Annotated in this window: 34 protein-coding genes and 1 pseudogene (1 of these 35 running past the window's edge); 14 read left to right on the top strand and 21 right to left on the bottom strand. The window is 41.2% G+C overall.

The window, feature by feature from the left end:
• From QJ048_RS11275 to QJ048_RS11265, 3 genes are all read left to right on the top strand, one after another.
• The coding region annotated (locus QJ048_RS11275; RefSeq protein ID WP_282334454.1) for a hypothetical protein crosses the window boundary (this coding region is incomplete at its 5' end): on the top strand, positions 1 to 279 show 279 of its 345 nt. The annotated region extends 66 nt beyond the left edge of the window.
• 74 nt (positions 280 to 353) lie between these two features.
• Complete coding sequence (locus QJ048_RS11270) at positions 354 to 2,126, top strand: tetratricopeptide repeat protein (protein ID WP_282334453.1); 1,773 nt, start codon at positions 354 to 356, stop codon at positions 2,124 to 2,126.
• Positions 2,127 to 2,308: 182 nt separating this feature from the next.
• A complete protein-coding gene (locus tag QJ048_RS11265) occupies positions 2,309 to 2,890 on the top strand; it encodes a hypothetical protein (RefSeq protein WP_282334452.1) in 582 nt (193 codons plus the stop codon).
• Between the two features lie 123 nt (positions 2,891 to 3,013).
• Here the strand turns inward: QJ048_RS11265 and QJ048_RS11260 are convergent, their stop codons facing one another.
• The 6 genes from QJ048_RS11260 to QJ048_RS11235 all read right to left on the bottom strand — a co-directional run bounded on the left by QJ048_RS11260 (position 3,014) and on the right by QJ048_RS11235 (position 10,537).
• On the bottom strand, positions 3,014 to 3,973 hold the full coding sequence (locus tag QJ048_RS11260) for a transketolase family protein (protein WP_282334451.1): 960 nt from the start codon (positions 3,971 to 3,973) through the stop codon (positions 3,014 to 3,016).
• Between the two features lie 85 nt (positions 3,974 to 4,058).
• Entirely contained in the window at positions 4,059 to 4,952 is an 894-nt protein-coding gene (locus tag QJ048_RS11255; RefSeq protein ID WP_282334450.1) for a transketolase, read from the bottom strand.
• Positions 4,953 to 5,142: 190 nt separating this feature from the next.
• A complete protein-coding gene (locus tag QJ048_RS11250; RefSeq protein ID WP_282334449.1) occupies positions 5,143 to 6,333 on the bottom strand; it encodes an acyltransferase family protein in 1,191 nt (396 codons plus the stop codon).
• Between the two features lie 129 nt (positions 6,334 to 6,462).
• The gene (locus QJ048_RS11245; protein ID WP_282334448.1) at positions 6,463 to 7,974 is read right to left on the bottom strand and encodes a hypothetical protein; all 1,512 of its coding nucleotides are present in this window, start codon (positions 7,972 to 7,974) and stop codon (positions 6,463 to 6,465) included.
• A gap of 155 nt (positions 7,975 to 8,129) precedes the next feature.
• Entirely contained in the window at positions 8,130 to 9,728 is a 1,599-nt protein-coding gene (locus tag QJ048_RS11240; protein WP_282334447.1) for a peptide chain release factor 3, read from the bottom strand.
• Positions 9,729 to 9,976: 248 nt separating this feature from the next.
• Complete coding sequence (locus QJ048_RS11235; RefSeq protein WP_282334446.1) at positions 9,977 to 10,537, bottom strand: hypothetical protein; 561 nt, start codon at positions 10,535 to 10,537, stop codon at positions 9,977 to 9,979.
• A gap of 233 nt (positions 10,538 to 10,770) precedes the next feature.
• Here QJ048_RS11235 and QJ048_RS11230 point away from each other — a divergent pair, with 233 nt between their 5' ends.
• Positions 10,771 to 11,595 (top strand): universal stress protein, encoded by an 825-nt coding sequence (locus QJ048_RS11230; RefSeq protein ID WP_282334445.1) that lies wholly within the window; start codon positions 10,771 to 10,773, stop codon positions 11,593 to 11,595.
• A 133-nt stretch (positions 11,596 to 11,728) separates the two neighbouring features.
• On the opposite strand, the gene QJ048_RS11225 is transcribed toward QJ048_RS11230, so the two are convergent.
• The 5 genes and pseudogenes from QJ048_RS11225 to QJ048_RS11210 all read right to left on the bottom strand — a co-directional run bounded on the left by QJ048_RS11225 (position 11,729) and on the right by QJ048_RS11210 (position 19,770).
• Positions 11,729 to 14,017 (bottom strand): GH92 family glycosyl hydrolase, encoded by a 2,289-nt coding sequence (locus QJ048_RS11225; protein ID WP_282334444.1) that lies wholly within the window; start codon positions 14,015 to 14,017, stop codon positions 11,729 to 11,731.
• 220 nt (positions 14,018 to 14,237) lie between these two features.
• Complete coding sequence (locus tag QJ048_RS11220; protein ID WP_282334443.1) at positions 14,238 to 15,683, bottom strand: glycoside hydrolase family 125 protein; 1,446 nt, start codon at positions 15,681 to 15,683, stop codon at positions 14,238 to 14,240.
• A 200-nt stretch (positions 15,684 to 15,883) separates the two neighbouring features.
• Entirely contained in the window at positions 15,884 to 16,804 is a 921-nt protein-coding gene (locus QJ048_RS11215) for an endonuclease/exonuclease/phosphatase family protein (RefSeq protein WP_282334442.1), read from the bottom strand.
• 289 nt (positions 16,805 to 17,093) lie between these two features.
• Positions 17,094 to 17,225 (bottom strand): annotated as a pseudogene (locus QJ048_RS23445) (glycoside hydrolase domain-containing protein); the annotation flags it as partial.
• 82 nt (positions 17,226 to 17,307) lie between these two features.
• On the bottom strand, positions 17,308 to 19,770 hold the full coding sequence (locus QJ048_RS11210; protein WP_282334441.1) for a glutaminase family protein: 2,463 nt from the start codon (positions 19,768 to 19,770) through the stop codon (positions 17,308 to 17,310).
• 417 nt (positions 19,771 to 20,187) lie between these two features.
• Here QJ048_RS11210 and QJ048_RS11205 point away from each other — a divergent pair, with 417 nt between their 5' ends.
• On the top strand, positions 20,188 to 21,630 hold the full coding sequence (locus tag QJ048_RS11205; RefSeq protein ID WP_282334440.1) for an arginine deiminase family protein: 1,443 nt from the start codon (positions 20,188 to 20,190) through the stop codon (positions 21,628 to 21,630).
• 137 nt (positions 21,631 to 21,767) lie between these two features.
• Here QJ048_RS11205 and QJ048_RS11200 read toward each other — a convergent pair whose 3' ends face one another.
• The 4 genes from QJ048_RS11200 to QJ048_RS11185 form a co-directional block, all read right to left on the bottom strand.
• Positions 21,768 to 23,126 carry an MFS transporter gene (locus tag QJ048_RS11200; RefSeq protein WP_282334439.1) on the bottom strand — a complete coding sequence of 453 codons (1,359 nt, stop codon included), beginning with the start codon at positions 23,124 to 23,126 and terminating at the stop codon, positions 21,768 to 21,770.
• A 94-nt stretch (positions 23,127 to 23,220) separates the two neighbouring features.
• The gene (locus QJ048_RS11195; RefSeq protein WP_282334438.1) at positions 23,221 to 23,991 is read right to left on the bottom strand and encodes an SDR family NAD(P)-dependent oxidoreductase; all 771 of its coding nucleotides are present in this window, start codon (positions 23,989 to 23,991) and stop codon (positions 23,221 to 23,223) included.
• Between the two features lie 141 nt (positions 23,992 to 24,132).
• Positions 24,133 to 25,545, bottom strand: coding sequence for a glucuronate isomerase (uxaC, locus tag QJ048_RS11190; protein ID WP_282334437.1), 1,413 nt, complete (start codon positions 25,543 to 25,545; stop codon positions 24,133 to 24,135).
• A 318-nt stretch (positions 25,546 to 25,863) separates the two neighbouring features.
• Positions 25,864 to 27,381 carry a malate:quinone oxidoreductase gene (locus tag QJ048_RS11185; protein ID WP_282334436.1) on the bottom strand — a complete coding sequence of 506 codons (1,518 nt, stop codon included), beginning with the start codon at positions 27,379 to 27,381 and terminating at the stop codon, positions 25,864 to 25,866.
• 1,431 nt (positions 27,382 to 28,812) lie between these two features.
• Here QJ048_RS11185 and QJ048_RS11180 point away from each other — a divergent pair.
• The 3 genes from QJ048_RS11180 (at position 28,813) to QJ048_RS11170 (ending at position 35,257) form a co-directional block, all read left to right on the top strand.
• The gene (locus tag QJ048_RS11180) at positions 28,813 to 32,610 is read left to right on the top strand and encodes a beta strand repeat-containing protein (protein ID WP_282334435.1); all 3,798 of its coding nucleotides are present in this window, start codon (positions 28,813 to 28,815) and stop codon (positions 32,608 to 32,610) included.
• A gap of 105 nt (positions 32,611 to 32,715) precedes the next feature.
• Positions 32,716 to 33,717 (top strand): type IX secretion system membrane protein PorP/SprF, encoded by a 1,002-nt coding sequence (locus QJ048_RS11175; RefSeq protein WP_282334434.1) that lies wholly within the window; start codon positions 32,716 to 32,718, stop codon positions 33,715 to 33,717.
• A gap of 163 nt (positions 33,718 to 33,880) precedes the next feature.
• Complete coding sequence (locus QJ048_RS11170) at positions 33,881 to 35,257, top strand: OmpA family protein (RefSeq protein WP_282334433.1); 1,377 nt, start codon at positions 33,881 to 33,883, stop codon at positions 35,255 to 35,257.
• A gap of 727 nt (positions 35,258 to 35,984) precedes the next feature.
• Here the strand turns inward: QJ048_RS11170 and QJ048_RS11165 are convergent.
• Entirely contained in the window at positions 35,985 to 36,164 is a 180-nt protein-coding gene (locus QJ048_RS11165; RefSeq protein WP_282334432.1) for a hypothetical protein, read from the bottom strand.
• Positions 36,165 to 36,545: 381 nt separating this feature from the next.
• Here QJ048_RS11165 and QJ048_RS11160 point away from each other — a divergent pair, with 381 nt between their 5' ends.
• The gene (locus QJ048_RS11160; protein WP_282334431.1) at positions 36,546 to 37,625 is read left to right on the top strand and encodes an SGNH/GDSL hydrolase family protein; all 1,080 of its coding nucleotides are present in this window, start codon (positions 36,546 to 36,548) and stop codon (positions 37,623 to 37,625) included.
• Positions 37,626 to 37,984: 359 nt separating this feature from the next.
• Positions 37,985 to 38,599 carry a hypothetical protein gene (locus QJ048_RS11155; protein ID WP_282334430.1) on the top strand — a complete coding sequence of 205 codons (615 nt, stop codon included), beginning with the start codon at positions 37,985 to 37,987 and terminating at the stop codon, positions 38,597 to 38,599.
• A 134-nt stretch (positions 38,600 to 38,733) separates the two neighbouring features.
• Here QJ048_RS11155 and QJ048_RS11150 read toward each other — a convergent pair whose 3' ends face one another.
• Positions 38,734 to 41,217 (bottom strand): TonB-dependent receptor, encoded by a 2,484-nt coding sequence (locus QJ048_RS11150; RefSeq protein WP_282334429.1) that lies wholly within the window; start codon positions 41,215 to 41,217, stop codon positions 38,734 to 38,736.
• Positions 41,218 to 41,664: 447 nt separating this feature from the next.
• On the opposite strand from QJ048_RS11150, the gene QJ048_RS11145 reads away from it, so the two are divergent.
• Positions 41,665 to 41,895 (top strand): hypothetical protein, encoded by a 231-nt coding sequence (locus QJ048_RS11145; protein WP_282334428.1) that lies wholly within the window; start codon positions 41,665 to 41,667, stop codon positions 41,893 to 41,895.
• Positions 41,896 to 41,913: 18 nt separating this feature from the next.
• On the opposite strand, the gene QJ048_RS11140 is transcribed toward QJ048_RS11145, so the two are convergent.
• Positions 41,914 to 43,377: a tetratricopeptide repeat protein gene (locus tag QJ048_RS11140; protein ID WP_282334427.1), complete on the bottom strand. Its 1,464-nt coding sequence runs from the start codon at positions 43,375 to 43,377 to the stop codon at positions 41,914 to 41,916.
• Positions 43,378 to 43,598: 221 nt separating this feature from the next.
• Between QJ048_RS11140 and QJ048_RS11135 the strand changes: the two genes are divergently transcribed.
• The 3 genes from QJ048_RS11135 to QJ048_RS11125 all read left to right on the top strand — a co-directional run bounded on the left by QJ048_RS11135 (position 43,599) and on the right by QJ048_RS11125 (position 50,508).
• The gene (locus QJ048_RS11135; protein ID WP_282334426.1) at positions 43,599 to 45,893 is read left to right on the top strand and encodes a caspase family protein; all 2,295 of its coding nucleotides are present in this window, start codon (positions 43,599 to 43,601) and stop codon (positions 45,891 to 45,893) included.
• A gap of 16 nt (positions 45,894 to 45,909) precedes the next feature.
• A complete protein-coding gene (locus QJ048_RS11130) occupies positions 45,910 to 49,680 on the top strand; it encodes a caspase family protein (protein WP_282334425.1) in 3,771 nt (1,256 codons plus the stop codon).
• 261 nt (positions 49,681 to 49,941) lie between these two features.
• Positions 49,942 to 50,508, top strand: coding sequence for a thioredoxin family protein (locus QJ048_RS11125; RefSeq protein ID WP_282334424.1), 567 nt, complete (start codon positions 49,942 to 49,944; stop codon positions 50,506 to 50,508).
• 197 nt (positions 50,509 to 50,705) lie between these two features.
• Here the strand turns inward: QJ048_RS11125 and QJ048_RS11120 are convergent, their stop codons facing one another.
• The 3 genes from QJ048_RS11120 to QJ048_RS11110 form a co-directional block, all read right to left on the bottom strand.
• Entirely contained in the window at positions 50,706 to 52,685 is a 1,980-nt protein-coding gene (locus QJ048_RS11120) for a SusD/RagB family nutrient-binding outer membrane lipoprotein (RefSeq protein WP_282334423.1), read from the bottom strand.
• Positions 52,686 to 52,695: 10 nt separating this feature from the next.
• Complete coding sequence (locus QJ048_RS11115) at positions 52,696 to 56,025, bottom strand: SusC/RagA family TonB-linked outer membrane protein (protein ID WP_282334422.1); 3,330 nt, start codon at positions 56,023 to 56,025, stop codon at positions 52,696 to 52,698.
• Between the two features lie 164 nt (positions 56,026 to 56,189).
• Positions 56,190 to 57,365 (bottom strand): ROK family protein, encoded by a 1,176-nt coding sequence (locus tag QJ048_RS11110; RefSeq protein ID WP_282334421.1) that lies wholly within the window; start codon positions 57,363 to 57,365, stop codon positions 56,190 to 56,192.
• Positions 57,366 to 57,671: the final 306 nt, after the last annotated feature.

Here is a 57,671-nt window from a genome sequence, read left to right as displayed (position 1 = left end):
TACAGTACCAAAACAGGTACATTTCCTTTTGTACACAAGTACACTTCTTTTCAAGATGGCAAAGTGTTACAATTCAGAAAATCCAAGTTGGTAAAAACAGGAGAAAAACAATTCGAAAAATACTACTCCGATGCAGAGCGGGAAAGCGACAAAGACAATTTTAAATTGTTTGGTGTTTTTCAATTAAATGATCAAAACTTATTGAGTTCTTATTACTTTTTTAAAGATGGAGTAAAACGGAAGATTAAAACCGACTATACTTATTTTACGGAAAACTAATGATTGTAAGGAAATACAAATTATATCCGTTAAAAATGCCAGCAATCTCCACAAAAAGTAAGACAAAATATTTTATGAAACTTAAGAACACCATTCGATTTAAAATAACATTCCTCTTTTTAATCTTTATAACGCAATCTGTCTTTGCCCAACCAAAACATAAAAAAACAGATGATCAATTAATAACTGATTACCTGCACAAGGGATATGACTATCAGGTAAACAAACAGCCGGATTTAGCCGTGATAGAATATGACAAAGTATTGAAATTGGACAGTACCAATCCTACCGCTTATTATAATACAGCTTTGATATATGCAAATTCTAAACAAACACTTAAAGCGATTGCTATTTGCGATAAAGCCTTACAACTTTGCACGGAAGATTTGGCCGATTTTTATCGTACAAAAGCAAACTGTTATTCAGATTTGCACCAGTTCGAAGAATCATTGCCGCTATTTCATAAAGCCCTGTTACTAGAAGGTTCAGAGGCTGATGACAATACCTATTATAACCTTGGCTATTCCTATTTTAAATTGCAAAAATGGGAAAGTGCTATTGTTTATTTAAACAAATACCTTGAAAGAGGAGATGAAAAGAGTGGCAGTGTTAGTGATGCTTTATTTTTTTTAGCCACTTGTTACAGTGAATCAGGCGATGATAATAAAGCAATTCAGTATTTTGATCAGGCTATTGCCAAAAGTCCACATTACTCCTACTATTACAACAAAGCAGAAACGTTGATGAATCTTAACAAAAAAGATGAGGCTCTAAAAGTTATCAACCAAGCGTTGGTTAATTACCCGGATAAGGCAGACTTATATTTCAAGAAATCGCAAATTTATACCTCATTAAAGCAAACAGAAAAAGCTAAGACTGAACTGAAACACGGTTATGAAATTGACTCTACAAATACCAATATTTTACTTGATATGGGTGTCATATATAAGCACGATAATCAAATAGACATGGCGATAACGATGTATAAAAAATGCATTGAATTAAAGGACAATCTATCAGGTGCGTATGGTAATTTGGCCCTCATATATGGTGATATTGAACTTAAGAGAGATAGTGCTTTATATTATTTTCAAAAAGCATTATCTGTAGATAATAAAAACCCTATTAATTACTATAATATGGGGAATTATTACAGGGAAGAAAAAAAATATGATCTTGCTTTAGAAATGTATGCCAAAGCTATTGAACTTAAGCCTTTGCTTTCAGCCGCATATACTAATACCGCCATAATATATGAAGACAAAAAGGATTTGAAAAAAGCGATTGATTTTGCGTTAAAAGCACTTGACATAGAACCAGATGATTACTACGCAAATTCATATCTCGCGTCTCTTTACTTTGATTCTACTGACTATGAAAACACAATTCTTTATACAACAAAAGCTTTACGTCTAAGTGCGAACCCGAATATAGATCATCTATTATTATACAAGAGAGGTGTGAGCAGGCAAATTGTTGGTGATTATAAAAATGCACTTCATGATTACTTAGATATTGTAAAAAGATATTCCGAGGAAGAAAAAAAGGAACATGCAGATGTTTATTCCAATATTGGATATTGTTACATGGAAGACGATCAACTGCAAGCTTCCTTAAAATATTTTCAAGAAGCAGTGAATTACAAACCCGAGATTGACCAGCTTATAGGTTTATTTACTGTTCAATATTTACTCAATGATAAAGCAGGAAGTGATAAAACAGTATCTAAAGCAAAGAAAGTCGAACCTAAATTAAAGCAGGGTTACAAGGGAATTGAGCAATTGGAAAAAGACGGATATTTTTATACAAAAAAACATAAAGATATTCTTCAAAAGATCTTGAATTAAGTTTTAAAATGTTCGCCGTTTAAAAAAGACTCGATAAGTATACTTAATAAAAGTTATACTAGCTGATGTTCTTTTTTCTGATTTTTTCTTGAAAAGAATCAAAAAAAGAAATCAATAAAAACGAACTCTCATGCAACATAGAAAATTCATTAAATCTCTTTAAGAAAGGATAGTAATTATATATGAGAAGAATAAAAATTATACTGGCAATCGGACTTTTTTCATGCGGGCAGGTCGTGAAAGATAAAAAATCTGTCGTCGAAAAAGAGAAAACGGTTGAAACGAAGGCATTAAGTTTGCCGGCAATTGGAGAAAAAATTCAAGGAGACTTTAATGGAGATGGACATCCTGAAATTGCAACTGCAACAAAAATTAAAGAGGGAAAAGGAAATCCTGTAGAAGATGGAACTGCTGATGAATATGCCATTCAATTTTCTGAAAACAAGCTAAAATCAATAAACGCCGGCTGCTGCAACATTTGTCTAATTAATGAAGGAGACTTAAATAATGACGGAGCAGACGAAATTTCAATATTTCAAGCACCTATGAACGGATGCACATATTCAATGACAACATATTCTTTTATAAAAGGAACCTGGAAACAAATAGTTGAACCTTTTTTAATTCCGACAGGGTGTGATAGCATAAGTGATAGCGATTTGCAAAAAAGAATCTTCAAGAAGAACAATGCAATTTATTATTACGAAACAGATCCGAATGACGAAATGGGAAAATTGGTCGCGAAAAAAGTAATCACAAAATAAGTTTAGGAAGTGATATTCAATTTGATTTCTAAATGTTTTTTGCAGTTTTAAATTGAATGATCAACATCGCTACTCATGGATAAGTAAAAAAAAGGTCCCGCCATTTAGCGGGACCTTTCAATTTTATTTGCCTTTGCGTTGTAATACTTTTTGTACGGCTTTAATGATGTTTTCATCATCAAGTCCATATTTTTTCATCAACTGATCAGGCGTTCCGCTTTCACCGAAGCTGTCGTTTACAGCAACATATTCCATTGGAACCGGATCATGTTTGATCAATACTTGCGCAATGCTGTCGCCCAAGCCACCAAGACGGTTGTGCTCTTCCGCACTTACCACGCATCTTGTTTTAGCTACAGATTTCAAAATCGCTTCTTCATCAAGAGGCTTAATGGTGTGGATGTTGATGATCTCTGCATCGATGCCCATTTCCGCCAATTTTTCACCAGCTTTGATAGCTTCCCATACCAGGTGACCTGTTGCGAAAATGCTCACGTCAACACCTTCGTTCACAACCCATGCTTTACCGATCTCAAATTTTTGATCAGCATCTGTGAAGATAGGAACAACGGGACGACCAAAGCGTAAATACACCGGGCCATGATGTTCAGCTATAGCAATGGTTGCAGCTTTAGTCTGGTTATAGTCGCAAGGATTGATCACTGTCATTCCAGGCAACATTTTCATCAAACCTATATCTTCAAGTATCTGGTGCGTAGCGCCATCTTCACCCAAAGTAAGCCCGGCGTGAGAAGCACAGATCTTTACGTTTTTATCAGAGTAAGCAACAGATTGACGGATCTGATCATATACGCGGCCCGTAGAGAAATTAGCAAATGTGCCTGTGAATGGAACTTTGCCACCGATTGTCATACCTGCAGCAATGCCGATCATGTTTGCTTCCGCAATACCTATTTGTTGAAAGCGCTCAGGAAATTCTTTAATGAACGCATCCATTTTCAAAGACCCTACGAGGTCAGCACAAAGTGCCACTACATTTGGGTTACGTTTTCCGGCTTCCAATAATCCTGCTCCAAAACCAGAGCGTGTATCTTTTTTATCTGTGTATGTGTATTTTTTCATTGTGTTGATGTTGGGGTTTATCGAATAAACCAATTATAAAATGATGAACCTGGCGGCGGGACGAATGCGATTCGCCCATAAAGGGTTAATAATCGCCCAATGTTTCAGGCAATTGCGCCAATGCAGCAGCTAATTGCTCATCGTTAGGAGCAACACCGTGCCATTTGTGGCTGCCCATCATAAAATCAACACCGGCACCCATAGCAGTTTTCAGCAAAATGCAAACTGGCTTGCCTTGTCCTGTGCGGCTTTTCGCCAACTCAAGCGTTTTAACAACTTCTGCCATGTCATTACCATGTTCAGCTTCAATCACGTCCCAACCGAATGCTTCCCATTTAGCTTTCAAGTTACCCAATGAAAGTACTTTCTCTGTAGGGCCATCAATTTGCTGACCGTTGTAGTCAACAGTTGCGATCAGGTTGTCAACTTTATTGTGAGGAGCAAACATTGCTGCTTCCCATACCTGACCTTCCTGTAATTCACCATCACCATGTAATGTGAATACAAGAGAATTGTCTTTATTCAATTTTTTTGCAAGTGCACAACCAATGGCAACAGAAAGACCTTGTCCCAAAGAACCGGAAGCGATTCTTACACCAGGAAGGTGTTCGTGTGTAGTTGGGTGACCTTGTAAGCGGGAGTCTAGTTTTCGGAAAGTAGCGAGTTCCTTTGCATCAAAATATCCGGAGCGTGAAAGTACACTGTAGAACACCGGAGAAATGTGCCCGTTTGACAAAAAGAAAACATCTTCTCCTACTGCATCCATATGAAAAGCAGGATCGTGCTTCATGATCTTAAAATACAGTGCTACCAGGAAATCTGTACAGCCCAACGAACCACCCGGGTGGCCCGATTGACAGCCATGTACCATTCTTACAATATCGCGGCGAACCTGCGACGCGACCTCTTTCAGCTTTTCCGTATCAATGTTAGATCCAGCAGCAGCTTTGGTTTCAGTTGGATAGACAGTAGTCGACATCTTTCAAACAATTTTAGGAGTGCAATTTAAATAATAATTGTAAAAAATACACTTATTCCGGTGTATAATTATTTACAAAAGCGACCGAAGATAAAAGATTATTTAAGAAAACCAGTCAAATATTGAGAATTTTTAAATGAATATTTTGTGCAACCAGTTGCGCTTTTTTGAACAATTTATTGCATGCATGCTATGATTTCACACGCTGAATCTTCCATTTTTTAATGCAACCAGCCATTTTTTTTGCGAATATCAGCGAAGGTGCTTCAACCAGTTTGTAATAAAGAGGAGCAACTATTAAGGATAAAATGAATGCAACGAATATCATTAGGCCGGCCGGCAAAACCCTCAGGACATGAATCGTAACAAGCAGACATATCAGATGTACAATATACAAGCTGAAAGATATTTTTCCCACCCATTTCAGCGGAGAGGAAAGCGCTATGCCTTGATACGCATTACTCAGGAAAAGCAATATCCATAACATGCCTGCGGCCGCACTGATGTATTCCGAGCGCATCTTCAGAACTGTTTGTGTATTGGCCGGAAGCCACGCAACGTTCCAATCGAAGGTGCTTAACATAAATGCAACAAGCGTAAGAAGCAGAATAATGGCGGGAGAAAACCCATTAAGAATTTTGAGGAAATATTCCTTGTAAAAGTTTATGAAAGCGCCCATTACAAAGAAGCTGAGATAGTAAAAAGTTTCAAAGCTTTTACCATATTTAGCCAGCAGGCCAGCCTTTACAAGAAGCGTATATACAACAACAACTCCGCATAATGCCAGGCAACTTCCTATAAAATTCAGTTTTCGGTAACCAAACAAGAATAGCGGAAATATAAGAGATATCTTGATTTCGATGACAAGGCTCCACAATGATGGCACTATATTATGAAATCCTGCGTCACTCTTCAGCAACAAGATTTCTTTTAGCTGTTTTATACTTACCGGTGCTTGCCAGATGGTTTGGAACCAAGAACTAAGGCGGTTATCGATGGGACGATACAATAGCACCTGCAACAGTATTGATAAAAATATAGCTATGATGTAAGGAATATACAACCGTAAGAACCTTTTGACCAGGTAAGCTTTGTAATCAAAGTTTTGTCCTCCATCGTTAAACGGAATTGATAAAACAAACCCACTTAGTACAAAGAACATTATCACCGGCTCATGCCCCAGCCAAACGAAATGCAAGGGAGAAAAAGTAAAAGCGTTCAACAATGCATCTTTTGCACCTGTAAAAGGTAATGGCTGTCTGTTTTCGAACAGCATATAAAGTACTGGAACGCTCAATAAAAAATTGTGTACTGTCACCTGTATGGCAGCAATCCCTCGAAATGAATCAAGAGCCTCAATTCTGTAGGTGTTTGGTTGCATTAAGAATGGTTACTAATGGTCACTCTGCATTTGCAGAAAACCAATATTACAACATTATTTCGTAATTGATTTTTCAGCAACGCCTAGATGCCCGCGTTTTTTAAGCACAAAATGCCAGGAGTTTTTAAACTATTCCTCTACCACATAAATCTCACCATCGGTAAAACGTGTAACTTCCTTTAGCTTCTTATGCAGCTTTATTTCCTGCAAAGACAATGGTGTTTCTTCTTTATTATTGAACCACACGATGTAATAATAATTCTCTTTGTAAAAATCACTTACATCCTCGGGAAACGTACTATTGGGAAGGTTCTCTCCTACTAAACCGCAGTTAAAATAAATGGATTCAGGCGCATTGGAGTAAATGCAATACGTAGGTTTTAGCGACGATTTATGCTGCCTGATAAAATTCACTGTTTGCGAATGCACCCATGTATCGTCTGTAAAACCCGGAATACCGTATGTGCTTATATCTTCATAAAACTCCAGGTTGTTTTGATACTGTCTGTAAAAAAAACCTGCAGAAATGGTTAAGCAAAATGCGATTGTTGCGATGCGCAAGCCTTTTGTCTTTTCCATCTGTATCAACGCAGGAATACGGCTAGTAAAGCTGAACAACAAAGGAATATATAACGGCGACAACAACCTGTCATTGATCCTTTCATAATGAGAAATGGTGGAGGACAGAATAATAAAAGAAGCATATACCAATGCAAATGCACTGGCGATATTTTCAAAGCTTACATACCATTGATTTCCTTTTATCCAGTAATAGACACAGATGGCGAAAATTGCCAGCAATACGATCCAACCCACTATTAATGAAATCGTATATTGATCGGGGAAAAATGGCAGCCAGTTTCCTACCACCGAGCCGAAGTAAGACATGTTATCCTGCAAAGGCGTGATACCTTTTTCCCTGTTGCCAGTAAGAAAACCACCTGCATGCAGATTACGATACAGGTTGATCACGAGCAGCGACAACGATATAAAACTGAAAACAAGAATATGTTGCGCTTTTTTTTGAGGTCTAAGGTTTCTATCGAAAAGCAGCATTGCGCCACCCGCGACGGCAAATGCTATACCTGCATAGCGTGTAACGCAGGCAACAGCCACAATTAACGAAGCAAGAACAAGACTTGTAAGTGTGTAAGTTTTAAAATAACGATGCAGCGCTAATATCAACAACAGTGAGAGCAGAATGAACAAAGATTCTGACCAAAGCATGCTGTACACCTCCTGCAAGCTGGGCGCGACCACAATACACATGAGCACAATGCATTTGTAACCCAGCGAATGATTAACAAACTTATTGATGATCATGCTGCTTAGATACACAACTGCAGCAAAGAGAAATCCGTTCAGATAAGGCCCAGCCACAACCGGATCGACATGTGTAATGAATTTTACCGCGGCAAGAAATATGGGATAAAATGACGGGAAATCAACTATCGGCATTTGATTGTATCCAAGCAATCTGCCGTTTTCCAGTAGATTTCGTGCAGCACTAACATAAACTATAGAATCCGGAGAAATGCCAATACCGCCATGTTTTGAGTAAATAAATATTATAAAAAATGCCGCAATCGCAAATGGAATTGCATACAAACGGTCAAGTAATGGGGAAATTGGTCGGTTCATGGTACTAACTAATGGAAACTATCTTCGCGAATTTTGTGCCAGAGCTTGAGGACAAATAACTGAATAACTTAATAGACTGAATAACTGAATGTTTTATTTCAGTTTTGCCCTACAACTTTCAAACACTCAGTTATTCAGTTAATCAGTTTATTCAGTTACTGCTCCTTATGTATCTCACTCGTAAAGTGAAACTCTATATCGGGATTGTTCTGTCTTTCCGTGTTGAGGAACCATTCGCTTTGGGCAAGATAAACGAGGTGTTTGTCTTTGTCCTCTGCGATGTTGGAAGATTTGAAACGGGTGAAATCATCCAGTTTCTTTTTGTCCGTGCTTGTTATCCAGCACGCTTTGTAGTAAGGCTGTGCACGAAACTCAACGCTGGCGCCATATTCCTGTAACAAGCGATATTGGATAACCTCAAATTGAAGTTCTCCCACACAACCGATGATTTTTTTATTACCGCCAAATTGGGTGAACAACTGCGCAACGCCTTCGTCGGTCAGCTGCAACAAACCTTTTTCAAGTTGCTTGGTTTTCATCGGATCCTTGTTCACTACTTCTTTGAATATTTCCGGTGAAAAGGAAGGGATACCTGTAAAGTAAAAATTTTCTCCCTCGGTAAGTGTATCGCCGATTTTGAAGCCGCCGGTATCAAACAAACCAACTACATCACCTGGATATGCCTCTTCAATTACATCTTTGCTGCGCGCCAAAAAGCTGTACGGGTTGCTAAACCTAACTTCTTTTTCTAAACGAACGTGTTTATAATATTTGTTTCTTTCAAAACGGCCGGAGCATATACGAAGGAACGCAATACGGTCGCGGTGCTTTGGATCAAGGTTGGCGTGTATTTTGAAAATAAACCCACTTAGTTTGTCTTCCTGTACATCTACCAAACGCTTGGTGGTTTCGCGACTGCGGGGTGCAGGTGCGATGGTAATGAATGTATCCAGCATTTCTTTCACGCCAAAGTTGTTTACCGCACTACCAAAGAATACAGGGGCAACTTTACCCGCTAAATAGTTTTCTATGTTCAATGGTCCGTGAACGCCGTCAACCAGCTCTACGTCTTCACGCAATGTTTCAGCATCGCGGTCGCCGAGTTTATCTTCAAGAACTGTATTGTTCAGATCGCTGATGGTCACAACGTCTTCATCGTCGGAAGCTTTTGTATTGGCGGTAAATAAAACAAGACTCTTATCGTGAAGATTGTAAACCCCCTTGAAATCCTTACCACTGTTGATCGGCCAGGTCATCGGGTGCAGGTGAATGCTCAATTCTTTTTCAACTTCTTCCAACAGGTCGAAACGGTTTTTACCGTCACGGTCCATTTTATTAATGAAAACAATAACCGGCGTATCGCGCATGCGACAAACCTCCATCAGGCGACGGGTCTGGTCCTCCACCCCGTTCACACTGTCGATTACCAGGATTACGCTGTCAACCGCAGTTAATGTTCTATAAGTATCTTCCGCAAAGTCCTTGTGACCCGGCGTATCAAGAAGGTTGATCAAAATATCATTGTATTCAAATGACATCACAGAAGTTGCAACAGAGATGCCACGCTGTCTTTCGATCTCCATAAAGTCACTCGTTGCGTGCTTTTTGATCTTGTTGCTTTTCACCGCCCCTGCAGTTTGAATGGCACCACCAAACAACAGCAGTTTCTCTGTTAGCGTGGTTTTACCGGCATCGGGGTGAGAAATGATCGCAAAGGTTCTGCGCTTATTGATTTCTTTTTCGTACTTCATCATATTGTTCCTGTGATTTTGCTGCAATTTGTTTATTTACAGCCTCATTTAAGGGCGCAAAGGTAAGAAGGGGAACTCAAATAACTGAATAACTGAATGACTGAATAACTGAAAGTTCAAATTCAGTTTTGTACTACAACTATCAACCATTCGGTTATTCAATCATTCAGTTATTCAGTAATTAAATAAAAAAAGCTGATAATCAATCTATATAATTGATTATCAGCTTTAAGAATAAATTTCAGGAACTTTTATTTCAATTTAAAAACAACGCCTATCTGGAACTGCGTAATGTCATATCCAGCTTCTGCATTTACACCAAAACCTTGGGTGAAGAAGTAAGACGCACCCACAAATCCTCCGAAATAAGGAAGTACGTTGTTGTCGTAATGATCCGAGTAGCCATAGTGCTGAAACGCAAGGCCAGCAGATAAACCACCGTAAGTGTCAAGACCTTTAACTTTCCAGCCATAATGCCAGGCAGATCTTACTGCCGTAACAATTGTTCTGGCTTTGTAGTCGTGGTGTCCTTCCCAATCGCCGTTGTTGGAAAATGAGCCTCCAATTTCGCCACCAAGTGTAATCACACCCGGACCGGCTTGCCAAAGGCCCCATTCTGCAGCTATTTTGGTACCGAATGGATTTGAGTAATAACGACCATCATACTCTGCACCTACGCCTATACCGAGATTAAGTGTTGCTGAACCAACTTTCATAGGTGTCACGGGCTGTGCGGATTTTTGCGCTTTTGCTGTTCCTGTAAGCAAACTTCCGATCAATAAAGCGCTTAGGATAATACGAGTCTTTGTCATATAGTTCTAATGGTTTTAAGGTTGCAAATATAATATCAAGTTACCAATGGCAAATTGTGTACCACGGTTTAGAACATTTTGAATGTTAGGATGTTAATAACTGATAACTGAATAACTGAATGGTTGATAGTCGTAATACAAAACTGAATATGAAACATTCAGTTATTTCAGTTTATTCAGTCAGTGTTCCCGCTGGCATAACTTTTTTGATAACAATCATAATAAAATAAGTCATGACAACCTTTATAGTACCAGTGGATTTTACCGAGATTGGAGACAATGCAGCCGTGTACGCAGGCAAAGTGGCCCAGCAAGTGGGAGGCCGCGTTATTCTAATGAACGTGTATGAATCAATACCTGCCGGTATCGATGGAACTCCATTGGTAAATGACCCTGAAGCAAGACATGAAGTGCGTATTATTGCGCTCGAAAAATTGAAGGGAAGATTACTGGCCATGGACCCGCAGCTTGATATAACATGCATAGCGGAAGCCGGAACAAACCTGCTTGAGCATATTGAAAACTTAATTGTTCGCACAAATGCAACAATGGTTATTATGAGCGTTACTGAAGATGATGCAGTGGAGCAATTTTTACTTGGCACAAACGCCATCAACATTGTTAATATCGGCAACGTGCCCGTTCTCGTAGTTCCTTTTGGCGCTGCTTATAATGGCATCAACGAAGTGGTGCTGGCTGTTGATTTTGAAGATCAGGAACACGTGTTGCCGCTCGATCGCATTCGTACAATGCTGGCAATGTTTAACCCTATAGTAAATGTTGTTTCAATTGTTAACGAAACTTCAGAAGCACGTGCTAACATAGAAGAAAAGAAAATGCTTCTGCAAAATGCTTTGAGCGATTTTACAATTGATTTCTCATTTGTAAAACAGCATCGTTTCGTAGAAGCAATTAATGAATTTGCCAACCGAAAAAAAGCCGATCTTATTTTAGTATTGCCGCATAAACATTCTTTCATCGCCTCACTTTTCAAAAAACACTCAACAGAGAAGTTAATACATCACACGAGTGTGCCAGTGTTGGCGCTGCACGATTAATTAGTGGAAAATTGAAAATTGAAAATGGGAATATGGAACGCAGATCGTTATGATTGTCATGATTTGTTACGATTAAAAAAAATCTTAATAGATCATAAAAATCATAACAATCTGTGTTCCTTCAACTTTCAATTTATTTAACCTCATTCGAAAAAGAATACGGAACCTCCGCCTTTGTCACCCCTCTCTGTTTATTTGGAGTGGCAGACATTGAGAAATTAAGTACTGCTCCTTTTTGCATGTCTGAATGGCTCAACCAGTTTTTAGTGTAGGGTTTGCCATTGTAGCTCATGCTGTTGATGTATACGTTTGATGCGCTGTTGTTTGCGGCATTGATTACAATCTGTTTTCCGTTTTCCAATTGAATGGTTGCTTTTTTAAAGAATGGTGTTCCTACTACATACTGATCTGTTGCGGGTGTAACCGGATAAAAGCCCAGTGCAGAGAATATATACCATGCGGAAGTTTGTCCATTGTCTTCATCGCCGCAATAGCCGTCTGGAGTTGCTTTGTACAGCTTGTTCATCGTTTGACGGATCCAATATTGCGCTTTCCATGGCGCACCTGCATAGTTGTACAGGTAAATCATGTGTTGGATCGGCTGATTGCCGTGCGCATACTGTCCCATGCCTGCAATCTGCATTTCACGAATTTCATGAATTACGCCGCCATAGTAACTTTCATCGTATGTTGGCGGCATAGAAAACACAGAATCCAGTTTGCTTACAAACTTTTGGTCACCACCCATCAGGTCGATCAAACCTTGCACATCATGGAAAACTGACCATGAGTAATGCCAGCTGTTGCCTTCAGTAAATGCATCACCCCATTTGAAAGGATTGAACGGAGATTGAAAACTGCCGTCTTTATTTTTACCGCGCATTAAACCAGTTCCTTTGTCAAAAATATTTTTATAGTTCATGCTGCGTTTTGCATACACTTCTATTTCAGCCCTTGGTTTGCCGAGTGCTTTACCTAATTGATAAATGGTGAAATCATCATAAGCATACTCCAATGTGCGAGCCGCATTCTCGCTAATATTTACATCGTAGGGAACATAACCAAGGTCATTATAGTATTTCACGCCAAATCTTCCTACTGAGCTATTTGGCCCTTCATTGTTGGCACCATGAATTAATGCTTCATACAAGGTATTGATATCATAACCACGCTGACCTTTGATGTAAGCATCTGCTACTACAGAGGCAGAGTTATTGCCGATCATGCACTGTGCAAGGCCCGGGCTTGACCACTCCGGCAACCAGCCGCTTTCTTTATAGTCGTTCACCAAACCCTCCTGCATTTCTTTATTGATGGATGGATAAACTAAATTCAGGAATGGATACAACGCACGGAAAGTATCCCAAAAGCCTGTGCCTGAAAACCTGCGCCCAGGCAGTATTTGTCCATTGTGCGGACTCCAGTGTACGGGTTTGTTGTTAGTATCCAACTCATACATTTTGTTAGGGAAAAACAATGTGCGATACAAGCAAGAATAGAATGTACGCACCTGATCAACAGTGCCGCCCTCTATTTTTAATGCGCCTAATTTTTTGTTCCACTCAGCTTTCGCTTTTGCAGCGGTTGCGTCAAAATTATCGCCGGCGATTTCTTTTTTTAGATTCAGTTCTGCTTGCTCGAAACTAATGAAAGATGTTGCAGTCTTTACATTTACACGTTCGCCCTGAGATGTTTTAAAACCGACAATCGCGCCGGTCTGATCTGCCTGCAATTCAAGCTTTCCGGTTAGTTCTTTACCGCTCCATGTATTGGAAACAGTAAACGGTTTGTCAAAATAAATAACAAAGTAGTTTTTGAAATTGGGCAATGGGCCGTAAGTGTATTTGGTTGAATAACCAACGATCTTCTTTTCTTCGGGAATTACTTTTATGTAAGAACCTTTATCAAACGCATCCACTACAATAAATGAACTATCGCTTTTGGGAAACGTAAAACGAAACTGTGCTGCACGTTCTGTTGGCGTTAACTCTGTTGTAACGTCCGCATCTGCAAGATACACACTGTAGTAGTAAGGCTTTGAAACTTCCGCCTTATGTGAGAACCAGCTTTGGCGGTCATCCTGCGTAAATTTTGTCTTGCCAGTTACCGGCATGATCGAAAACATTCCGTAATCATTCATCCACGGAGAAGGTTGGTGGGTTTGTTTAAAACCGCGGATCTTGTCTGCATCATACGTATAGCCCCAGCCATCTCCATTAGGTCCGGTTTGCGGCGTCCACAGGTTCATGCCCCATGGCATGCCGATAGCAGGATATGTATTACCATTTGAAAGGCTAGGCTTAGATTCCGTTCCCATCAAAGGATTCACCCATTCGACAGGATCATTCACCGTGTTCACAATCTGCGCAAAGCCAGCCATCGAGGCAAATGCCAGCGCAGCGGACAAAAAAGTTTTCTTCATGTTGGTCGTTTGTTATCGGTTGTTGGTTGATTCAAAAATGGAACGCAGATTTTCATGATTTTGATGATTTGTTATGATTTTTTTGGAGGTCAGCGATGGAATATGTATTGAGCATCGTTGCGTCGCACATTTCGACTGTAACACATTAATCAGCGACTTATTCTCAATATCAAAATCATAAAAAATCATGACAATCATGAAAATCTGCGTGCTTTCTCACTCAAATTAAATGCGGTCTCTCTTTATACACTTTCCATATAAACTCGCCGAAGATGGTGTTTGCCCATGCAAACCATGAACGGGTGAATTTTTCGGGATTGTCTTTATGGAAAGATTCGTGCATGAAACCCTTGCCACCATGCGTTTTCACCAACGTGTCGATGCAGTTTTTTATTTCGGCGTCGTTGTTACTTGTGAGGCCACGCATTACAATACTCATTGGCCAAATCATGTCTAACCCGATATGTGGGCCACCGGTTCCCTCCGCGACTTTTCCTTTAAAGAAGAAAGGATTGTATTCGGACAATACGAATTTTCTTGTGTTGGCAATAATTGGTGCAGCCTGCCCTTTATTGAACTGGGCCATGTTTTCGCCCAACAAATAAGGCAATGCCAATAAGGACGGAATGTTTGCATCATCCATCAGGTTCAGGCTGCTGTAACCATCAACTTCGTAGGCAAGTATTTTACCAAATTTGGGATGGTTGTACACTGCATGTTGAAAGATCGCTGCTTCAACCTGTGCCGCCAGAGCATTACACTCGTTTGCAAATGCTTTATCCCCGAATATTGTTTCAGCCATTTTTGCAAGTTTCCATAATGACACAACCGCAAAACAGTTTGAAGGAATTAAATAGGGATAAATTGTAGCATCGTCGCTTGGCCTGAACATCGAGCAAATTAAACCGTTTGGTTTAGCAGGATAGCCGTAGCCGCCCATCGGAACACCATCGGTCGCCCAGGCTGTCTTGCGTTGAAACGTATATGGACCCGAACCATTGAAGCGTTGTTGCTCTTTAAATGTTTTAACGATCAGTTTCATGGCGGTAAGCCAATGCTCGTCAAACGGCGTTTTATCACCCGTTGCTTTATAGTAGCCATGACTAAGCCTGATGGCATAACACAGGCTGTCAATTTCCCATTTGCGTTCGTGCACACCCGGCTTCATGTCCGTGATGTCACTCTCTTTCCATTCACTCACTTTGTTTTCATCTTTATAGAAAGCGTTTGCATAAGGGTCTTTAATAATAAACTTGCATTGCCTGTTAATTACACCGGCAATAAGCTGTTGCAATTTTTCGTCCTTTTTGCAAAAAGCAAGATAGGGCCACACCTGAGCCGACGAATCGCGAAGCCACATCGCATCAATGTCACCTGTAATAACATAAGTATCGGGCTTGCCGTCAATCATTTCAAAATCAACGGTAGTATCAAGCGTGTTTGGAAAACAGTTTTCAAATAACCAACCGAGCTCTTTGTTCTTTGACTTCGCTTTGAACTCAGTAATAGCGGCTTCGATAGCTGCGCTGTTGAAATGCCTTTTTTCAAGCGGAGTTCTTACCAAAGGAAAATCATTGCCAAGCGAAATACCACCGAATGTCCAATTGCTTACCATGGCCCCAGCGCCCAGTATGCCTGCATTTTGAATAAATTGTCTACGTTTCATATCGCGATTTTTAGAGAGGGAACGCTGATTTTCATGATTATCATTATTTGTCAAGATTTTTTTGGGAGGTCAACGATAGAATAAAAATTAAACATCGTTGCGTCGCACACTTGTACAGTAGAATATAAATGAGCGATGTAGCCTACATATTAAAAGATCATAAAAAATCATCAAAATCATGAAAATCTGTTCCTGTATTATTAATATTCTACTTCAATCAATACCGGAAAGTGGTCCGAAGGTACTCTTGCTTCGTAATGATACAAAGAAACTTCTTTTGGGAAATTCTTTGTCTGAATAGAATCTGTGCTAACGGGTATTTCGGCTCTGTAGGTATCGGTTAAGATGCCGTAGCGGAGCACTTTAAAATTTTTTGTCAGAAAAATATGATCGATGCGACTGGTTGTCTTCGTGTCTGTTTTAAAATCATTGAAAGTTCCGTTGGTCGCATATCGAATCTGTGAGGTTTCGTATGCATCGCGCAAGAGGCCCGAAGTGTCTAGCAACGTATAGCTTTCGTTCGTTTGATCAACATTAAAATCGCCGGTAAGGATCACAGGAATTTTCGTTTTCATATCCTGGATTTTTTTGAGGATCAGCTTACAGCTTTCTCTTCTTGCTTCCACACCAATGTGATCCATGTGCAGGTTGTACATGAAAAATATGAACCCCGTTTTCTTTTCCTTGAATTTGCCCCAGGAGCAAATGCGCGGCAACGCAGCATCCCAGCCTTTGTTGGGCTTATCGGTAATTGTGGACAACCAAAAATCACCATGATCAAGTACTTCAAACTTATCCGTCTTGTAGAAAATGGCAGAGTGCTCGCCTTTTTCTTTGCCGTCATCGCGACCAACTCCTATGTAGGTGTAACCCCGCAATGCGGCTTTCATTTCTTCCAGTTGTTTGTAAAAACCTTCCTGCGTGCCGAAGATGTCAAAGTCATGGAACCTGATTAACCCGGCAATGACCGGCAACCTTTGTCCCCAACCATTTGCGTGAGAGGAATCTCCACCGTTTGCATACCGGATATTGTATGTGCCTACTTTAAATTTTTGAGAATACACTGAATTCATTAACACTATTAGTAAAAGTGCAAATAAACCAAAGGTTCTTTTGTTCATAAAATTTAATTGCTTTACTATGCTATAATTGCGGCAAAAGTTATGAAAAATAACTTTTCGATAGCATAAGTTAAGTCAACCGAAAAACGAAAAAGTCAAAAGCGTTCAATACTAGGCTGTTTATCTTTTTGTAAGAGCCCGTGCAAAATATCTGCATTAACGTCGAAACGCAGCCTTCTCACTTTTGATTTTTTACTTTTCACTTTACACTTTACTCTAGTTTGCAATTAATGAAAATGGCCTGTCCTCTTTCAGCAAGCCTCTTGACTGGTTTGGTTTATCGCTTATATTAAAATTCCAGTAAACTGCCTTTGATAATGTCTGTATTACGAATAAAATTCTTCAAGTACACATTACCGTTTAGCGTCACATTTCGAATATAGACGTTGGAACGGCTGTTACCGTTGGCTTTGACCACAAATTGTTTTCTGGTGGTTTAAAGGGAAATACACAAAAAAAAGAATGGCTAGCAAGAGCCATTCAAAGTATGTTTTACAGAAAGATCATTTTCTAATGCCAAGTTCCTGGTTCTTCCATTTGTCTTCCAGCATTTTAATGTAGTAGCCGCCAACTACACTTCTTGCCTGGAAACCTACTTGTTGTCCATTGGTAGTTTCGTGCCAGTCGCTTAACGGAACTCTTGTAGGAGTTTCTTCGACGTATTTCAATAATGGTTTTACAAATGCCTGAAAATCTTTTTGGTTGTCGGCGAGTGTGGCTGTCCACACGATCCAGTCGGACTTAGTGTATGACTTTCTACTATCTAACGGCAATCCATACACGTTTTGTTTAGTAAGATAATATTTTACTTCTTTGACATACACATCTTTAGGGAACAAATTCAAGCCAAGCAGTTTGTCCCAAACCATATTATATTTCTGGCTCCATGTATTTTTTTTGTCAAATGTTAACGCGTAGTGGTCGCCGTCAGCCGCCATGGTGGCCCATTTTGCAGCCATTTCGCTTGCTGTTTTTTTATAAGTCTCAGCCGTTGCTTTTTCGCCTAATTGCTCAGCTAATTTTGCGTAAGCGCCCAATGCGATAATTGCTTTCACAGAAAGATTTGCATTGCGTGCAAGATGTCCTGCAAAGTCGTCGGTACACAATTGATTCGCAGGATCGAAGCCGGCTTTTTTCAGGTATGCTGCCCAAGCAGACAATGTCTTCCAGTGCTTGCGGGCATATGCTGCATTACCTTCTGCTTTGGCAATTGCTGCCGCACAAATGATCATGTTGCCCGATTCTTCTACAGGCATGTCTTCACCATAAGTTTGTCCGTTTGCTAAAGGATATGTTCCTAAATCGTGTGCAGCAAAAGGTTTCGTCCATTTACCGCTTTCGCTGTAATAGAAGATACCGGTCATCATTCCTTTCAGCAAATCCGGGTTATATAGGAGATACATAGGCGCAGAAGGATATGTAATATCAACGGTGTTTATCGAACCGTTACTGAAATTTTCTTTTGACAAGAAAAGAAGATCACCCTGCGGACTCTTTACAAGTTTGTGTGCTGCGATGCTTTGTCTGTACGCCAAAACACAAAGCTGTGCATAATCCTGCCCGCCGGATTCAAGCGCATTTTTATAAAGATCGGCATCGAATGTGTTACACTGAGAAATGACAGATTTGTAAGCAATGTTCGCATCTGCAAGTTCTGATTCAATGGTGCCGCCATTTTCCTTCCACCATGGCAATAAATTCTTTCCGAAGAATTGAACAGGGTTTATATCATCATATCCAATCATCACAAATTGCTCTGCGGCATTAGCCCCTACTTTACCAAAGGGAACAACTGTTGCCAGCGTCAAATGTTTGTCGGCAGAAGTTTTCGCAATGGTGCTCCTTTTGAAAGCCGCTAATGCATCTTCCGGCGTAGCAATGAACTGCGTAGCTTTGGAAGCTTTTGGAGCGGCTACATATAAATAACCCCAGTCAATGCGAACGTCGTCGCCTTTCTTTTGCAGGATGGGCTGCGCAACGGTTCCAGCTTTCAATATCAACAGGTCGCCCGTTGAATATGCACTCGTTGTAACGGATTGTGTTGGTTCATTCACTGCAAGATCTGTGGATGTTCCCAGGTACACATTTACATCGTGTTGTTTGCCATCTGTAGCAGCCACTTTTGTAGTGATATAGGAAACCGGACGTGCCATTATTTTAAGGTCGCTCATCAACAATGGGCTTGTGAATGTAACATCCAGTTTAACCGGGCCGCAGATAAAACTGTATGCTGTTTGTGTAGCACTGATGTTGACGTCCGTTTGTTTCGCATCTGAAATCGTGGTGCTTTCGTTAACTTGCTCTATCACTATGCCCGCATCCAAATATGCACCACCAGCGGTATTTGCGCAATGTATCGCCAACATGTTGTAGCCTTTTTTAAATGCAGAAGCATCAACAGGAATGTAAATGAACTTGCGTACCCAGCCATCTTTATTATATATTTTTTTGTCATTCAGATATACTTCTACGTTATCGTCGTGGTTAAGTTTAAGATAAATTTTTCCTGCAGGAAGGCTTGACATGTTGAAGGTTCTTCTCATCCAGAGGTTCTTGCTTTTCCATGTAGTAGCGCCTTTCGCATCAGTATTGTCACTAAACGGAGCGGGCCCTGTTTGCCATGCTTTATCATTAAATATGGCATTCATCCAATCTCCGCCGGGATTGGTTTCCGTATATTGTACTGAATAATTTTTCTCGTCAGCCGCAGGCAGAATGGTCAGAAATGTTTGTTCCTCCGCACCCATGAAACGATACACCTTATTGTCCACTTTTATAAGGCCGTTAAGAGACTGATCAGCACCTGTCCAATGTTTGGTGATTGATCCATTTAATTGATCCGTAAATGACCAAACGCTGAAATAAGTATCATGCGCGATCAAAGGATAAGCGGGCGCCTTGTGAAGTTGCGCTATCGATTGCACACTTAATCCCAATACAATTGCTGCAAGAAGTAATCTCTTCATGATGTAAGCGATCTTTTATGTGTTTAATAATCTAAAGATGTTTTAAGGTACTTTACAACATGCATTAATACAACTACCCAACCTTTTCAGTTATGTAATTTATCAAAATAAGCACGGGTTTCCGCAGACGATATCTAAAAAAAATGTTTTGATACTAGACAGTTTTCGTTTTTATTTTCTTAAAACTGATTTCGCTTTAATAGAGTCACTTTAGATACCGAAATCCCCATTCGCTGTCATTTTTTTTCCTGTAATAAAATCCATACATTTATTGCCTCTTATGCTTAATGTTCTGCAAATACAAAACATTTATTACGAACATCATTTCGGTTTCCTTGCCAAAATGTAGTGCGGGCGCAATGTCCGGCGATTTTTCGTACGCAGAACTTTCCTGATTTTTTCCATTTAATAAATTTTATGGCAACAAACACAAACGCATTGATGGTTTCATCAGAAATCGGCACATTGAAAAGATTACTCGTTCATAGTCCGGATAGCGGCCTTGGAAAAGTGGTTCCAAGCAAGGCACAGGACTGGCTTTTTGAGGACATCGTTCACCTTGATACGATTCGCAGAAAAGAATACGATTATTACACCAAAATCCTTTTATACTTTCTTGATCCCGGCAAAATCAAAGGCAATCTGCACACGATCGACAATGGCAAAAGGGATTTTTACAAACCCGACCATGCGTCTTTTTTCAGATCAGATAAGGTAATTGAACTGCAATGGCTCTTAGGGGAAATTTTGGAAGAGCATGATATAAAATTAAAGCTGGTCGCTTCTGTTTGTGCGATTGAGAATTGTCCGCATGCTACAGAACAGGAGCTGCTAAAGCTTTCAGGCACACATCTTGCGAAGGTCTTTATCACCGGCAGTCTTAATGAAGATGAAATGATCTTCCCTCCTATTCCCAATTTCATTTTTACAAGGGACATCGGTATTATCATTAACGATCACGTACTATTAAACAAACCGGCAAAAAAAGCGAGGACGAGAGAATCTCTTCTTGCCAAATACATTTTCTTTTATCATCCTTTCTTCAAGGAGTATCATGATAAAGTAATTGAGATCCCTGATACGATGCACCATTTCCTTTTGCCAAAAGGTGATGAAAAAAAGGTAACGCTTGAAGGTGGTGATGTAATGGTAGTTTCGAAAGACCACGTATTGATTGGTGTGAGTGAACGCACCAGCATGGAAGCTGCGCATCGCGTTACTAATATTTTATTTGAGAAAAATATTGTGAAGAAAGTGAGCATTGTAAAGATTCCGAAGAAGAGGGATTACATGCACATCGACACAGTGTTTACACAAGTAAAAAGAAACATGTGGGTGATGCTTGGAAGCTTCTCCCGCAAGGCGATTAAGATGGAAGATGCAGATGCCATTCAACGCATTTTGGAGGGCCACAAGAAAGAAGATAATTTAAAGATTATTCAATTCAGAAAGAAAGATATTGAGAATCCAAAATTCTTCAGCAATCTAGAAGATCTTTTAATAGACATTAGTGAGAACGATTTGAAATGCGAGGATAAAGTAAAATTCGTTTACTCGGGTAACAATCAATTTCCTTTTGATACTCGCGAACAGTGGACTGATTCCTGTAACCTGCTGGCGTTAAAAGAAGGTGTTGTGTTGGGTTACGACAGAAACGATAAAACGGTGGAAGCATTTAAAGAGGAGGGCTTCAACATTATCCACGCAAAGGAACTGATTGAAAAATTTGAACACGACGAAATCGACCCTGCCAAGCTCAAAGACACTTTGATATTAATGCCATCTGCCGAGCTATCCCGTGCCCGCGGCGGCTTCCATTGTATGAGCATGCCGCTGCTGAGGGAGGAAGTAGAGAGTTAATTGAAAATTGAAAGTTGAAAATGAAGGAATAAAGAACGCAGATCTTTATGATTGTCACGATTTATTATGATTAAAGAAAATCACGAAAATCTGCGTCCTCTCTCATTTTCAATTTTCAACTTTCCATTTTCAATTAACTAAAGATCAGTTATTGGCTTATGTTTTGGCACCAGCATTTTCATAATGGCCCAGGCTACAAGATAAGAGCTTGCACAAACACAGAACATAATAACGTAGGCTGTTTGTTTATCCCCCAGCTTTTCATAGTGATCCGTCAGGTTTCCAGCTGCCAGCTGCACCAGCACACCGCCTAAACCACCAGCCGCTGCACCAATACCGGTAACAGAACCAACTGCTTTTTTAGGAAACATATCGGACACTGTTGTAAATAGATTTGCGGACCACGCCTGGTGTGAGGCACCTGCAAGACAGATGATCGCCACTGCATAAATAACGGCATTCTGCCCAAACACAGAAACATTTCCAAAGTAATTGATGGACAATACAACCAATGGACACAAGGCGATGAGGAACATTGCAGTCATGCGGGCTTTGTATGTTGGCCATCCCTTGCTCATAAAAAACATTGGGATGCTACCGCCAAATACACTACCAATGATCGCTATACCAAACACGATAAATGTTGGCCACATCACCTCCTGTGTCGTCATACCGAATTGTTTTTTCAGGTAATCCGGCAACCAGAAAAGCAGGAACCACCAGATTCCGTCCGTCATGAATTTTCCAAAAAAGAAGGCCCATGTCTGGCGATAAGTAAGCAGTTTGAACCAGGAAATCTTTGTGGCTTTATCTTCTTCTTTCCCTGAAGCTGCAGCTTGCTCATCAGCATCGCTGTGGATATAATCATACTCAGCCTGGGAAAGTTTTGTGCCTTTCAATTTTGCAGGTGTATTGTATAACATAAACCAGAAAATCAGCCAAATAAAACCAGCAACGCCAGTAAATATGAATGCCAGTTTCCAACCGGGGTCGGCGCCAAAATGAATCAGGCACCATGGTACGAACAACGCGCAGATCATTGCACCGATATTTGAGCCTGAGTTGAAAATTCCGGTTGCCAATGCACGTTCTCTTTTAGGGAACCATTCAGCAACGGTTTTAATTGAAGCAGGAAAGTTGCCCGCTTCACCGGCACCAAACAAAGAACGGCAGATCATGTGCCAGGCGATCGTGTTTCCCACAAAAGCGTTGGCAATGCCAAAAATTGACCACACGATCAACGATAATGCAAGACCAAGTTTGGTTCCTATCTTATCAATAATAATTCCGGCAAATAAAGTGAAGCCGGCATAAAATGCAGTAAACACGGAAGTCACATAAGAGAAGTCTTTATTGCTCCATCCGAAACCCTCAGGAGAACAAAAATACTCTTTCAGAAAACCAATCACATTTCGATCCATGTAATTGATCGTTGTAGAAAACAGCAATAAGGCGCATATCGTCCAGCGATACTTTCCAATCGTTTGTTGATTCATTCTTTTTGTATTGTGGTCTTTATAAGGTTAATATTGATGAAGATAATCGAAATAATTTACTGCGACGCTTTCACCGACATTTTCAATTTTCAATTTATCTTCCCATCCAGCCACCATCCACGGTAAGGATCGTTCCGTGTACATATTTCGCAGCATCAGATGCGAGGAAAACAACAGCGCCTTTGAAATCCTCCACTTCTCCCCAGCGACCGGCAGGAATGCGATCAAGAATGGACTTACTTCTCTCAGCGTCATTTCTTAAAGCATCTGTATTATCTGTTGAAATATAACCAGGTGCAATGCCATTTACATTAATGCCTTTTGAGGCCCACTCGTTCGACATACCACGCACCAGCGCTGCGATTCCGCTCTTACTGGCTGCATAACCCGGCACATTGATGCCACCCTGGAAACTCAGTAAAGAACAAGTAAAAATAATTTTACCGCTTCCCCTCTGCAGCATATGATTGCCTATTTCTCGGGAAAGGATGAATGGTGCATCGAGATTTACGGCCATCACTTTGTCCCAATATTCATCAGGGTGTTCGCCGAAAGGCTTACGCATGATGATACCGGCATTATTTACAAGTATATCAATTTGTTGGTTCTCTTCAAGTATCTGCTTGATGAAAGCATACACTTGTGTTCTGTCTGAAAGATCCGCCTGATAAGCTTTATACTTTCTTCCAAGAGCCGTAATTTCTTTTTCAACATCGCTGCCCGGTTCCGTTTTGCTGCTGGCAACACCAATAATGTCTGCGCCAGCTTCTGCCAGTCCAAGTGCCATGCCCTTACCTATTCCCTTGTTAAAACCCGTTACCAGCGCAGTTTTGCCCTCAAGGCTAAATTTTTGTATAATACTCATTTAAGTTATTTTATTATTTCATGCTGAACACCTAACGCTGGTTGATAACAGTTACAAAAGCCGCACCAGACGCTTCGTCAGATGTTAAGCAATCTGCCTTCCGCGTTCCTTCATTCTCAATTTTCAACTTTCAATTTTCAATTACTTTAATTGCTTCCAGCCAAAATATTCCTTCGTATTGTTATAGCAAATATCTTGTACCATTTTTCCTATCCAAGCAATGTCGTTTGGTAATTCTCCATTCTCAATTTCATCGCCTAAAAGATTGCAAAGAATTCGACGGAAATACTCATGTCGTGGAAATGAAAGAAAACTTCTTGAGTCTGTTAGCATGCCTACAAAACGACTGAGCAGCCCCATGTTTGATAAAGCGTTCAATTGTTTTGTCATCCCATCTTTCTGATCGAGGAACCACCAACCTGAGCCCCACTGCACTTTTCCGGCTGCCGTTCCATCATTGAAGTTGCCGATCATTGTTGCAAACAATTCATTGTCGGCTGGATTCAGATTGTATAATATTGTCTTCGCAAGCTTATTTTTATTGTCAAGTGTATCCAAAAATTTAGACAATGCCCGTCCCTGCGGAAAATCTCCTATCGAGTCCCAACCTGTATCAGCACCAAGCTCCCGAAGCCTTCTTGTATTGTTGTTGCGCAATGCACCTACGTGATATTGTTGTACCCATTTTTTCTCCCAATCCCACTCGGCAAATGTAACCAGCATGGCAGATTTGAATTTTCTTATCTCCTCTGCGTCCGGAGTTTTACCGCTGCGAACTTTTGTAAAAATATTTTTAAGATCTGCTTCGGTGTAATCGTCTGCAAACAAATGTTCCAGACCATGGTCAGAAACAGTACAACCATTTTCCGCAAAGAACTCATGACGTTTTTTCAACGCCTTGATATAATCATGATAAGATGAAATTGAAATGTCGGACGCCTTTTCTAACCTGCTCATGTAATTATTAAATGAAACAGGATTGTCGATGTTCATCGCAGCATCCGGCCTGAAGGCAGGCCTTACTTCAATCTCACAATTTTCTTCCCTTAATTGTTTATGAAAAAGCAAGTCATCAACAGGATCATCTGTTGTACAAACCAGTTTCACATTTACTTTTTTCAACAACCCACGCACCGCATATTCAGGCGTTTGCAATTTCTCTGAGCAGGTATTATAAATGCTTCGCGCCATTTCTGGTTTTAACACATCGTGTACATCAAAATAACGTTGTAACTCAAGGTGGGTCCAGTGATACAAAGGGTTGCGCATGGTGTAAGGAACGGTTGCTGCCCATTGTTCAAACTTTTCCCAATCGCTTGCGCCGCCGGTGCAGTAATGCTCGTCAACGCCGTTTGCACGCATCGCTCTCCATTTATAATGATCTCCATACAACCAGGCCTGCGTTATATTTTGAAAGGCTTTGTTCTCTGCAATCTGTTGCTGAGGCAAATGATTGTGATAATCGATTATCGGCATCTGCTTCGCGTATTCATTATACAAACGCTGAGCTGTTTCGGTGTTTAGCAGAAAATTTTCGTCGAGAAACTTTTTCATAAAGCATTATTTTTTGCTGAAGGCTTGGTACTTAACACTAAACGCAAATTATCACATTCGCGTTAAACGTTGCCATTTAGCGTTGGCGTTGAACATTCTGCGAGTTTACACAATATATTTTTTATAACATGACTCTTTCGTCAAAAATAATTGCGCAACCGATAGTCCTGTCGTTACATTCCTTCAAAAACAAAGCTGCTTTGCAAAGGCGACCTTTGCAAAGCAGCTTCTCATGTATTTCAATTGGTCAAACCAATTTTGCTGCATCTTTATTTTTGAAACCTTATTCGGTTGGCAACAGAGCGAATCCAATTCGCCCTACAGCGCTTCTACAAGCTGTACACTTTTCAAACCGAGCAGCTCACTGGTTCTTTCACGTGTTTGCTGCGCAAGTGCTTTATTCTTACTTAAAGGAATGCCGTAAGATGGGATCATTTCTCTCAATTTCACACTCCAGTCTCCCGCAACGTCATTTTTGAAGCAACGTTCGATCAGGTTAAGCATGATGGAAACAGCAGTAGACGCGCCGGGAGATGCTCCCAACAATGCCGCGATGCTTCCGTCAGCAGCGCTTACTACTTCTGTACCAAACTCAAGCACGCCACCTTCTTTCGGATCTTTTTTAATTACCTGTACACGCTGGCCCGCAATTTCAAGTTCCCAATCTTCCATTTTTGCTTCAGGAAAATATTCTTTCAAGGCATCCAGTCTGTCTTCGGGTGACTGGCGAACCTGCTCGATCAAATATTTTGTCAGAGGAATATTGTGGAAACCAGCAGCCAGCATCGGGCGGATATTATTTACTTTAATTGATAAGGGCAAATCGAGGTATGAACCATTTTTCAGGAACTTAGTAGAAAAACCGGCATAGGGTCCAAAGAGCAATGCTTTTTTGCCATCAATCATTCTGGTATCCAAATGCGGAACGGACATTGGAGGTGCACCAACGGAGGCCTTTCCGTATACTTTTGCATTGTGTTTCTCAATAATTGCCGGATTGGTACATTTCAACCACTGGCCGCTTACCGGGAAGCCGCCGAAGCCTTTTCCTTCAGGTATGTCAGATTTTTCGAGTAATGGTAAGGATCCGCCGCCAGCTCCAATGAAAACAAACTTTGCCTTTATGTCTCTTTTACGTTTCGAGTCCAAATCCTTTACCGTAATGTCCCATCTTTTCCCATCTTTTGTTCTCTCGATATCTTTTACATCGTGGTTGAGATGAAAATGTACACCGGGCTGTTGTTTCAGATAGTCAAACATGCTTTTGGTCAAGGCGCCAAAATTCACATCTGTACCAATATCCATACGGGTCGCCGCTACCTTATCGCCTTCGTTACGGCCTTCCATAATCAGTGGAACCCATTTTTTGATTTCATTATTGTTTTCGGAATATTGCATTCCTTCAAACAAATGGTTCTTCGTTAACGCTTCGTAACGCGTTTTCAGGTAAGAAACATTTTTTTCACCCCATACAAAGCTCATGTGAGGAATGCTTCTGATAAATGTTTTGGGATGCTGAACAATATTATTCTGAACAAGATAGGCCCAAAACTCTTTTGACACTTCAAAGGATTCTGCGATCTTAATTGCTTTCGACGTTTCAACAGAGCCGTCTTCCTTTTCCGGAGTATAATTTAATTCGCAAAAAGCCGAGTGACCTGTACCGGCATTGTTCCATGCGTCGGAGCTTTCTGCAGCTGCCACATCCAGGCGTTCAAAGATTTCGATAGTTAAATTTGGCTGTAATTCTTTAAGCAAAGTTCCAAGTGTTGCACTCATTATTCCTGCCCCAATTAAAACCACATCTGCTTCCTGTAAGTATTTTTCTTTACCCATTGGTTTCCTTTCAGGCCGCAAAATTCAGTCAAAATCATTTAATCTGGATATTTTTTTTAATGAATTTCTTACAACAAGCATAAAATTCATATTCAGCAAGGCATGGACTCCTTTCATTTATATATATAGTAATGAAAAACATTTATGAACCACGTGAAATTCAAAGTGTAACGGTCAAATGCTTACTGGCGTTAGCCGGAGCTGATTAACTGACTAGTTGAATAGCTGGAAGACTAAGCAACTGAATCGCTGAATGGTTGATGCTAGATTCGGGAACGGTTACATGAAAAGATCATTGACTCTATTATATAAATACAACGAAAGTGAAAAAGAGAAGAACAGATGATTCGCTCACTAAGTTTTACCAGATCTTTTTTTTACTACAGACATAAGAGATTTTTTTTCACCGAGTGAAGGAGATTTGCGAACGTCTTCTCTTTTTCTCCGTGGTTGAAGAAAAGGCAGTAGTTACACAAATGTATAATCGTAAAATCACTTGTTGGATTTACTATCATCTAAGTATATGCGTTATACGTTGACTTTAACACATCCGAAAGTGAATCTGTTTTTTGTGAGATAAGTAAAAGGCTTACTTTATTCGAAGTTCTTAAAAGACACAGAAACGTGTAACCGCATTTCTCCGATCAAAATTTCGCTTGAAATTATTTTCGCAATCTGTAATTTATTGAAAGTAAAAGAGAGCCGCGGGTAGAAATTTGTCCGTATAAACGAAAAAATATTAATGGAAAGTAAAAAATAAAACTTCAAATTTCGCGTTGTAAGGTAAAAATAGAATATCGCATAGAGTAACAATTCGTTTTCGGCCGGTAGTTTTAGTGAGGCAAACCATTTAAGAGGATAAAAGAAAACACTTAGAGAAAATAGAAAGGAAAACTTAGAAAAATGAATTGCGGCTTTGGGTCTTTTACGAAGACGTTTTTCGTAGAAACTCAAAAAAAGTTATTGCATTAAAATATTTTTATTAATATTACCCTGTGAATTGAAAAATTCAACAATAAATCCAAAACCATGAATCAAATTTCCAAATCCCTTACCAACATGTCACACCGGCTAAAACGCCCGCCCACAGCTGATTTTACGAAACAGCCACACATTAATCAAACCATATTGTGCTGTCACTGCAAAGCATTTATCCATCGACGTGAGATATAATTGATGAGCAATAAAGCCTGCTACCCTATAGCAAGGACGAGTTGTTTTGAACAGTGAAAGAAATGCAAGCATTTTAAAAAATGTGGTGGAAATTCCAGCTCCCGCTATAGCAGATATATTATCTGAACAGGTGTTTATTGACCAGCAAATAGCTAGTTATAAAATCCTATACTTATGTTTACGCATAACATGAATCCAAGATCCTGCGTGCAATACTGTTTAGAAAAATCCAAACTCAAAGGCCTACTTTGTTTAGCCTTGACTACCTTATTATTGTTTTCAAATCTCTTTACTTACGCAGGAGACGCGGCAGCTACTTCTACGCTGTTTATTATCAAGACTCATGCCACAGCCGACAATATTGATAAAAATATTGTAAACGTTCTTGTGGTTGACGGAACGAATACTCCTTTGCCGGGGCAAAGCGTTGTATTTACAGTAACGAGTGGCACTGCCACTTTTGTTGGATCAACAACTGTGCTAACAGATGCCAGCGGTAACGCACAGATATCACTAACGAGCAGCCTTGTGGGTGTAGTTAAAATATCGGCAACGGTTAATGGCGCTCCGCTTTCAAATGGCGATCCAGCTACTGTTGATTTTGCTGCGGGATCACCCAGCATTACAAATCCGTTGACGGCTATAACTGTTGTAACTGACAATCAAACGGCAGATGGAGTTGCCAAGAACGTTGTAAAAGTGCACGTGGTGGATGCCAACGGAAATCCGGTTTCAAACCAGGATGTAAATTTCAGCGCTAACATCGGAGGTTCCGGTGTTAGTTACGTTGTAAAAACAGATGCAAATGGCGATGCTATTTTGCCATTGAGCAGTACGACTGCGGGAAGTGTAACTGTTACTGCCAAAATAAACGGGGTAACGGTGCTTAATGCTCCTGCTATAGTTCACTTTACAGCGGGGCCTCCAGACACAAATCAGGCGGGTACCAGAATAGGGATTTCAGCGAACGGCCGTATGGCAGATGGATCAAGCACGGATCAGGCAACAGTAATAGTCGTTGACGCGAACGGCAATCCGGTACCTGGCGCCACAATAACATTCACTGTAAGCACTGGGAGTGCCACAATCGTCGGTTCTGCTACAGTTACAACCAATAGCGCAGGGGTTGCATCTGTGTATCTGACAAGCACCGTTAGTGGAACCAACTTAATTACTGCAACAGTAAACGGTACGCCAATTAAAAATGGCAGCCCTGCTGAGGCGGTGTTTAGTGCTCTCCCTCCATCTCTAAGCAATCCCCTGACAAAACTATTTGTATCTACTGATAATGCAGCCGCAGATTATTCGTCAACCGATGTAATTGTTGCTCACATTGCAGATGCTGCAGGTAACGGTGTTCCGTATATAACAGTGGTGTTTACAAAAACAACGGGGAGTGGTGTATTTGTAGGCTCTACGACGGTAGTGACCGATGCAAATGGTAATGCCACAATTAAAATGATAAGCACTTTTGCCGGTGATAATTATATCACCGCAACTGTTAGCGGTAGCCCGATCGTAAACGGAAGTCCTGCTGTTGCAACCTTTGTGGCAGGGGCGCCTACTATATATAACCCTGGGACCGCATTAAGTGTTGTTGCCGACAATGCAAAGGCTGACGGCACCGCAACCGATAAAATTAAAGCGCATATCGTTGACGTAAACGGTAACCCTGTTCCAAATGCATCTGTAACATTCTCAAAATCGACGGGAAGCGCATCATTCGTAGGTTCTGTAACTGTAACGACCGATGCAAACGGAGATGCTTTTATAACAATGACAAGCACCGTTGCAGGATCGAACAATATTACAGCTACCGTAAATGGAAGCACAATTGCATACGGAAGTCCTGCAAAAGCTAATTTCGTAGCAGACGTTCCGGCAGTATCAAATCCTTTAACAACAATCAGTGTTACGGTAAACAATGCCAAAGCTGACGGATCAGCTACAGACCAAATTAAAGTGCATGTAGTTGATGCGAACGGAAATAATGTAGCAAATGCGACAATAGTATTCACACAAGCGAGTGGCAGCGGCACATTTATCGGCGCACCTACAGCGACAACAGATGCAAACGGTGATGCATTCATCTCCATGACAAGCACCGTAGCAGGCTCTAACGATATTACCGCAACAGTAAACGGAGTTGCCATAACAAATGGCAGTCCTGCAAAAGTGGTGTTTGTTGCAGATGCACCTAACACAACAGTTCCAACAACCAATATAACAATTACAAAAAATAACTCAATAGCTGACGGAACAGATGCTGACAAAGTAAAAGCTCATATTACCGATGCGAACGGAAACCCTGTTGCAGGTGCAACTGTTGTGTTCACCAAATCAAACGGCAGCGCAACATTCTCCACTCCGGTGACAGTTGTAACAGACACCAATGGCGATGCTTTTGTGAGTTTGACCAGCATAATTGCCGGCTCTAACGACATTACAGCAACTGTAAATGGTGTGGCAATCACAAACGGCAGCCCTGCAAAAGCAACATTCAAAGCGAACGCTCCTTCTGTAACCAATCCGGCAACAGCAATTAGTGTTGTCCAGGATAATGCGAAGGCCGACGGCACTGCTACAGATAAAATAAAAGTGCACGTGGCTGATGTGAATGGAAACGCGGTCGCAGGAGCAACTGTAACCTTTACTTCTACCAGCGGCAGCGCGACTTTCAGCGGTACCACCACGGTTACGACTGATGCTAACGGTGATGCTGTTATTTCGATGACAAGCACTGTTGTGGGATCAAATACGATCACAGCAACAGTAAACGGAACGCCAATTGTCAATGGCAGTCCGGCGATAGCGAGCTTCATAGGCGGTGTTCCATCTGTGAATGTACCGGGTACTAAAATAACTGTTACGAAAAATGATGCGAATGCAGATGGTGTTGCCGTAGACAACGTAACTGTTCACGTTACCGATGCAAACGGCTTCCCTGTTGCGGGTGCAACGATCGACTTTGCAAAATCTGGCAGTGCGACATTTGTAGGCACTACTACCCTTACCACTGATGCTAATGGAGATGCGACCATCTCTTTAACAAGCACAGTTGCAGGCATCACTAATGTAACTGCAAAAGTGAACGGTACAGACATCATCAATGGAAGTCCTGCGAAAGCAAACTTTAAATCAGGCTCTGTTGACGTAAATAATCCTGCAACGAAAATCACTGTAGTAAAAGATTCAGCGTTTGCTGATGGTGTTGATGCCGACTCAATCAAAGTGCATGCTGTAGATGCCAACGGAAACCCTGTAGCTGGCGCAACAGTGGTGTTCACTAAAAAAGATGGCAATGGCATTGTAACAGGTACTGTTACTGTAGTTACTGATGCAAATGGCGATGCGACTATAGGTATCACCAGCAATAACCCTGGCGAAATAAATGTCTCTGCAAGCATTAATGGCACTCCGCTTACAAATAATAGTCCGGTAAAAATTTCTTTCAGACCGGCTATCGACTTTACCAATGCACTTACGACGATCAGCGTGGTAAAAGACAGTGCAATAGCAGATAACATAGCTGTTAACATGGTGAAAGTTCACCTGGTTGATGCAGCTGGTAACGCAGTTGCCAACGTGCAGGTCGATTTCAATGTAGCTTCAGGTACTGCAATCATTGTATCGCCAATGCCTGTTGTAACAGATGCAAACGGAGATGCGATCATAAGTCTTACCAGCGGAGCAGTTAATGAAGCTTCGATCACCGCTAAAGTGAAAGGCATAGCTATCACAAATGGCAGTCCTGCAAAACTTCACTTTATCGCACAATCGATCGACATTATCGTGGCCAAAGTATTTACACCAAACAACGATGGTATCAACGACATCCTGAAACCAATTGTAAGTGGAGTTCCTGAAATAAAAACATTTAGCATCTATAACAGATGGGGCAATTTGATCTTCTCTACAAAAGATATCAATACCGGTTGGGATGGCACTTTGAAAGGTGTACCGCAGCCAATTGAAACCTACCTGTGGTTTGCTGAAGGAATCGATAAGAACGGCAAAGTTATTCAGAGAAAAGGAATGGTAACGCTGGCGAGATAATTAGGAATTAGAAACTAGAAATCAGAACCTACAAATAAAGAATGATCAAAAAACTGTTTTAACAATATTTGACGATTAGTCACCATGACTAAACTACTACCTGTTATGAAAAGACAAAATAAAAAATCCAATTTTAAAGAACTAGTGAGGTTTGGTTTCCTTGTACTGGCGCTTGCTTTGTACAACATGATTGCCCATGCACAGGAGATGAACTTTTCCCGTGTGCAGGACATGGCGATATGGTACAACCAATCGTTAAAGACTGACAGACAAATGAGCCTTAAGCTGAATTACAGAAATGTAAACTACCAGGGACTCCTCGCTTATAACTCTGTGTGTGCTATGCTTGATGCACCTTTGTTGTCGAAATCAGCAAAAGAAAAAACCAACTCGGGTTACTTCAGTATAAGTGCTGGTGCAGCATCTGATAAATCTAATCAGGGTATTTTAAGCAATTCGCTTGGTTTGCTTGGAGTGTCTTATGCATTGCCGATCTCATCAAACGAAGTATATGCATCACTTGGTTTCCAGGCGATGTATTATCAAAGTAAAATGAATACATCCGGCATCGCTGCCTTTCCTGATCAATTTGATCAGTATGGCCCGATCAATGGCAAACTTAGTATTGACCCGGTTGCGACAGGTTGGTCCTACGGCTATTTCAATTTTAATGCGGGCGCTTCAGTTTTCAGCAACAGCCAATACAACAAGTGGTATCTAGGAGCTTCAATACTTCATGTAAACACTCCTTATACTGAACGTTCAAAGAGTGAAACATTCAAAGCGAAACGTGCATTGAGCGTACAAGGGGGCTACAAATACATTACCGCAGATGCAGATGAAGTTGCTGTTAACATGTCGCTAAACTGGCAGAGCAATGCATACAAACATTATTTCAACGTGTCTTATTTAAAGGCGATCCCGAGCATGGAAGGTGGTGTTGGCTTTGGTATTGGCTATCGCTACAATGACGCTGTTGTTCCTAATGTCGATTTGCGATACAATAAGGCGACGATTGCACTATTGTACGATATAAATATTTCAAGCATTAACGCTGCGGGTTACAGACGTACAGGTCTGGAACTTGCACTAAAACTTGATTTCTAATAAATCAAGTTGCTAGACAAAACCCCAAAACTGTTAAAACGAAAAAACTGTATTTATGAAACCTGACATAACCGATTTTCCAACCGTGGAAAATAAGATGCATGTTTCGCCCGCCAAATTGAATTTGTCGGACTCAAGACTGTTAAATAAAAATCTGTCGACCATGAAACGACTATTTTCCATAGCGGTATTCAGTATAATATCCGTTATGGCAACCGCACAGGAAGAGCAGAACCATCCTTTGCCACACATTGATACTGCAGTCAATATCGATTCGATGCTGGTGAAACAACGGCAGAAAATTGATTCGACGCCTGTTAACGTCAATCCGGAAGCAAAGCCGTTTATAACCAAACTCAAGACCAAGCCGGCCAGTGATTCCGCCCGATCGGCACAGGAATCAGATGCTCCGCAAAAGAGCTATGATGACAGATGGTTTATTTCACCCGGTTTGCGTGTGCAGGTACAGGATTACAGCCTGGCAAATAAAGGCGATCATTCCGATGTAGATGGAGCAAGCGCTGTGCCATTTGGCAAAAAAACAAACGCATCGATCGCAGTATCGGTGTATAGAAACCTCAGCAAAAGATTTTCTGTAAGTGGAGATATTGGCTTAAGCTTTGGTCACGTGGCCACCACCACAGCTAATGTTACAAAAACAGAATCTAAAACATACAACGTTGTAACCGGTACAATGTATTACCATTTACTGGAAGACAAAAACAAACTGCAACCGTTTATCTCTGCCGGTGTTTATCATCTCGCAGGCGATGCTCCTTACACATCGGCACCACTTGGTGGTGGTGTTAAGTATCATGGCAATGGCATGATGGTTACAGCGCAGGTTGCTTACGCCTACAGCATTAGCACCAACATTAAAAACATGAATCCGATGATGTATTCCATCGGTATTTACCTGCCATTTAAAGGAAAGAAAAAACCAACTGTGCAGGAAACAATTGATAATGCTAAAACACAAGAGAAGAAAAAAGATACTACTACCAGCGCATTGGCTATGTTGAAAAAAGGTAGTCCGTTTGGCGCCATTCCGAACATCAGCATCCTTATTATGATGCCTCCATTTGAGGCAAAAGGCAAAAAAGGCAGAAACGGTATAGGTGGCGACAACGGTGTTGACGACGGAGGTATCAGCCAAGCAAGCAATAAAACAGATGTAGAAAACGCTTTCAACTATCCTCCGTTAACCAAATACACGATCTACTTTAATTACGATTTGGGGGTTCTTACTTCCGGTGCATTCGGCGTACTTGATCAGGTAGTTTATCAGTTAAAAACGAATGACAACATGTATGTGGATCTGTTAGGTTACACCGACTTAAAAGGTTCTGAGGTGTACAACCAGGAGCTCTCTAAAAAAAGAGCGCAGGTTGCATTTGATTACCTGAAGAGCCGCGGCATTCCTGATGCGAGAATGTTCATGAACTATTTTGGTAAGGATAATCCGGTTGTCAATACAAATGACCCTAACGCAGCTTGGAGAAACCGTAGAACTGAAATCGTAATCTACGAGAAGAAATGAACACCGCACACTTCCGAAAAAGTGGATGACGGTTTGATGCAACAATTGTAAAAAATAGCAAGCCCAATAACACAAAAGGCTTCCGGTGCAAACTGGAATGCCTTTTTTTATGCATCCAGACAATGAACCCAGCCTAAATAGTACCAGATACACATCCCTCAACAAAAACAAAAATCCTATTTACTTGACCCGATTCGTTCAAATTATTTCAGCAAGTAAAAGAACTAATGTCTTATGTGAAGGCGTTAGAAAAAAACAATGTTGAAAATGTCTTTTTTGAAATGCCCGTAGACGAAGGCTTAATAACACTGCATTCGCAACTACAGCACGGGATTTATTGATCAAAACGTTTCCAAATGACCGATATCATTACATTGAACAGCCAGATAGCCGGAACTATTCTACAACCGATGGAGTCCATTTAACTCATGCATCTGGTTGGAGATACATTACTTATTTCAAAAACGCTATCATTGAAAATAAGTATTAAAAACAGTAAAACTGAACCAGTTCTACTGTGTTCTAGTTGATAGTTTTAGATTGAGAACAGCGATGATTTTTATTTTAAACTCAAGGCAGCACTAATGGAATAAATTTTGTCAATATAGAAGAAGCAACATTGCTTACAATTTTTTCCTAGTGGCGAAGCAACCATAAAAAATCACATCCCCTAAAAGGATGTGATTTCTAATTTTGAAGACACTCATAACTAAGAAATCATTACTCATCACTGGGAGTTGCAGCCTTTTCTTACATTCCTTCCTACCCTATTTGTCAAATCATCACCAAGATCTTCTCTGGCCTGCTCCGCGATGCTTTGTAATTTTTGAAGAATGTCAGGATAGAGTGTTTGCACATCGTAAGCTTCTCCCGGATCGTGCGCCAAATCATATAATGCAAGCGGCATATTCACTCTCGGTATTTTTCCACTGCTACCGTCCCGCCCCCCGTCATGCCATAGGGTTCTAGATCGCTATAACCCATGTCGTTAAAATAAATAATGACCACATTGGGTACCTTTTGCGTTTGCGCGAAAATGAAATGGCTTATAGAAAGGTCAACTAAACTAGCAATTAATTGTCTCATATTTTTTCTGATGGTGCGTAAAGGTCAAATATAAGATGAGCATGGTATTCACCGAGACGATGTTGCAGTGAGGCGAATAAATGGAACCGGTTGGAATACTGCGGCAGGATTGGGCCAAAATCTGTTTAAATCAGTTTAATCAGCGTCATCTGTATGCTCTATTTTCAAATTTCTGATATCTTTACTCTAAACCAACTTAACTATGCATCGACTGGCCGTCATTACTTTTGCTTGTATTTCTCTGCTTGTTTGTAAAATATCACTTGCACAAAACGTTAAGCACGACGATTCTCATATCCGCTATACGGGTCGTATTCAACAAACGGATAGCACGGCTGTTTTTTACTGGACGGCGTCTTCTGCTAAAATAAAATTTAAAGGAACTGGTATAAGCGTGGTATTGAAAGATCAACTGGGTATTAATCGTTTCACAGTCATTGTGGATGGCAAAGTACAACCAACACTAAACGTTGATAGCACAAAACGAACATACACGCTTGCGAGCGGACTTTCCTCAGGTACGCACGAAGTGGAGCTTTTCAAACAAACAGAATGGGCCATGGGCAGCACTTCGATCTATGGTTTTTCTATTGATAAAGGCACAACGCTATTAGCGGCACCACCGGCTAAGAAAAGAAAGATTGAAGTTTATGGCGATTCGATTACCTGCGGCTATGCAGTGGAAGATTCAACGGGTAAAGACAGAGGAACGGCGCCTTTTGAAAACGGATATATCAGTTATGCGGCTATTACAGCAAGACATTTTAATGCTGACTACGTAAGCATTTCAAAAAGCGGCATTGGCATTTTGATCAGTTGGTTTCCATTGATCATGCCGGAGATGTATGATCGTCTCAATCCTACTGACAGCAACAGTCACTGGAACTTTAGCGACTACAAACCACAAGTGGTGATTGTAAATTTATTTCAAAATGATAGTTGGTTAACAAAAAGGCCGGATCATGAGCAATTCAAAGCTCGATTCGGAACGACAGCTCCTTCTGAATCACAGATTGTTGCTGCTTACAAAAATTTTATCAGCAGTGTACGTGCAAAATATCCTTCGGCAACTATTGTTTGTATCCTTGGCAACATGGATGCTACTGGAGCAAATTCTCAGTGGCCAGGTTATGTTACGCAAGCAGTTCAATTAATGAATGATAAAAAAGTTCTTACGCATTTTATTTCTTACAAAAAAACACCGGGGCATCCCAGCATTCGTGAACAACAAGCGGCGGCAGACGATTTGATTAAGTTTATGGAGAAGGAAGTAAAATGGTAGAGACGCGTGTTGAACGCGTCTCTACCAAGTCTCTGATGAACCTAATGCTTGATTATTTTGTCTGTTGCAATAACGTCGGTACTGGTTTTTATGAGTCATTTTTATGGGGTCAGCAGTAGTGCATAGACGAGCTTTTCTTGCGTCGCACACTTCAACAGTATATCGTTTTTCAGCTATAAAAATTGCAGCTCATCCTGATCAACACGAAAGCCGTTCGTCATTTATTTTTCCATTCAACTTTCAACCATTCAGTTTATTCAGCCATTCAGCTTATTCACAATAAATATTTAACGCGCCAAATACCGGGTTATCCGGAATAACTATTATTTTACTGACTACAAACCATAACCATCACCGTTATGATAATTTATTTGATCATTGCGGGTTCCGCCGCAGTGGCAGCCCTTGTCTTTGTGATTTATCGATCGCGGAAAGTTAAAGGTCAGATCAGGAAGCTGGTTGACCAACGTTTCGAGCGCATCCGTCCTTTGTACACCAAACTTGAACATGCAGAAATTATAAGCCCGGATGATGTTCTACCCTTCGCAAAAAATGTAATGACACGAGAGGCTACTTTTCAACTCCTGTATGACTTTCAAAAACTCGAATTATTTCCCCGCGAATATCTTACCATCGTTAAAAGCGCAGAAAGCAACCTGGCAAACTGGCTTGAATTTCCTACCGAACTTGCTGCTTGCCCCGACGAACTGGAACATATAAAACGCGTATCTATCGATTTCGATGGACAACGCAATTTTGTTCACTATGAAGTTTTCAAGTATAAAGTAAATGCTCCCCATTGGGCAGCGAAGGAAGGTTGGATGCTCGGTGTAGTAGGGCCATATTTTGACCATAGCAAACCATATGACTTTCCGCACGCTACGTTTAGCAGAACCGGAAGCACCGTTGATAAAGTATCAGCAGATGAAGAGGCAACCTGGGTGCATGAAAATATTTTAAACGTTGAGGGGTAGTGTCCGATCAGGCGCACGTAAGTCTTTCCATAAAAAAGTCCCTGGGCGGGACTCTTTTATCAAGTATGTAACAACTGGGATAAAGATCAGCGTAAATCAGTTTAATCAGCGTCATCAGTGTGCTTACTGTATTTCTAAATGCCTCCATTATCATCCCCCTGTCCTTCTTTCTCTTTTTCCTTTTTGAATACAAGCGACCCAAACTTCCATGTGAAGTTTAAAGACACAGAACGGTAAGGAATTTTGCGTATAGATGTGGTAGTGAAATTAGACCCGTATAACTCTGTCCTTTGTGTTACATATTCGCTAAAAGGATTATTGGCGCTCAACGCAAGGCTTCCTTTTTTGTTCCAGAACATTTTGCGTACGGCAAAACTATACGTTGCGAAGGAAGGGTATTTTCCCTGCACTTCGTTTCTCGCAGAATTAAAGTTGCCGAAAAATTCTGCAGTCAATGTACTGGCAAACTCGTACGTCACATTCGCATTGATCCTGTAGTTAAAGGATGTGCGGCTTTGGCCAACATCTATCTGGTTATCGATCTTACGGTGATAAAATGAAAGGTTGGAACGGAACTCAAGCTTTGATACAGGAAAAACATCTGCAAATATGTTGACGCCTGTATTGTCTTCTACACCTACGTTTTCACGTGTGCTTACAGAGACATTGTAGTAAGTTGTATCTCCTACCTGCAGGGAAGGATAATAGGTAACGTACGGTTGAATATCATTCATGTTGTGCCTGTAGAAAGCTGTTAGCGAAACGGAATTTCCTTTACCGAAATCATAGCTATAGCCTGCTTCCACGCGATGACCGATCTCTGGTTTCAGGTACGGATTTCCTGCGGTAATATTTTTAGGATCACTTGTATTAATGAAAGGATTGAGATCGCCGTAGTCGGGCCTTTCAATTCTTTTTGAATAGCTGAGTTTAACATGCTGCCTCTCGCCTATTTGCTTCGATAAAAATATAGAAGGGACAAAAGTGCCGTAAGCCGGCGTCGCTACTTGTTTCTGAGCGTTGGAATAGTAAGAAGAAGTTTCTGTACGCTCATAGCGGCTGCCCACTTTTACATCAAAAAGATGCGCAACAGGAAAACTCAATTCTGCATACGCGGCATACACTTTTTGATGATAATCAAGATTATTAGACAGAGAACTGTCATAGTAATAAGCCTTTTGAACCGGATAATAACCAAGCACATCAGCATCGCTTGCAATATCAAGAAATGTAGTTTTAAGTCCTAATCCCAGCATAACCTTCTTTGCTATGGGCTGGCTGTAATCCAGTGCTATTTGCGTTTGATATTCTTTACCGGGATTGGTGTTCATAGTGCCGGACATCAGCGAATCCTGCGGCATGGCGTACTGCAGGTTATTGGCGTTGATGTGCGAATGCCCAAGACTCGTATTTGCCGAGAGGCTTAACTCCTGATCGTCTCTCGCGAAAGTACGTTTGTAATTGAGCGCAATATCAGTACCGTGAAAATTGTTTTTCGTGTTTCTGTTATTCAGCGTTGCAATATTGGCAAGAGGATTGCTATTGGCATCAAACAGTTGCTGCAACTGGTTTACAGCGCCTCCATTTTCTACCCCGTACATATTGTAGTTAACAGACGCCGCGATGCTGTTGTATTTTTTCCATGTCCAGTCAATGCCCAGGCCGGCTTCAGCACCCTTGCGTTTTACGTTTGTATTACCATCCTGCAACAATGTGGCAGTGGTTTTACTCACTGTGTCAATTGAATTTCTGGCGCTGGTGTAAGGTGTGTTTACTTTGAGTCTTGCGTTGCCGCCTACAAATGCATTTACAGAGAAATTATCTTTCCTTGCATTGAAATTAAAGGATCCGTTTTCTGCACGAGTGCCGGCTGTAAGCGAAAGGTTGCCATTGTAACCCTTGGCCTTGCTGCTTTTCAGAATGATATTAATAATGCCGCCCATACCCTGCGCATCGTATCTGGCGCCGGGATTGGTGATCACTTCAATGCTCTTAATCTGGCTTGCAGGGATAGACTGCAGTACATCCGCAATGTCGCTGCCGAACGCCGTAGACGGACGTCCGTTGATCAAAAAGCGGATGCCGCCATTTCCCGCCAGCTGCACGTTTCCATCAACATCTATAGAAACCTGTGGCACTTTTTTGAGTACGTCTGCAGCAACACCACCTGCTGAAGTGATATCTTTTTCTGCGTTAAATATCATCTTGTCGATCTTATTCTCAACAAGCTTTGGACGTGCCGTAACCGTCACTTCTGCAAGGCTTTGAGCCTCTTTATACAGTAAAATGTTTTTCAAAGTAGTATTGCCGTTCTTCGTCACCTCAATACCAGAAAGAGTTGCAGGCTTATAACCGATGCATTCAATGGTAACGCGATATCGCCCTGCGGAAATATCTTCAACGGTAAAATGTCCGTCTTTTGCAGAGGTGCTTCCGGTTATTGTTTTATTGCTGAAACTGTCCAAAACAGTGATCGTCGCATACTCGAGCGGATCATGTGAAGCCGCATCGGTTACGCGACCGGATATTTTTCCCACATCCTGTTTTCCACCGGTGTGCTGCGCAAATAAGATGTTGCAACAAAACAATACGCTGAGCGTCAAAAGCAAATTCCTCATTCTGATTTTTTTCCGGCAGCAAACCTAAGCGTCAAATCTGGAAACTTTCCGAATTAAGAATGATTTTTGACCAGCGGTAAATAAAAAACCGGGGCCTTGAAAAGCCCCGGTTATTTTTGACGAAATGAAAGCACCAGCTTTCACCCTTAAAAACTTGTAATCAAGATTTTTGTTGGAACGTCAAATTAAACCTTTCGTAAATTGCTGAACTCTACGAATGTATTTGTCAATTCTGAAGAAATTCTGATTTTTTCGGGTCGCCAATGAGCCGTTGCAGGCAGATCGTTTCCTTGTCTACAGTGAAGGGCATACGATATAGATGTAAAAAACCAGCCCGTCCGCCATTGTCAGACAGCAACGAAAGAGGATTGTCTAAACTCTTCCCGACTCCTTTATAGACTTGCATCCGCAAAATAATAACACTACATTAGAGAAAATTAAACCAAAATGACAACCAAACCACATCAGGCTTTCAGGCCGGCATTATTGCTGGCAGTTGTATTTATTGCTGGCATTTATAGTTGTAATAACAATGCAAGTACCGAAGAGAAAAAAGCTGATTCCGCCACGGACACTATGATGAAACCGGCAGATACGACCAAAATGATCATGCCCGCCGACACTACAAAACCTTCTGACACCGGAAGAGAAATCAAAGTTCCACAACCATCGAATTGACCTAAATTTTTATACTGACTATATCACTGGACCAGGCATGGCTTCGTTTGTGCCTTCTTCAGTGATATCTTCTTCATTTTCCTCACCTTCCTCTATTGCCTTGTGATGCTTTAAGTAATTGTATTCTCCTAATTTCTTTAATAACCAGTGTTGAATTCTGTGGTGCGCCGGTGTGATGATGGCTGCGATCGCAACAAAAACAACAATCTCAATTATCGGCGAGTGATGCGATTTTTCTGCAATAAACGGATGCAGCAACAATGTTATGTATTCGAAGAATAGCAACACAGAAACAACGCCCATAAATTCGATCAGTCTTTTGTGCACTTTTCTCCTACTGATGAGTATGCTTATCAAGAAGAAAATAGGAATCATGATTCCTATAAAAAGCAACTGCAGTTTTTCTTTTCTGTCTATTATTTGCTCCTGTCGTTGTTGTTCCAATTCTGCTTGTCTTACCTGCTCCGCGGTAGTCATGTTTTGCAGTTCACGTACTTTCTCTGCGCTTTCAATAGAATCTTTTAACGAACCGGCCATCTCGAGATAAGCATATGCGCTATCGATACTATTGTCTTTCTTATACAATCCTGACAAAAAATTAATAGCACTAAGACTTTTTACAATAAACTGGTTGGCACCTGCAACCGAAAAAGAACGTTTGCCATATTGGAAAGCTGAGTCCCGCTTTCCCATGTGATCAAACACCTGGGCCATACCCAGCGTACTTTCCGTATAGGTAGAGTAATCACTGTTAGCCAAAATAAAAGGTATACCTGCACGATAGTTTTTCAGTGCTAACGAGTCGTTCCCCAATTTTCTATAAATGTTTCCAAGATTATTGAGTGCGGTTCCAATCAACAAGGTGTCATGCTTTTGCGTGCTTATATCGAGGCACTTTTGAGTATACAAAATTGCAGAGTCGAGCATGTCCTTTTTCTCAAAAATATCACCGATGCTAACAAAGCAATAAGGCTCATAACTTTTCAGTTTTTGAGTTATAGAGTCTGGTCTTTTTACTTGCGAATGGTCACTGATAATTGAATCCGCTTTTTTTGCGTACAACAGCGCCTTATCAAAATCTTTTGATGCGGCATATAGCGAAGCGATATAAAGGTAGCTGACAGTAAGGTTTACAGGCAATTTTCGCGCCTCGTCCATCTTCAATTTTACGATTGAATATTCGAGTGATTTAGTAAAATTACCAAGACTTTTATAAGCAATAGCCATTTGACTCATCGCATTAGACTCTCCAGCTATATCGCTATTTTTTCTCGATAAAAACCATGCCCTTTGGGCCAGCAATAGTGCAGAATCGGGTTTGGAATCCTGATAGAGATAGCTAAGTACATTTAATATTTTTATCCTTCCCAGATCTGTTTTTTCTGTTCTCAACAGCGAAGACAAACTATCAATTTCACGTCTTTGCGCAAACACAAATAGCATGTTTAATAGCAGTATGAAGGTGAGGTTCCATTTTTTCATTGAAGCTGCGTATGGTGATGTATATGTAAATTAACATTTATCCGCTGAATTTGTTGTTGGTTAAGTGCTTGTTGTGGTGACGGAATAATTGTATATTAGTGTGGAGTGCGTGCAGCAAACACCGCACCACGCTTACATTTCCTTTCTCCTATTGTAAAAAACAGCCTCAGAGATCTTCCTGTTAGCACTTTCTTTTTTCAAGCCACTAATGCCCACTTACTATGCGATCATGTTTTTTGTCATGCTGCTTTTTATTGCTCTGCCAATTTGTGTTTCCCCAAACGCAAACACAAAGAAACGCGAAAGGCAATCAATACATGTTTTGCGTGGGTATCAATAACTACCTCGCCAATGTTAATCCTGCTACCTGCCAGATATGCAAGGACCGCGGCATCAAAAACCTCAATGGATGCCTAAATGATGTTGATACGATCTCAAAGCTGTTTATAAAATATTACGGCTTCCTGCCGGAAAACGTAACCATCCTGCGTGATCAGGAAGCTTCACGAGCAGCGATACTGGAAACGTTCAACAAGCTACTGACCAAATGCCAAAAGGGCGATTTCATTGTGTTCTTCTACTCTGGTCATGGCAGTTATGAATATGAGTCGGCAAACGACAATCAATTAAGAACCGGCAAAGGTTACCGCAATACTATACTGTCCGCAGATATAGCAAAACCGGGCGTTCCCGACTTTAACAGTGCAGAACTGAATAAAATATTTTCGGGCTTTACTGACAAAGGTGTTGTGCTTACGGTGATAACTGATTGCTGCCATAGCGCGACCAACACACGCGGCAGTACGATATTCGAAGCTGATTCAGCAAGGGAAGTAAAGCCATCACTGGAACCGGGAAAATTCATAAGCGCAGGTGCAGCCACAACACGCATGCTTGGTCAGTCAAACGCACTCACGATTGGCTCTTGCCAGGATAATGAAATTGCAAGTGAAGCACAGGTGGCTCCGAAAATATATTATGGCGCTTTTACTATTAATTTTTGCAGATCCGTTACGGAATGGAGCCAGGCACCGATCGATGTACTGCTTGACAGAACTGTATCAAAGCTGCGGCTTATGAACAAACAACAAACTCCGAATATAGAAGCCGCCCGGCGACGCAGGCAAAATCTTATCGGCAGTGCACCCGCGCAAATAAAAAAAGCGTTTTATTCACTTAAGTGCACCGATTGCTCCGCCAAACAGCTGCCGGTGATAACGGCAGGCTTTACTGACGATATTTTAAACGACGATATACTCGTAGACACCAAAACAAAAGACAGTATCAAAGTAACGAATGTTGGCTTTACGGAAACAGAAGTAATGGTGATCAATCAAAGCAATAAATGGAAAGCGACTGATCTGACTGCATTGAATTTTACCATACTGAAAAAACTGACAAACCCTGATCCTCCGCTAAAAGTATTTCTTGGCAATGGGTTGTCTCAGGATGTTTATGATGATGTGGTGGCCAAAGCAAAAACGTTGTATCAGCAAAGCAATCCCGGCTACCAGTGGATGAATCCTTCGTTTCAAAACTTCCCCGATGCTGTTCTATTTTATAGCAACGGCTGGAAATTAAACAGAGACGGAGTTATGGAAACTTTTACGTTTAGCAGTCCTGATGCAACAACGCTCAACAACCTTATTAATGCTGCAAAATGCCGCAGTGCATATTTACAATTGCCGCCGCCTGCTGCTTTGGTAGAACAACTGCGGGCGAAATTGTCTGTTGAAAAAAACAGAAACTTCAAAGTTGTGAATACCCCTGCAGCAGCGGACTACATGCTTGCAGGGCATTTTACAAACAACGCGAACAATATTGTTTTCGGCTGGGAAAAAACAATTCTAAGTAAAGATGCAAATAAAGGAAATGGGCTTACTGCAGTAACGGATTTTTTTGCCGGCGGCAATACTTATCCTGTTGATAGCTTAGCCGAAAGACTAAGACGACTGTCGGTATTGGCAAATTGGTTATCGATGACATCGCCTCCCCCCGATAAGTCCATGATATTTCCTTTTCACCTTGCAATAAAAAATATCAATAGTAAGCAAAAAGCAGATGATCAAACAACGGGCAAATCCGGCACTGAGGATAAGCTTGACATTGGCATTGAGAAAGATGCAGGTGCAACATTGGCGACTGATAAAACAACGCCGCTGTTTATTTATGTAATGTCGATCGATCCCAAAGGCAACACCTATTTACTGTATCCGCAACCGCGAACAAGTATTCTCACTTATCCCAATAATATTTTGTCTGACACGAGTTTTTATCATCTTGCTACGGTAAGACATACCACAGCGGGAATTTATCACTACGTTTTTATCGCACTGCGAGAGCCTGTAACCAATCGCGATATTTTTACCCGCAGAGGCGTTGTAAAAGGCGACGAGCCAGAGTTGAGCGACAATCCACTGGAAGCGCTGCTGAATGAAGAAGGCCCGGGACAAAGAGGTGATATCAAATCATTTGATCATTGGATGCTGAAGCGGGTGGATATAATTACTCGATAAAAAAAGACGGAACAGTATGATGTGTACCAAACTTTTTTCTTTGCTGCTTTTAGTGTTATCCTTTATGCATGGAAATGCACAATCGCCTTCTCTCGTTTTGCAAAAGGGACATTTGAAAAAAGTAAATTCAGCAAGGTTCAGTGCAGATGGCAAACAACTGGTAACAACAAGCGATGACGGTATCATAAAAATATGGGATGCCTTTAGTCAGAAATTAACTACAGAGTTGGGCGGCAATGGTGTTGTATACACCAACGCATCTTTTACCAATGATGGCAAACAGGTCATCGGTGCTCCCGCACCCGTGCTGGAAATTGGCGATGTCTGGAACGAATTCAACAACCAGGCATTTTATCTTTGGGACATTGAAACGGGCAAGTCATTGAACACGGGCCTGAAAGGAAACGAAACCGCCACACTCAGCCCAAACGGCAAATGGATCGCCTCCCATTCCATTAAAATAAAAAAATACAATGCTGACGGCGACCTGAAGTCTGTGTCAGATGCACCGATTAATATTTACAATGCAACTACTTCAAAGTTACTTAAACAACTAACCCGCTATGAGGACACTACAACAGAGGCGGAGACCTTTATCGCATTTGTGTCAGACAGCACTTTGCTGATCACTGTATTTACAGCACTGAATCATGCAGCTTCTTTATATGTAACAAAATACAGGCTCCTCAACTTTCTAACAGATGCAGAAGTTGCAAGCTATAATGATACGAGCAAAGCCTATAAGGGCGGCCAATGGCTGATGAGCCCCGGTCGCAAATATATCTTTCATTACAATTCCGAATATCATAACATCTTTAAAACACCACCTGTACATCGTGATGCTTTTACAGAACTATGGGATGTACAACATCTCAAAATGGTCTGCAGGTTACCGGTAGCTTTGGAACATTGTAGTTTCAATAAAAACGATTCTGCAATGTTGATGACATACCTGGTTTCCAGGCCCGATAGGCCCGACACTCCGCCGGTTGCGAAAATGGTGCGCTTCACATTGAGGGACTCTATGCAGACATTAATGCCGCAAGATGCATATGACAACGCCGTGATCACCACAAGCGGCAATGGACAGCTTTATTATGCTGCAGCTCAAATGACACTGTATGATCATGACACACTCTGCCGGATCAGCATTTTTAACAATGCGCACAAAATGATCAGTCACTGTGACATCAAAAATCCGGTGTCTGCAATGACGTTCAGTCCCAATGATAAATTTCTCGTGACAGGTCATCAAGACGGAAATCTGAGCCTGTGGGATTTTACAGATTCAATAGCGAAAGAAATCGCCAATAGTATCAATGTGATAGACCCTGTAACGTTAATGCATACCAGCAGTTTTTCTCCGAAAGTCTGGTACGTTACAAGAAGTATGTTCGGCATGCAAAATGTAAATTCTATAGACAAACTGACGTTTATTCCATCACCCTCTTCCACCATTTTAAACGTTCAATACTTATTTAAAGACAAATACAGCATTCTTGATCTTGGAGAAAACTTTCAGTCAAATGGCATGCTGATGATCATTAACAACGACACGCCTTCCATTATAAAAGAAATTCCTTACAATACGCATTCCGATACAAAACTGCTGATAGGAAACGATTGCAATACGCCGGAAAAACCCGGTGAAAACAAAAGGTTCATTAAACTCAACTATCCCGGACTGCAATCTTTTACAGTAAAAACAACGTCCTCCGACATGGTGAACCCGCGCAGACACATGGGTCCACCAACCGTAACATTGATGTTCGGTATGTTGAAAAGCAACAAAGGCACGGATACGACTTTGCTGTTTGCCGATGGAACCAACATTCCATACAACAATGAATTGAGAAGCTACATTACAAAGTATGATGTCCCCTATGCGATAAGCAAAGCTGCTCCCAAAAGCGTTGTAACGCCCATTTCAACGAAGCAGGAATACCTCTTTTTTCCGATGCCGATTATTAGCGATGATGGGAAATACCTGATCGGCACGTTTGAAGATGGCGACAGCCGCTCTAATCCTGGTTACACTTATTGCCAGGACCTTCGGGGAAATATCGTTTTCAAAACCCCACTCTCTTTTAACGGTGAAAAACTCGGCTCTATCACCAACAAATACATCACCAGTCCTAATAAAAAGACCGCTTGTCTTTTAGCTGATCCGATGCTATCCGTGGGTGCTCATTTTGCGCGGATAATAAATGCACAAAACGGCACACCACTCTACAACCTAAAAATGAGAACTGCGGGAGTGGTGAATGGCGCGGTGTACACGCCTGACAGTAAGTATATATACACATGGTGCGAAGGTGGCACCTTAACGAAATGGGATCTTGCAAATGGCCGCGAAGTTTTTACAATGGTGTTTTTTAAAGATCATGATTATGCGATCATTTCTCCGGAAGGCTACTATTTCATTTCTTCCCGAACCGATACCAAATATCTGAACTTCAAACTCAACGGCAAGCTGTATAATTTTAATCAGTTTGATTTACAGTTCAATCGTCCGGACAAAGTGCTGGAAACCATTGGAAGCAATGATCACCGGCTTATTAACGAATACTACAAAGCATGGCAGGACAGAATAAAGAAGAATGGTTTTACAGAAAAAGATTTCAACAATAAAACATTGCATGTGCCATCAGTGGTGGTTAACGCGGAAAATATACAGCCGTTTACCCCTACACAACAACTGACTCTTACATTCACTATTTCCGATAGCCTCTATAATATTAAGAGCTACAATATTTTTATTAATGATGTGCCGCTAAATGGAATTAATGGTAAGCAACTCATGAATGCATCGCACATTGCGAACATTACGCAGACAGTTTTGCTGAGCGAAGGCATGAACAAAATTGAGATGACTTGCACAAATGAAAACGCCGCATCCAGCAGAAAAGAGGCATTGTACGTAACCTACACACCAAACAAGCCATTAAGTTCAAAAATCTATTTCATCGGCATTGGCATTAACAATTACAGCGCCCACTCTTCGTTCGTAGATCTCAGCTACTGCGTAAAGGATATACGTGATTTAACAGCTGCACTCAAACAGAAATTCGGCAACAAAATGTTAATCGACACATTGATGAATGAAGCCGCCACGAAAGAAAATATTCTTGCTCTCAAACAAAAACTGATGAATGCTTCTGTTGATGATAAAGTGATCGTAAGCTTCAGCGGACATGGCATGGTGGATCCGCAGCATCCTGATGATTTTTATTTTGTAACGGGCAATACAGATGTAAATGATCCTTCGCTAAATGGCATTTCTTATGCGCAACTGGAAGAATTGCTCGACAGTATTCCTGCAAGAAAAAAACTATTGCTGCTTGATGCATGTCACAGCGGGGAGTCTGACGGCAGCATGAATACCAGCGCCAACAATATACCCGGCACAAAAAAAGGAAATGATGATAAGGATAAAAATAAAGCAGGAAGTATTGAAATTCTTGATGTGGCAGAAAACAATGATCCATCGCAAAGCTCCTCCACAGATATATTTAAATTGATGAAAGAAGCGTTTGTAGACATTCGCCGAAACAATGGAGCTTACGTTCTTTCTGCCGCACAAAGCAATGAATCCGCCGGAGAAGGCGGCGGCATTACCAATGGTTGGTTCACATCCTGCATCATTGCACAGCTTCAGCAAAACAGCAAAATGAGCATTAACGAACTGAGCACAAAAGTAAACCAGTGCGTGAGTGCCAAATCCGGCGGCAATCAAAACACTGATAACCGCCAGGAACTGGCAGAATTCAACTGGCAGTTGTGGTGAGGAAATGACCGAATAACTGAGTGGCTGAATAGATTGAATAGATTGAGTAAACTAAAAGCCGAATGAGTTATTGATTGATACAATTAGGTTATTTGCCACCTAAAGTTCAGTTTATTCAGTCTACTCAATTATTCAGTTATTAGTTACTCAGTTATTTAGTCCATTCAGTCATTCTGCATAGTGACCATAATCATAAACTTTGATTTATTCCGTCCCTATTTTGCGGAATCGAACTCTGAAAACATTGAAAAAGCAAATAACATGAATTACAGTACCTATAAACAACTGTTTGACGAAATTCTAGAAAACCCGCATCCAGCCGCGCCCTATGATGACGCTACGTATCTGAATTACGTTCGATTAAACAGGTCAAGAATGAGGCGTTGGGATGCACAAATGGCTTTGGACAAAAAACTGGTGACTCAACTAAAGCAAATCTCTCAACCACAACACTGGATAATCATTTCTGAACCCTGGTGCGGCGACGCAGCACACACAGTGCCGTTTCTGGTACAGATGACGGAGCAGAATGATTTGCTGACTTACGAAATACAGCTTCGTGACAGTGATCCATTCCTGATAGAACAATATCTTACCAATGGTGGCAAAGCTATACCGAAATTAATAGTGAGAGATGATACCGGAAATGACGTCTTTGTTTGGGGACCGCGAGCTATTTCAGCTCAGCGACTGGCAAACCATTTGAAGTCCGCAAACGCAAGCAAATTAGAAATCCTCGATTCTCTACAACGCTGGTACAACCAGGACAAAGGCGAATCTCTCTGTTTAGAACTTTCTGTTTTCCTAAAGGAAAAAGAACTGGCTTAAACAGTATTGAACAGAAATTTTTATTAGGGAAAACGATGATTTTTCGTTGATCCGAAAAAAGAGCAATTGTTTTTTTAATTACAGTCACGGAACAAATCGTCAAATAAATAGAGTCGCACATAACGGCTTACCTCCAATAAAAAGATCCGGTCTTACGACCGGATCTTTTTCTATGTTTTTTAAGACCACCATCATTCTTATTCCAATGCATTCTTCCATTTTGTTGTACGGCCTGTTAACCATACAGGAAGATCAGGATTGTTTGAAGGACTAATGATTGCCCAACCATCCGGATCAGAAGCCTGAACGCTGCTTGGGTAAGTCATCCTTTCTTTCCATTTGTATCTTTCGTACATAGCCGCAGGGTTAGTGCCCACATATTTAATCAATCTGCGTGCAGCAGTGTATGGCACTTCAAAGTTAAACAACTGATAATGCAACTGAAGCTGATCAAAGATCGCCTGTACTTTTTGCTGGCTTGACATTGCGTCAAATTTCGAAGCTGCAAAGTCCGCATACGCTGCTGCGTTATACTCCATCGCAGGTCTGTTGTTGATTCTTGAATCATCCATTGTTGTTGGCAACGCAGGTAAAGTTGATTTGGAATATTGATTGTTTATATTCAAATTATACCAGTATTTGCAAGACAATATGATCGCATTCTTGTAGTGTTGAGTTGCAGTTCCACTCACAGGGCCCAAGCCCCTAACGGCTGCTTCAGCCAATGAAAGTTCTGTTTCCACTGCGTGAATGGTTGGATATTTCGCTGCGAAGTTGAATTCCGGGCGAATGTTGAGCTCTGCTATCAGCGGATTTTCTGTACCTACGTTGCCCTGGTTGTCATCGTAGTTTGCCAGTCTGCTGCGCAAGTTGGTCAACAGAAATGCTTCACGTTTTGTGAGATCTGCCTTTGAAGCGGCATCCAATGCGATTGACTGACTATTGTTTACACCATAATAAAAAGTTGTTTTATTTATGTCAGTCAGAATCGGATCATTGATGTACATACCACGCAAAGCTTTGTTCAGATAACTATTTGGATCGGTATTGCCATCCCATTTAGTGTCCAGACCAATATATCTGCCACTCCAGTCAGGAGCAAATATGTAAGAAACGCGAGGGTCAACAGTACCTGCCACTAAACCTGCTGCGGAATTTTCGCCGCTAAAGTATTGCAGTGTTTGTCCGTTTACCACTTTGCTCGTCTGTGTAGGTGTAACGTTCATTACATCCTGCAGGAATTTTTTTCCGGCACGGCAGTCATCAACTCTTTCTCTGTAAGCTCTGGTAATACCCAATTCGTTACAAATACGATTAAGAGCAATAAGCGTAACGTCGGACACACCTGCCTCATCGTTATAAGCAGACAATAACGGTTTGCCCTGCAGCTCAGTAAGCACCTGGCTTGTAAGTTGAGGCATTACCTCACTTACGTTCATGGCAGCACGTAGTCTTAGTGAATTGATATACTTGCGCCATTGCAGAATGCTTCCACCCAAAAGGATGTCCTGTTGAGTAAAGGATGCCTGTTCAGTGGAAGAAAGTGTCAGGCTTACCAATGCAGCTTCTGCAACTTTATAATCGTTGATTATTTTCGGATAGATGTCTGACTGGCCCAGGTATTTTGCCTTAATGCCATCAAGACCGCCTGCTGAACCTGTCTCGATGTACGGAACTTTATCGTACAAATCAGTAGCTCTCTGGTATGCAAAGCCTTTCAGCACATGCATCAGGTTTATATATAAACTGTCTAATTTGGTTCGTTTTGTTGACGAATTGAACTCATGTTGAGCCCAAAGGATTGGAGTGATCCATTGTGTATTAACGAAGTTGAAAACAGTTTCGTTAAAGCCACCTGTACCCCAGTCATGTTCAACATCTGCCAGAGCTTTGGCGCTTCCTTCTGACATTACGTTATAAGCCTGCATGGAGCTTGCGATGGTTCTGTTTCCACTTCTTACCTGGTGGTAAGTGGCCCCATAATCACCAGTAAGAAAAAATCCCTGACTCAACTGAGAAGTGAAGAAGCCGGCTATTACGCTTACTCCTGAATTATTGGCCTGGCTTCTCGAATATCCATCAGGATTTTGATATAGATCGTCTAGGTTTTTCTTACATGCCACCGATGACAGCAACAACGTAAGCAAAACGGCTGATTTTATTTTTACGTATTTCATCTTAGTTTTTTTAGAATTTAGTTTTAATAGAAATACCTATTGAACGTTGTGCAGGCAATGCTGTAGTTCCGTAAGAACCTACGCCCCATCCTGTTCCGTTAGTTGACTCAGGTATTGAATTCGGTGCAGCTTTGTATAGGTAGGCAACATTATTTGCAAAAACTGAAATAACCAGGTTTTGCATTTTGATTTTTTGAGCAATTTTTGAGCTAACAGTGTAATCAAATGCTAAGTTACGCAATGCTATATAATCGCTCTTATAAATTCTGTCCTCAGGGAAGAAACCGTTTGAGAAATATGAATCATAATAGTAATTCTCAGCAGTCACCACCTTAGTATTTGTTTTACCATCTGTAGTAACACCATCCAGAATCACACCATCGTGGAAAGTGTTTCCATTAGGGTTGTTACCCGCAACTTTGTTTGAATTTGCATCCAGGTAATAAGCAACACCACCATGTGCCGCATCCCTGTATTTCACTGACTCGTTCAATGAACCCGCTGCCATCATGTAAGTTTCTGCACCTGAAAGAATCGTAGCACCAAACTGGTAATCGAAGTTTGCAATAACGCGCAAATTCTTGTAAGCGAAAGAAGTGAAAACGCCTCCTGTTAAATCTGGAATTGTTTTACCCACCAGTTTTTCTGCGCTTTTGTAATCATAAGCTGAACCCGCAGAATTCACCACTCTTTTTCCATTGTTAGGATCACCTGCTTTGTCGTAAGTATAAGTTGCTTTAGTTGCATAAAGCTGACCATATTCCTGACCAACTTTTGCCACTGCATTCACAGAGTTGAACGCGGTCCACAATGTGAGTGATTGCAGTTGTCCGTCCAGTCTTTCAACAACAGTTTTGCCATGAGCAAAATTCAGATTAAGATCCCACTCGAAATCTTTGGTTAAGATTGGTTTTGTTTTAATAGCCAGTTCCCAGCCTTTGGTCTTAACCGAACCAGCATTCATTCTATAATTTTTAAAACCTGTGCCCGGAGGAGCGGCTACCGCCATGATCTGGTCGTAGATAGTTGAATTGTAGTAAGAGAAGTCAACACCCAATCTTCTGTTTTTAAACAGGTAAGTTTCAAAACCCACTTCATATTCGCGTTTACGCTCGTTTTTCAATTTTGGATTGCCTGCTGAATCCATCGGAGGCAAATCCGGCTGAGGAGTAAACACATAGCCACCGCCAACTTGAGAAACAGTATAATTTATGTTACTGAAATAACGAGGTCCGGGGCGACCCACTTCTGCATACGATGTTCTTATTTTAGCATAATCAAATATCGTCGGCAATTTTAGGGTTTCGCTTAATACCCATGCCGCGCTTATGCCAGGATATGGATAACTTCTGCTTTCTTTTGGCAAAATAGATGACCAGTCGTTTCTATATTGTGCCTCCACAAAAAGCTGATTTCTCCATGCCAATTGCGCAGATCCCACCAAAGCGTACAACAAGTCCTCACCATTTTGAAACTGGTATGTAGGTTGTACACCCTGTGGCAGGTTAGTAAATGAGAAGAAGTTTGGAATTACCATACCTCCGCCACCGTAACCATTTACAGCTGCACCTTTTCCTTCAAGTGTATTTTTCTGAACGATACCACCCACAAAGCCGGACAATGCCAGGTCTTCATTTAGTTTGGTGTTGAAGTTCAACATACCCTGACCATAGGTATTCTTGTAAATGTTCGTTACATCACTGTACATCATACCACTGTTAGGTCCAATTAATGAAGGGTCCAGCAATTTTCCCTTATACACATTTCTCTCCGTGCTGTAATCCAATCCGCCTGTTGCAGTGATGCTGAATATCTTAGAAAGTCTGATATCAGCAGTTAAAGACTGGATATTGTGGTTTCTTGTAAAAGTGGAATTGTTTTGCGTTTGGTCCCACAAATAACCTACAACAGCTTTTCTACCGTTGGAAATTAAATATTTATTCGCCGGAGAAGCAAAGTAGTTATATCCGTCTGCAGTTACCATGTGCTGATTTAACAAACCTACATTGATATCTGCGCTATAAGCACCGATTTCTGCCTGCTGTCCTTCACCATTCATTGTGTTCAGGTTGGCGGCATTTACGTTTTGGGAAATGAAAAAGTTGCCTGCGTATCTTAACGTAACAAAGTTGTTTACTTTGTAAGACGTGTTAAGGCTGAAAGTGTTTTTATCATATTTTGAACCTGGCCTTGTACCAGGCATAGTTGTATTGGTGTATGAGAAACGGATCTGTCCCTGCTCATTTGCACCGCCTACAGAAACGTTTGTTGTATTCTGATGGCCCGTTTGGTAAAGATCATTGTAGATATTGCTGGTTTGAGCCTGCCATGGTCTTGATACTCCGTCCCACCATACAAGACTTACGCTTGGGTCAAATTTTGGTCCGAACGCAGCAGCACCGAAGCCATCTCCCAATGTTGTAGCAAGGGTTCTTTTTCCTGTAGCCGGATCAATATAATATCCTTGTGCGTCGTTTCTTGAGTTGCTTGGGCTGGAACCTGTTCCATACTCAGTTTGCAGTTTAGGAAGAAAAGCTACGCGGTCCCATGTAGTGGTGAATGAAGCCGCGACGCCCAATCCTTTACCTTTTGCGCCGCTTTTGGTGGTGATCAATACAACACCATTGGCACCTTGATAACCGTATAATACTGAGGCTTTCGCACCTTTCAAGATTTCGAAAGAAGCAATATCATCAGGGTTAATATCATTGATACCTGTACCATTATCACGATCAGTAGCAGCGTATCCCATTTGCGTATTTTGGTCATGAATTGGAACACCGTCCACAACGATAAGCGGGCGATTTGATGTGCTTTGGTCAAAAGACACTGCGTTACGAATGTTGATCTTCATACCGCCGGAAGGACCTGCAGCTGTAGATGCAACAGTTACACCCGGTGCCGCACCATATAGCGCCTGCAAGGCGTTGGAAGGCGTACCGCTGGCCATGATCCTGTCGCCGTCCACTTTTGACACAGCGTAACCTAGCGCTTTTGATTGTCTTTTAATACCAAGGGCAGTAACAACCACTTCATCTGTAGTTTGACTGCCGGCAGAAAGCAATATCTGCATGGAAGAAGAAGCAGCTACTTCTTTAGTGGCAAATCCAATGTAAGAAATAACCAGGTGTGCACCTTGTTTTACACTGATTGTAAAGTTACCACTCGTGTTGGTTGGCACTCTGTTGGATGTACCTTTTTCTGTTACAGTGGCCCCTTCCAGTGCGTGGCCAGTTGAGTCTTTAACGGTACCTGACACCGTCATTTTTCCTTGCCCAAAGGCGATGCCCCCTATGCAGAAGAGCATAAAAAGCAAAAGAAACGTTTTGGTTGACTTCATCGTTTTTTAGTTTTTAAAATTGAAAGAACAGATTTGGTTAGTATTAAGAACGAGGTACAGTTAACCATTAGAGCCAGACACAAACATTGTGAAATATGCTGCCGCACTGATATACGGCGATTACATATTTCTTCGGGCAACTATGATTATCAATTATTTTTTTTCTAGGGTACTTTTTCGAAATGCTCCATCACAAGAGCCGCCGCACCAATCAGTTCTGCATGATGTCCAAGGGTGGATATTTCGATAGAAGTTTTTTCAGACAACTTGGGTATACAATGTTCATTAATGGCCTGTTGTATGGGAGCTTGCCATACTTTTCCTGCCGACGCTCCACGGCCACTTAAAATGATCACTTCAGGGTTTAGTACGTGTATCAGGATAGCTGCAGCACGTCCAATGCTATAGCCTGATTCTGACAGCAGTTCAATTGAGAACTGATCGCCTTTTGCCGCAGCATTAATAATAGTCTCGGTCGCTTGTTCGTAGTTCTCGGGAATGGATTTTAACATGGAAACTTTTCCGCTATTCAGTCCCGCCTGCGCTTTCTCTGCAATCTGGGCGAGCGAAGCTTCTGTTTCCAGACAACCTGTTTTACCACAACTACAAATCTTGCCATTCGAAAACAACGGTATATGGCTGAACTCACCGGCAAATCCGTTGTTCCCTCTAAAGAGCCCGGCATTTAAGATCAGCCCGAGGCCTATCCCCCATCCAATGTTGATGACCATTGCGTTTTTCTTATTTCTTGCAGCACCAAAACGCAATTCGGCAAGGGCTATCAAACTACTGTCGTTATCAATAAAAACAGGCATCCCCACAATACTTTCGAGGTACTTTGTTACGCCTTTTTGCTTCGTCTCAAAGAATGAATAGTTGGTGTCTCTTTCTATGTCAATAAGGCCCGGCATGCCGATACCCACACCGCTGATGTTTTTCTTATCGATTCCTGACTCCCCCACTAACCTGTTTATTCTCTCTGCCAATTGGTCCAGTGCATCAGTTGTATTCGCTAATGGCAACTCAAACTTCACTATAGGGGTTACAAACCTGTTGTGCATATCGAGAATGGCTACACGGCTCACAAACTGATCCATCGCTACGGATACTATGTAAATGATATCGGGTTTAATAGAGTACATCAAAGGCCGGCGCCCTCCTTTTGACGGAGCATGGCCTGTTTCCAATACGGCACCCTCGCTAATAAGGTCGTTCAGCACCCTTGTTGTCAGGGGAATGCTTTTTTCTATCCGCTCACTTATATCTGAGCAGGATAGCACATTTTCGAAATATAGCTGACGCAGAATTTTTCTTCTGTATTGAAAGATTTTTGCAGTCATATAAGCTTCGTTAGTTATCCTTTTTGGCAAAAGTTTAACTAATATAGAATATCTTTTTAAAAAAATGCAAGAAGTTTTAAAATGTTTTTAAAATAAATATTAACATTTTATTGTTCTAACATGGAAATGGGGACAATTTAAAAATTTGAGGATTTGAAAATTTGAAAATTAGAGATGCGGCACGTTGGCGAATTCAAACATCTGTATAGTCCTAAAATAAGTTGACAGATTTTTAAATTGTCCCGGTTGCCTCAGGTGACCGGGATTTTTGTTTGATATACCTGTTCGGGTGTTTGCATGTGTAAG

The sequence above is a fragment of the Pinibacter soli genome (assembly GCF_029961145.1).
GTDB classification, from domain to species: Bacteria; Bacteroidota; Bacteroidia; order Chitinophagales; family Chitinophagaceae; genus Pinibacter; species Pinibacter soli.
This window is presented reverse-complemented; position numbering and strand designations above follow the sequence as displayed.

What these genes read in the sequence shown, in the direction of transcription:
- uxaC (WP_282334437.1), bottom strand. Translation starts at nt 25,545, where the DNA reads ATGAAAAAGTTTCTCGACGAAAATTTTCTGCTAAACACCGAAACAGCT.
- QJ048_RS11170 (WP_282334433.1), top strand. Translation starts at nt 33,881, where the DNA reads ATGAAACGACTATTTTCCATAGCGGTATTCAGTATAATATCCGTTATG.
- QJ048_RS11240 (WP_282334447.1), bottom strand. Translation starts at nt 9,728, where the DNA reads ATGATGAAGTACGAAAAAGAAATCAATAAGCGCAGAACCTTTGCGATC.
- QJ048_RS11210 (WP_282334441.1), bottom strand. Translation starts at nt 19,770, where the DNA reads ATGAAGAGATTACTTCTTGCAGCAATTGTATTGGGATTAAGTGTGCAA.
- QJ048_RS11255 (WP_282334450.1), bottom strand. Translation starts at nt 4,952, where the DNA reads ATGTCGACTACTGTCTATCCAACTGAAACCAAAGCTGCTGCTGGATCT.
- QJ048_RS11140 (WP_282334427.1), bottom strand. Translation starts at nt 43,377, where the DNA reads ATGAAAAAATGGAACCTCACCTTCATACTGCTATTAAACATGCTATTT.
- QJ048_RS11235 (WP_282334446.1), bottom strand. Translation starts at nt 10,537, where the DNA reads ATGACAAAGACTCGTATTATCCTAAGCGCTTTATTGATCGGAAGTTTG.
- QJ048_RS11225 (WP_282334444.1), bottom strand. Translation starts at nt 14,017, where the DNA reads ATGAAGAAAACTTTTTTGTCCGCTGCGCTGGCATTTGCCTCGATGGCT.
- QJ048_RS11120 (WP_282334423.1), bottom strand. Translation starts at nt 52,685, where the DNA reads ATGAAATACGTAAAAATAAAATCAGCCGTTTTGCTTACGTTGTTGCTG.
- QJ048_RS11155 (WP_282334430.1), top strand. Translation starts at nt 37,985, where the DNA reads ATGATAATTTATTTGATCATTGCGGGTTCCGCCGCAGTGGCAGCCCTT.
- QJ048_RS11220 (WP_282334443.1), bottom strand. Translation starts at nt 15,683, where the DNA reads ATGAAACGTAGACAATTTATTCAAAATGCAGGCATACTGGGCGCTGGG.
- QJ048_RS11115 (WP_282334422.1), bottom strand. Translation starts at nt 56,025, where the DNA reads ATGAAGTCAACCAAAACGTTTCTTTTGCTTTTTATGCTCTTCTGCATA.
- QJ048_RS11175 (WP_282334434.1), top strand. Translation starts at nt 32,716, where the DNA reads ATGAAAAGACAAAATAAAAAATCCAATTTTAAAGAACTAGTGAGGTTT.
- QJ048_RS11125 (WP_282334424.1), top strand. Translation starts at nt 49,942, where the DNA reads ATGAATTACAGTACCTATAAACAACTGTTTGACGAAATTCTAGAAAAC.
- QJ048_RS11150 (WP_282334429.1), bottom strand. Translation starts at nt 41,217, where the DNA reads ATGAGGAATTTGCTTTTGACGCTCAGCGTATTGTTTTGTTGCAACATC.
- QJ048_RS11245 (WP_282334448.1), bottom strand. Translation starts at nt 7,974, where the DNA reads ATGAACCGACCAATTTCCCCATTACTTGACCGTTTGTATGCAATTCCA.
- QJ048_RS11145 (WP_282334428.1), top strand. Translation starts at nt 41,665, where the DNA reads ATGACAACCAAACCACATCAGGCTTTCAGGCCGGCATTATTGCTGGCA.
- QJ048_RS11260 (WP_282334451.1), bottom strand. Translation starts at nt 3,973, where the DNA reads ATGAAAAAATACACATACACAGATAAAAAAGATACACGCTCTGGTTTT.
- QJ048_RS11270 (WP_282334453.1), top strand. Translation starts at nt 354, where the DNA reads ATGAAACTTAAGAACACCATTCGATTTAAAATAACATTCCTCTTTTTA.
- QJ048_RS11250 (WP_282334449.1), bottom strand. Translation starts at nt 6,333, where the DNA reads ATGCAACCAAACACCTACAGAATTGAGGCTCTTGATTCATTTCGAGGG.
- QJ048_RS11265 (WP_282334452.1), top strand. Translation starts at nt 2,309, where the DNA reads ATGAGAAGAATAAAAATTATACTGGCAATCGGACTTTTTTCATGCGGG.
- QJ048_RS11230 (WP_282334445.1), top strand. Translation starts at nt 10,771, where the DNA reads ATGACAACCTTTATAGTACCAGTGGATTTTACCGAGATTGGAGACAAT.
- QJ048_RS11110 (WP_282334421.1), bottom strand. Translation starts at nt 57,365, where the DNA reads ATGACTGCAAAAATCTTTCAATACAGAAGAAAAATTCTGCGTCAGCTA.
- QJ048_RS11160 (WP_282334431.1), top strand. Translation starts at nt 36,546, where the DNA reads ATGCATCGACTGGCCGTCATTACTTTTGCTTGTATTTCTCTGCTTGTT.
- QJ048_RS11130 (WP_282334425.1), top strand. Translation starts at nt 45,910, where the DNA reads ATGATGTGTACCAAACTTTTTTCTTTGCTGCTTTTAGTGTTATCCTTT.
- QJ048_RS11185 (WP_282334436.1), bottom strand. Translation starts at nt 27,381, where the DNA reads ATGGGTAAAGAAAAATACTTACAGGAAGCAGATGTGGTTTTAATTGGG.
- QJ048_RS11215 (WP_282334442.1), bottom strand. Translation starts at nt 16,804, where the DNA reads ATGAACAAAAGAACCTTTGGTTTATTTGCACTTTTACTAATAGTGTTA.
- QJ048_RS11195 (WP_282334438.1), bottom strand. Translation starts at nt 23,991, where the DNA reads ATGAGTATTATACAAAAATTTAGCCTTGAGGGCAAAACTGCGCTGGTA.
- QJ048_RS11165 (WP_282334432.1), bottom strand. Translation starts at nt 36,164, where the DNA reads ATGCCGCTTGCATTATATGATTTGGCGCACGATCCGGGAGAAGCTTAC.
- QJ048_RS11205 (WP_282334440.1), top strand. Translation starts at nt 20,188, where the DNA reads ATGGCAACAAACACAAACGCATTGATGGTTTCATCAGAAATCGGCACA.
- QJ048_RS11200 (WP_282334439.1), bottom strand. Translation starts at nt 23,126, where the DNA reads ATGAATCAACAAACGATTGGAAAGTATCGCTGGACGATATGCGCCTTA.
- QJ048_RS11135 (WP_282334426.1), top strand. Translation starts at nt 43,599, where the DNA reads ATGCGATCATGTTTTTTGTCATGCTGCTTTTTATTGCTCTGCCAATTT.